General features: G+C 69.4%; 56 protein-coding genes, 2 tRNA genes and 3 pseudogenes (2 of these 61 cut by a window edge). 26 read left to right on the forward strand and 35 right to left on the reverse strand.

The genetic code is table 11. The annotated features are described in order from the left end of the window. The 3 genes from ACZ1HC_RS10280 to ACZ1HC_RS10290 all read right to left on the reverse strand — a co-directional run. Nucleotides 1-770 carry the 5' portion of an efflux RND transporter periplasmic adaptor subunit gene (locus tag ACZ1HC_RS10280; RefSeq protein ID WP_472699892.1) on the reverse strand. It extends 418 nt beyond the left edge of the window, so only the first 770 of its 1,188 coding nucleotides appear in the window; its start codon is at nt 768-770; its stop codon lies beyond the left edge, outside the window. A gap of 164 nt (nt 771-934) precedes the next feature. Beyond that, entirely contained in the window at nt 935-2,386 is a 1,452-nt protein-coding gene (xylB, locus tag ACZ1HC_RS10285; RefSeq protein WP_472699893.1) for a xylulokinase, read from the reverse strand. Between the two features lie 50 nt (nt 2,387-2,436). Continuing rightward, nucleotides 2,437-2,577: a hypothetical protein gene (locus ACZ1HC_RS10290; protein WP_472699894.1), complete on the reverse strand. Its 141-nt coding sequence runs from the start codon at nt 2,575-2,577 to the stop codon at nt 2,437-2,439. Between the two features lie 270 nt (nt 2,578-2,847). On the opposite strand from ACZ1HC_RS10290, the gene ACZ1HC_RS10295 reads away from it, so the two are divergent. Both ACZ1HC_RS10295 and ACZ1HC_RS10300 read left to right on the forward strand, forming a co-directional pair. Beyond that, the gene (locus ACZ1HC_RS10295) at nt 2,848-3,579 is read left to right on the forward strand and encodes a bifunctional sulfate adenylyltransferase/adenylylsulfate kinase (protein ID WP_472700823.1); all 732 of its coding nucleotides are present in this window, start codon (nt 2,848-2,850) and stop codon (nt 3,577-3,579) included. Nucleotides 3,580-3,618: 39 nt separating this feature from the next. After that, on the forward strand, nt 3,619-5,076 hold the full coding sequence (locus ACZ1HC_RS10300) for an MFS transporter (protein ID WP_472699895.1): 1,458 nt from the start codon (nt 3,619-3,621) through the stop codon (nt 5,074-5,076). On the opposite strand, the gene ACZ1HC_RS10305 is transcribed toward ACZ1HC_RS10300, so the two are convergent. The 3 genes from ACZ1HC_RS10305 to ACZ1HC_RS10315 all read right to left on the reverse strand — a co-directional run bounded on the left by ACZ1HC_RS10305 (nt 5,063) and on the right by ACZ1HC_RS10315 (nt 6,382). Next, the gene (locus ACZ1HC_RS10305; protein WP_472699896.1) at nt 5,063-5,290 is read right to left on the reverse strand and encodes a DUF1150 family protein; all 228 of its coding nucleotides are present in this window, start codon (nt 5,288-5,290) and stop codon (nt 5,063-5,065) included. The two genes, ACZ1HC_RS10300 and ACZ1HC_RS10305, sit on opposite strands and share 14 nt — an antisense overlap. A gap of 12 nt (nt 5,291-5,302) precedes the next feature. After that, entirely contained in the window at nt 5,303-5,713 is a 411-nt protein-coding gene (locus ACZ1HC_RS10310) for an Hsp20 family protein (RefSeq protein WP_472699897.1), read from the reverse strand. A gap of 99 nt (nt 5,714-5,812) precedes the next feature. Continuing rightward, entirely contained in the window at nt 5,813-6,382 is a 570-nt protein-coding gene (locus ACZ1HC_RS10315) for a hypothetical protein (protein WP_472699898.1), read from the reverse strand. 149 nt (nt 6,383-6,531) lie between these two features. On the opposite strand from ACZ1HC_RS10315, the gene ACZ1HC_RS10320 reads away from it, so the two are divergent. The 4 genes and pseudogenes from ACZ1HC_RS10320 (at nt 6,532) to ACZ1HC_RS10335 (ending at nt 8,773) form a co-directional block, all read left to right on the forward strand. Further along, nucleotides 6,532-6,750 carry a YdcH family protein gene (locus ACZ1HC_RS10320; RefSeq protein ID WP_472699899.1) on the forward strand — a complete coding sequence of 73 codons (219 nt, stop codon included), beginning with the start codon at nt 6,532-6,534 and terminating at the stop codon, nt 6,748-6,750. Nucleotides 6,751-6,812: 62 nt separating this feature from the next. Then, nucleotides 6,813-7,303 (forward strand): annotated as a pseudogene (gene purE, locus ACZ1HC_RS10325) (5-(carboxyamino)imidazole ribonucleotide mutase). Continuing rightward, nucleotides 7,296-8,330, forward strand: coding sequence for a 5-(carboxyamino)imidazole ribonucleotide synthase (locus tag ACZ1HC_RS10330; protein ID WP_472699900.1), 1,035 nt, complete (start codon nt 7,296-7,298; stop codon nt 8,328-8,330). Before purE ends, ACZ1HC_RS10330 begins: the two are co-directional and overlap by 8 nt. After that, a complete protein-coding gene (locus ACZ1HC_RS10335) occupies nt 8,327-8,773 on the forward strand; it encodes an NUDIX domain-containing protein (protein WP_472699901.1) in 447 nt (148 codons plus the stop codon). Before ACZ1HC_RS10330 ends, ACZ1HC_RS10335 begins: the two co-directional genes overlap by 4 nt. A 74-nt stretch (nt 8,774-8,847) precedes the next feature. On the opposite strand, the gene purF is transcribed toward ACZ1HC_RS10335, so the two are convergent. The 3 genes from purF to radA form a co-directional block, all read right to left on the reverse strand. Next, nucleotides 8,848-10,338 carry an amidophosphoribosyltransferase gene (gene purF, locus ACZ1HC_RS10340; RefSeq protein WP_472699902.1) on the reverse strand — a complete coding sequence of 497 codons (1,491 nt, stop codon included), beginning with the start codon at nt 10,336-10,338 and terminating at the stop codon, nt 8,848-8,850. 134 nt (nt 10,339-10,472) lie between these two features. After that, complete coding sequence (locus ACZ1HC_RS10345) at nt 10,473-11,069, reverse strand: CvpA family protein (RefSeq protein ID WP_472699903.1); 597 nt, start codon at nt 11,067-11,069, stop codon at nt 10,473-10,475. A 41-nt stretch (nt 11,070-11,110) separates the two neighbouring features. Then, a complete protein-coding gene (radA, locus tag ACZ1HC_RS10350; RefSeq protein WP_472699904.1) occupies nt 11,111-12,475 on the reverse strand; it encodes a DNA repair protein RadA in 1,365 nt (454 codons plus the stop codon). Nucleotides 12,476-12,611: 136 nt separating this feature from the next. Here radA and ACZ1HC_RS10355 point away from each other — a divergent pair, with 136 nt between their 5' ends. The 4 genes from ACZ1HC_RS10355 to ACZ1HC_RS10370 are packed head-to-tail and all read left to right on the forward strand — an operon-like array spanning nt 12,612 to nt 15,540. Further along, entirely contained in the window at nt 12,612-13,910 is a 1,299-nt protein-coding gene (locus ACZ1HC_RS10355) for a lipoprotein-releasing ABC transporter permease subunit (protein WP_472699905.1), read from the forward strand. Beyond that, nucleotides 13,903-14,574: an ABC transporter ATP-binding protein gene (locus ACZ1HC_RS10360; protein WP_472699906.1), complete on the forward strand. Its 672-nt coding sequence runs from the start codon at nt 13,903-13,905 to the stop codon at nt 14,572-14,574. Before ACZ1HC_RS10355 ends, ACZ1HC_RS10360 begins: the two co-directional genes overlap by 8 nt. A gap of 49 nt (nt 14,575-14,623) precedes the next feature. Continuing rightward, entirely contained in the window at nt 14,624-15,034 is a 411-nt protein-coding gene (locus tag ACZ1HC_RS10365; protein ID WP_472699907.1) for a c-type cytochrome, read from the forward strand. Continuing rightward, nucleotides 15,034-15,540, forward strand: a complete 507-nt coding sequence (locus ACZ1HC_RS10370) for a phosphatase PAP2 family protein (RefSeq protein WP_472699908.1) — start codon at nt 15,034-15,036, stop codon at nt 15,538-15,540. The genes ACZ1HC_RS10365 and ACZ1HC_RS10370 overlap by 1 nt, the downstream gene beginning before the upstream one ends. Here the strand turns inward: ACZ1HC_RS10370 and ACZ1HC_RS10375 are convergent. From ACZ1HC_RS10375 to fabA, 4 genes are all read right to left on the reverse strand, one after another. Beyond that, complete coding sequence (locus ACZ1HC_RS10375; protein ID WP_472699909.1) at nt 15,537-16,364, reverse strand: alpha/beta fold hydrolase; 828 nt, start codon at nt 16,362-16,364, stop codon at nt 15,537-15,539. The two genes, ACZ1HC_RS10370 and ACZ1HC_RS10375, sit on opposite strands and share 4 nt — an antisense overlap. 62 nt (nt 16,365-16,426) lie before the next feature. Continuing rightward, nucleotides 16,427-17,215: an enoyl-ACP reductase FabI gene (locus ACZ1HC_RS10380; RefSeq protein WP_472699910.1), complete on the reverse strand. Its 789-nt coding sequence runs from the start codon at nt 17,213-17,215 to the stop codon at nt 16,427-16,429. 11 nt (nt 17,216-17,226) lie between these two features. Beyond that, nucleotides 17,227-18,456: a beta-ketoacyl-ACP synthase I gene (fabB, locus tag ACZ1HC_RS10385; protein ID WP_472699911.1), complete on the reverse strand. Its 1,230-nt coding sequence runs from the start codon at nt 18,454-18,456 to the stop codon at nt 17,227-17,229. 37 nt (nt 18,457-18,493) lie between these two features. Then, nucleotides 18,494-19,003 (reverse strand): bifunctional 3-hydroxydecanoyl-ACP dehydratase/trans-2-decenoyl-ACP isomerase, encoded by a 510-nt coding sequence (gene fabA, locus ACZ1HC_RS10390; protein WP_472699912.1) that lies wholly within the window; start codon nt 19,001-19,003, stop codon nt 18,494-18,496. Nucleotides 19,004-19,159: 156 nt separating this feature from the next. Here fabA and gshB point away from each other — a divergent pair, with 156 nt between their 5' ends. Both gshB and ACZ1HC_RS10400 read left to right on the forward strand, forming a co-directional pair. Further along, nucleotides 19,160-20,110 (forward strand): glutathione synthase, encoded by a 951-nt coding sequence (gene gshB, locus ACZ1HC_RS10395; protein WP_472699913.1) that lies wholly within the window; start codon nt 19,160-19,162, stop codon nt 20,108-20,110. A 111-nt stretch (nt 20,111-20,221) separates the two neighbouring features. After that, complete coding sequence (locus ACZ1HC_RS10400) at nt 20,222-20,842, forward strand: hypothetical protein (protein WP_472699914.1); 621 nt, start codon at nt 20,222-20,224, stop codon at nt 20,840-20,842. Nucleotides 20,843-20,870: 28 nt separating this feature from the next. Here the strand turns inward: ACZ1HC_RS10400 and ACZ1HC_RS10405 are convergent, their stop codons facing one another. Further along, on the reverse strand, nt 20,871-21,371 hold the full coding sequence (locus tag ACZ1HC_RS10405) for an Lrp/AsnC family transcriptional regulator (protein WP_472699915.1): 501 nt from the start codon (nt 21,369-21,371) through the stop codon (nt 20,871-20,873). Between the two features lie 144 nt (nt 21,372-21,515). Between ACZ1HC_RS10405 and trxB the strand changes: the two genes are divergently transcribed. The 3 genes and pseudogenes from trxB to ACZ1HC_RS10420 all read left to right on the forward strand — a co-directional run bounded on the left by trxB (nt 21,516) and on the right by ACZ1HC_RS10420 (nt 25,354). Beyond that, complete coding sequence (gene trxB / locus ACZ1HC_RS10410) at nt 21,516-22,511, forward strand: thioredoxin-disulfide reductase (RefSeq protein WP_472699916.1); 996 nt, start codon at nt 21,516-21,518, stop codon at nt 22,509-22,511. 187 nt (nt 22,512-22,698) lie between these two features. Continuing rightward, the gene (locus ACZ1HC_RS10415; protein ID WP_472699917.1) at nt 22,699-24,207 is read left to right on the forward strand and encodes a glycerol-3-phosphate dehydrogenase; all 1,509 of its coding nucleotides are present in this window, start codon (nt 22,699-22,701) and stop codon (nt 24,205-24,207) included. 2 nt (nt 24,208-24,209) lie between these two features. After that, nucleotides 24,210-25,354 (forward strand): annotated as a pseudogene (locus ACZ1HC_RS10420) (iron-containing alcohol dehydrogenase). Between the two features lie 49 nt (nt 25,355-25,403). Here ACZ1HC_RS10420 and tkt read toward each other — a convergent pair. Continuing rightward, nucleotides 25,404-27,434 carry a transketolase gene (gene tkt / locus ACZ1HC_RS10425; RefSeq protein ID WP_472699918.1) on the reverse strand — a complete coding sequence of 677 codons (2,031 nt, stop codon included), beginning with the start codon at nt 27,432-27,434 and terminating at the stop codon, nt 25,404-25,406. Nucleotides 27,435-27,577: 143 nt separating this feature from the next. On the opposite strand from tkt, the gene ACZ1HC_RS10430 reads away from it, so the two are divergent. Further along, a complete protein-coding gene (locus tag ACZ1HC_RS10430; RefSeq protein ID WP_472699919.1) occupies nt 27,578-28,342 on the forward strand; it encodes a DeoR/GlpR family DNA-binding transcription regulator in 765 nt (254 codons plus the stop codon). Between the two features lie 186 nt (nt 28,343-28,528). Further along, nucleotides 28,529-29,563, forward strand: coding sequence for a class II fructose-bisphosphate aldolase (fba, locus tag ACZ1HC_RS10435; protein ID WP_472699920.1), 1,035 nt, complete (start codon nt 28,529-28,531; stop codon nt 29,561-29,563). Nucleotides 29,564-29,618: 55 nt separating this feature from the next. Here fba and ade read toward each other — a convergent pair whose 3' ends face one another. From ade to ACZ1HC_RS10460, 5 genes are all read right to left on the reverse strand, one after another. Further along, nucleotides 29,619-31,313, reverse strand: a complete 1,695-nt coding sequence (ade, locus tag ACZ1HC_RS10440; protein WP_472699921.1) for an adenine deaminase — start codon at nt 31,311-31,313, stop codon at nt 29,619-29,621. A gap of 69 nt (nt 31,314-31,382) precedes the next feature. Next, nucleotides 31,383-31,459: transfer RNA gene (locus ACZ1HC_RS10445), tRNA-Arg, on the reverse strand. Between the two features lie 22 nt (nt 31,460-31,481). After that, nucleotides 31,482-32,540, reverse strand: a complete 1,059-nt coding sequence (locus ACZ1HC_RS10450; RefSeq protein WP_472699922.1) for a hypothetical protein — start codon at nt 32,538-32,540, stop codon at nt 31,482-31,484. Nucleotides 32,541-32,633: 93 nt separating this feature from the next. Next, nucleotides 32,634-33,542: an RNA polymerase sigma factor RpoH gene (gene rpoH / locus ACZ1HC_RS10455; protein ID WP_472699923.1), complete on the reverse strand. Its 909-nt coding sequence runs from the start codon at nt 33,540-33,542 to the stop codon at nt 32,634-32,636. 168 nt (nt 33,543-33,710) lie between these two features. Then, the gene (locus tag ACZ1HC_RS10460; protein ID WP_472699924.1) at nt 33,711-34,733 is read right to left on the reverse strand and encodes an RluA family pseudouridine synthase; all 1,023 of its coding nucleotides are present in this window, start codon (nt 34,731-34,733) and stop codon (nt 33,711-33,713) included. On the opposite strand from ACZ1HC_RS10460, the gene ACZ1HC_RS10465 reads away from it, so the two are divergent. Then, on the forward strand, nt 34,732-35,037 hold the full coding sequence (locus tag ACZ1HC_RS10465; protein WP_472699925.1) for a DUF6476 family protein: 306 nt from the start codon (nt 34,732-34,734) through the stop codon (nt 35,035-35,037). The two genes, ACZ1HC_RS10460 and ACZ1HC_RS10465, sit on opposite strands and share 2 nt — an antisense overlap. Here ACZ1HC_RS10465 and ACZ1HC_RS10470 read toward each other — a convergent pair. Then, the gene (locus tag ACZ1HC_RS10470) at nt 35,028-35,276 is read right to left on the reverse strand and encodes an accessory factor UbiK family protein (protein ID WP_472699926.1); all 249 of its coding nucleotides are present in this window, start codon (nt 35,274-35,276) and stop codon (nt 35,028-35,030) included. The two genes, ACZ1HC_RS10465 and ACZ1HC_RS10470, sit on opposite strands and share 10 nt — an antisense overlap. Before the next feature lie 161 nt (nt 35,277-35,437). Here ACZ1HC_RS10470 and lgt point away from each other — a divergent pair, with 161 nt between their 5' ends. Genes lgt through dacB form a run of 5 tightly spaced genes read left to right on the forward strand, consistent with a single transcriptional unit; the run spans nt 35,438 to nt 40,148 of the window. Next, a complete protein-coding gene (gene lgt / locus ACZ1HC_RS10475) occupies nt 35,438-36,325 on the forward strand; it encodes a prolipoprotein diacylglyceryl transferase (protein WP_472699927.1) in 888 nt (295 codons plus the stop codon). Beyond that, the gene (locus tag ACZ1HC_RS10480) at nt 36,322-37,389 is read left to right on the forward strand and encodes a class I SAM-dependent methyltransferase (RefSeq protein WP_472699928.1); all 1,068 of its coding nucleotides are present in this window, start codon (nt 36,322-36,324) and stop codon (nt 37,387-37,389) included. Before lgt ends, ACZ1HC_RS10480 begins: the two co-directional genes overlap by 4 nt. Beyond that, the gene (gene pgeF, locus ACZ1HC_RS10485; RefSeq protein WP_472699929.1) at nt 37,373-38,137 is read left to right on the forward strand and encodes a peptidoglycan editing factor PgeF; all 765 of its coding nucleotides are present in this window, start codon (nt 37,373-37,375) and stop codon (nt 38,135-38,137) included. Before ACZ1HC_RS10480 ends, pgeF begins: the two co-directional genes overlap by 17 nt. Further along, nucleotides 38,134-38,739, forward strand: a complete 606-nt coding sequence (locus ACZ1HC_RS10490) for a nicotinate-nucleotide adenylyltransferase (protein WP_472699930.1) — start codon at nt 38,134-38,136, stop codon at nt 38,737-38,739. The genes pgeF and ACZ1HC_RS10490 overlap by 4 nt, the downstream gene beginning before the upstream one ends. Next, a complete protein-coding gene (gene dacB / locus ACZ1HC_RS10495) occupies nt 38,736-40,148 on the forward strand; it encodes a D-alanyl-D-alanine carboxypeptidase/D-alanyl-D-alanine endopeptidase (RefSeq protein ID WP_472699931.1) in 1,413 nt (470 codons plus the stop codon). The genes ACZ1HC_RS10490 and dacB overlap by 4 nt, the downstream gene beginning before the upstream one ends. On the opposite strand, the gene ACZ1HC_RS10500 is transcribed toward dacB, so the two are convergent. Beyond that, nucleotides 40,149-40,571, reverse strand: a complete 423-nt coding sequence (locus tag ACZ1HC_RS10500) for a tellurite resistance TerB family protein (protein WP_472699932.1) — start codon at nt 40,569-40,571, stop codon at nt 40,149-40,151. Nucleotides 40,572-40,666: 95 nt separating this feature from the next. Between ACZ1HC_RS10500 and ACZ1HC_RS10505 the strand changes: the two genes are divergently transcribed. Next, complete coding sequence (locus tag ACZ1HC_RS10505; RefSeq protein WP_472699933.1) at nt 40,667-42,250, forward strand: lysine--tRNA ligase; 1,584 nt, start codon at nt 40,667-40,669, stop codon at nt 42,248-42,250. Here the strand turns inward: ACZ1HC_RS10505 and recR are convergent. The 7 genes from recR to ACZ1HC_RS10540 form a co-directional block, all read right to left on the reverse strand. Continuing rightward, nucleotides 42,247-42,846, reverse strand: a complete 600-nt coding sequence (recR, locus tag ACZ1HC_RS10510) for a recombination mediator RecR (protein ID WP_472699934.1) — start codon at nt 42,844-42,846, stop codon at nt 42,247-42,249. The two genes, ACZ1HC_RS10505 and recR, sit on opposite strands and share 4 nt — an antisense overlap. A 2-nt stretch (nt 42,847-42,848) precedes the next feature. Continuing rightward, nucleotides 42,849-43,193 carry a YbaB/EbfC family nucleoid-associated protein gene (locus tag ACZ1HC_RS10515; protein ID WP_472699935.1) on the reverse strand — a complete coding sequence of 115 codons (345 nt, stop codon included), beginning with the start codon at nt 43,191-43,193 and terminating at the stop codon, nt 42,849-42,851. A gap of 3 nt (nt 43,194-43,196) precedes the next feature. After that, nucleotides 43,197-44,972, reverse strand: a complete 1,776-nt coding sequence (locus ACZ1HC_RS10520; RefSeq protein ID WP_472699936.1) for a DNA polymerase III subunit gamma/tau — start codon at nt 44,970-44,972, stop codon at nt 43,197-43,199. Between the two features lie 66 nt (nt 44,973-45,038). After that, entirely contained in the window at nt 45,039-45,770 is a 732-nt protein-coding gene (locus ACZ1HC_RS10525; RefSeq protein ID WP_472699937.1) for a TerB family tellurite resistance protein, read from the reverse strand. 38 nt (nt 45,771-45,808) lie between these two features. Beyond that, nucleotides 45,809-46,327 (reverse strand): GNAT family N-acetyltransferase, encoded by a 519-nt coding sequence (locus ACZ1HC_RS10530; RefSeq protein ID WP_472699938.1) that lies wholly within the window; start codon nt 46,325-46,327, stop codon nt 45,809-45,811. Beyond that, nucleotides 46,327-47,124, reverse strand: coding sequence for a tryptophan synthase subunit alpha (trpA, locus tag ACZ1HC_RS10535; protein WP_472699939.1), 798 nt, complete (start codon nt 47,122-47,124; stop codon nt 46,327-46,329). The genes ACZ1HC_RS10530 and trpA overlap by 1 nt, the downstream gene beginning before the upstream one ends. Before the next feature lie 66 nt (nt 47,125-47,190). After that, entirely contained in the window at nt 47,191-48,057 is an 867-nt protein-coding gene (locus ACZ1HC_RS10540; RefSeq protein ID WP_472699940.1) for a LysR family transcriptional regulator, read from the reverse strand. 137 nt (nt 48,058-48,194) lie between these two features. On the opposite strand from ACZ1HC_RS10540, the gene ACZ1HC_RS10545 reads away from it, so the two are divergent. Then, the gene (locus ACZ1HC_RS10545) at nt 48,195-48,416 is read left to right on the forward strand and encodes a DUF1127 domain-containing protein (protein WP_472699941.1); all 222 of its coding nucleotides are present in this window, start codon (nt 48,195-48,197) and stop codon (nt 48,414-48,416) included. A 58-nt stretch (nt 48,417-48,474) separates the two neighbouring features. Here ACZ1HC_RS10545 and ACZ1HC_RS10550 read toward each other — a convergent pair whose 3' ends face one another. The 6 genes and pseudogenes from ACZ1HC_RS10550 to ACZ1HC_RS10575 form a co-directional block, all read right to left on the reverse strand. Then, nucleotides 48,475-48,963 carry an arsenate-mycothiol transferase ArsC gene (locus ACZ1HC_RS10550; RefSeq protein WP_472699942.1) on the reverse strand — a complete coding sequence of 163 codons (489 nt, stop codon included), beginning with the start codon at nt 48,961-48,963 and terminating at the stop codon, nt 48,475-48,477. Between the two features lie 2 nt (nt 48,964-48,965). Then, nucleotides 48,966-49,445: a UPF0262 family protein gene (locus ACZ1HC_RS10555; RefSeq protein ID WP_472699943.1), complete on the reverse strand. Its 480-nt coding sequence runs from the start codon at nt 49,443-49,445 to the stop codon at nt 48,966-48,968. Next, a complete protein-coding gene (gene hisD / locus ACZ1HC_RS10560) occupies nt 49,442-50,755 on the reverse strand; it encodes a histidinol dehydrogenase (protein ID WP_472699944.1) in 1,314 nt (437 codons plus the stop codon). The genes ACZ1HC_RS10555 and hisD overlap by 4 nt, the downstream gene beginning before the upstream one ends. A gap of 91 nt (nt 50,756-50,846) precedes the next feature. Further along, nucleotides 50,847-51,323 (reverse strand): DUF2948 family protein, encoded by a 477-nt coding sequence (locus ACZ1HC_RS10565; RefSeq protein ID WP_472699945.1) that lies wholly within the window; start codon nt 51,321-51,323, stop codon nt 50,847-50,849. A 3-nt stretch (nt 51,324-51,326) separates the two neighbouring features. Continuing rightward, a pseudogene (gene murA / locus ACZ1HC_RS10570) lies at nt 51,327-52,594 on the reverse strand (UDP-N-acetylglucosamine 1-carboxyvinyltransferase). Continuing rightward, the gene (locus tag ACZ1HC_RS10575; protein WP_472699946.1) at nt 52,595-52,780 is read right to left on the reverse strand and encodes a hypothetical protein; all 186 of its coding nucleotides are present in this window, start codon (nt 52,778-52,780) and stop codon (nt 52,595-52,597) included. Nucleotides 52,781-52,915: 135 nt separating this feature from the next. Here ACZ1HC_RS10575 and ACZ1HC_RS10580 point away from each other — a divergent pair. Next, a tRNA-Thr gene (locus ACZ1HC_RS10580) sits at nt 52,916-52,984 on the forward strand (it continues 6 nt past the right edge of the window).

Genomic DNA, 52,984 nt, shown 5'->3' on the forward strand with positions numbered 1-52,984 from the left:
GGGGCCACCGCCTCCAGCACGGCCTCGTAGCGGCGGTCGGGGGCGCCCAGGGTGGTGAACCAGACCTTCTGGCCGGGCCGGACCTGGCCGATGTCGGCCTCGGAGATCTCGGCATGGACCTCCATCTGCGTCAGGTCGCCCAGCACGACGATGGTGGGGGCGGATTGCGCCGCGTTGACGGTCTGGCCCTGCTGGGCGGTGATCGCCAGGACGGTGCCATCGCCGGGGGCGGTGATGCGGGTATAGGCCAGGTTCGCCTCGGCCGTCTCGATGGCGACCTGGGCCTGGGCGATCTGGGCGTCAAGCGCCTCGATCTGCGCGCGCGCCACCGCCACGTCCGAGGTGGCCGTGTCGAAGTCGTTCTGCAGCGTCAGGTTGGACCGCTGCAGCTTTTCCAGCCGGTCCAGCGTGCGCAGCGCCAGATCCAGCGTCGCCTCGCGTTCGACACGCTGGGCCCGGGCCACGGCCAGATCGGACTGCGCCGACTTCAGCGCGTTCTGCTGGTTGACGGAGTCGATCTCGGCGATCAGGTCGCCCTGCTTCACCGTCTGGCCCAGTTCCACCGCGATGTTGGTGATCCGCCCCGAGGCCTGGGCGCCCACCGCCACCAGGTTGCGCGGCTTGAGCGTCCCCTGGGCCAGCACCGTCACCTCGATGTCGCCGCGCGCGACCGGCGCGGTCAGCACCTGCGCGTCGTCGCCATCCTGGCCCTGGCCCACGCCCAGCGCCGCCCCGGCGGCAAGCGCCGCGCAGACCGCCAAAGCCGCCACGCCGTGACGAAACCCAGAAGCGCATGTCCCTGATCCCCGATCCTGCCCGCGGATGAACCCCCAGCCCTAGATAGCGCGGCCCGCGCCGGATCCAACGCCAAAGCCCGCCCCGCCCCCGCAGATGTGATGCGGGGCAGGGCGACCGGCCGGCGGCGGGCGCGGCCCTACTGCACGCCGCGGATGGCCGGGTAGGCGGCCCGGAACGCGCGGTAGGCGGTCTCGAAGCTGTCGCGCAGGGCGGGATCGGGTGCGATTTCCTCGACCACCTCGGGCGGCGCCATGATGTCGTCCAGCCGGCCCCCGCCCGCCGCGGCCATGCCCAGCCGCGCCGCGCCCAGGGCCGCGCCGAACTCTCCGTCCGCGGGCAGGGTCAGGGTCGCGTCCAGCGTCGTGGCGATCACTCGCAGCCAGTAGCGCGACCGCGCGCCGCCGCCGATCGCCATCAGCCGGTCCAACCGCGCGCCGGTCTCCCTCAGGGCCTGATGGCTGTCTCGCAGCCCGAAGGCCACGCCCTCCAGGACCGCGCGGGTCAGGTCGTCGCGGCTCGTCCCCGATCCCAGGCCGGTGAAGGCCCCCCGGATCGTCGCGTCGTTGTGGGGCGTCCGTTCGCCCGACAGATAGGGCAGGAAACGGACCGGGCCCGGGGCCTGCAGCGCATCGCCCAGGCCCGCCGTCAGGTCCGCCGGCCGCACCCCGGCGATCCGCGACAGCCAGTTGAGGCTGTCCGTCGCCGACAGCATCACCCCCATCTGGTACCAGGTGGCGGGCACCGCATGGCAGAAGGTGTGCAGCGCGGTTTCCGGCGCCGGATGGTATCGGTCGCGCGCCGCCATCAGCACCCCCGAGGTGCCCAGGGACACGAAGCCCTGGCCCTCGCGCAGGGCGCCGATGCCGCAAGCGGCGGCGGCATTGTCGCCCGCGCCCCCGGCCACCACAACCCCCGGCGCCAGCCCCCAGGCCCGCGCAAGATCCGCGCGCAGATGGCCCGCCGGGGCCGAACCCTCGACCAGCCGGGGCATCTGGTCGCGCCGCATGTGGCCGGCCGCCAGCAGCGCGTCCGACCAGTCGCGCGCCCCGGTATCCAGCCACGAGGTTCCCGCCGCGTCCGACATGTCGGTGACATGCTCGCCCGTCAGGTACAGGTTCAGATAGGCCGCCGGCAGCAGGACCCGGGCGATGCGGGCGAAGGCCTCGGGCTCATGCGCGCGGACCCATTCCAGCTTTGGGGCGGTGAAGCCGGGAAAGACGATGTTGCCCGACAGTTCCCGCACGCCGGGGGTCGCGTCCAGGACCGCGGCTTCGGCGTGGCTGCGGGTGTCGTTCCACAGGATGCAGGGGCGGATCACCCGGTCGCCCGCGTCCAGCAGCGTCGCGCCGTGCATGTGGCCCGCGACGCCGATGCCGCGCAGGCCGGCGAAGTCGGGGTGGCGGTCGCGCAGTTCCGCGACGGCGCCCGTCAGCGCGGCGATCCAGTCGGCGGGGTCCTGTTCGGACCAGCCGGACTGCGGATGGCTGACGGGATAATGCCGTTCGGTGGCGCCAAGGGGCCTGCCGCCGTCGTCCACCAGAAGCGCCCGCAGACCGGACGTGCCAAGGTCGATACCCAGAAAGCTCATGTTCCCCCCATGCGGTTGCCCCGCTCTTGTGGCTGACCGGCCGGGCTGCGTCAAATTTCTGCCGGGCGGTCCAGAAGCGCGGCGGTCATGCCGTCCAGGCGGGGCAGCACGGCTGCGGCCCCGGCCTGCGCCAGGCGCCGGGCGTGGTCGTCCCGCATCCCGGCCAGATGGCTTCCGCCGGTGAACCCCACGCCCGCATCCCGGCGGCGCGGGCGCCCGCCATGCCATGCGGCGAATCCTCCATCACCGCGCAGGTTTCGGGCGAAAGCCCAGGTCGGCCAGGATCTGCAGCGACATCGGCGCGCTGTCCACCGGGCAGCCGTCCATGTCGAAGATGACGGCGCGGATCTTGGTCATGGGGCCCCCGGGCGGCGCTGATGGTCTGCTGCCTACACCGATCGCGCCGGGATGACAAACCGCGGCGCTTGCGCTAGGCCGGGCGGCATGACCCGGCTTGCCCCCTGCCAGAGCTTTACCTGTCGCCCGACGCCGCCGCCGCGATGCTGGCCGAGGCCGAAGGGCTGCCCGCCTGGGATCTGGACGCGCGGCAGGCGGTCGAACTGGACCTGCTGCTGGGGGGCGGATTTGCGCCGCTGCGCGGCTACATGACCGAACAGGACCATCGCGCCGCGCGCGAGGGGCAGGACGGGCCCTGGCCGCTGCCTTTCGCCCTGCAGGTCGGGTCCGGCTTCGCCGCCGGGATCGAGCCCGGCCAGGACATCGCCCTGCGGGACGGGTCGGGCGTGGTGGCGGTGCTGTCCGTCACCGACCGCTGGGGCCAGCCGGCGCTGCTGGGGGGCAAGGTCAAGGGGCTGCGCCGCCCCGGAAGCGGACCCACCCCGAACGCCCTGCGCGCCCTGTTCCGGGGCCGGGGCACGGGCGCCGTGCTGGCCGTCCAGCCCCTGGCCCAGCCCGAGGTGGACATGGCCGTGCCGCTGGCCGCGCGGCTGGGGGCCGCGCTGCTGGTCCAGCCGCCCGCCGGCGTGGTCGTCGATGCGCCCCGCGAGGCCGTGCTGGCGCCCTTGCGCCTGCCCTTGCCCCAGGGACCGCGCGCCGCGCTGTGGCAGGCGCTTGTCGCGCGCAATCACGGCGCCACGCATCTGCTGCGGCCCGATCCCGCCGCACAGGAAGTTTACCGGCCCCATCAGGACCGGATCGGGCTGGCGATGGTCCTGCCCGACCGAAGCGGCTAGATCGGCCGCGGCATTCACCCGATTCAGGAAAGGCAGTCCATGTCCCCCTCGCCCGCAAGCGACGCCGGCTTCAACCCGTGGCTTGCGACGGTGCTGCTGCTGCTGGCCAACTACATGAACCTGATCGACGTCAGCATCGTGAACGTGGCGCTGCCGTCGATCCGCGAAAACCTGCAGGCGACGGCGGCCCAGATCGAATGGGTCTCGGCCGCCTATGTGCTGGCCTTCGCGGCCGGCCTTCTGCCTTTCGGCCGCTTTGGCGACAAGTTCGGGCGCAAGCGGCTGTTCCTGCTGGGGATCGGGCTGTTCACGCTGGCCTCGGCGCTGTGCGGCTTTGCGCAGTCGATGCCGATGCTGATCTGGTCGCGCGCGCTGCAGGGCGTGGGCGGGGCGATGATGGTGCCGCAGGTCATGGCGATCATGCACGTGATCTTCCCGCCCGACCAGAAGGCCCGCGCCTTCGCGCTGGCCGGGGTGGTGGCAAGCCTAGGCGGCGTCACCGGGCCGCTGCTGGGGGGCGCGCTGATCACCTGGGACATCGCGGGCCTGGACTGGCGGCCGATCTTCCTGGTGAACCTGCCCATCGGGCTGTTCGTGATCGCGGCGGGGCGCCGCTGGATCCCCGCGCTGTCGTCGAACCGGCGCCTGCGGATCGACTGGATCGGGATGGCGCTGTTCACGCTGGCGGTGGTGCTGGTGGTGCTGCCGGTGATCGAGGGCGCTCTGCTGGGCTGGCCCTGGTGGTGCATCGCCATGATCGTCGCGGCGGTGCCGGCGGGCGGCCTGTTCGTGTGGCGGCAGGTGCTGCTGGCGCGTCAGGGGCGCGAGCAGCTGCTGCCGGTCGCGCTGATGCGCAACGCGGGCTATGTCACCGGCGTGCTGATGGTGATGCTGCATTTCTCGGCCATTCCGGGGATGTTCCTGGTGCTGGCGATCTATCTGCAGACGGGCTTCGGGCTGGACCCGATGCAGTCCGGCCTGGCCACCGCGCCGTTCCCCCTGGGCATCATGCTGGGCAGCTACGTCACCGGCCAGTTCGGCACGAGATGGATGTCCGGCCGGATGGCGGCGGGCATGGTGGCCCTGCTGGGGGGCATGGTGTTCCTGCGCCATCTGACCGGCAACCCGCCGCAGGATCTGTCGGCCGCGACGCTGATCCCGCCGCTGGCCGTCTGCGGCTTCGGGGCGGGGCTGGCGATCTCGCCGCTGTTCCAGTCGGTGCTGCAGGCGGTGCCGGCGCGGGACGCGGGTGCGGGATCGGGGGGGATGCAGGCCTTCCAGCAGGTGGGCGTGGCAATCGGTGTCGCAGCCGTGTCCAGCCTGTTCTTCGTCCGCCTGAACGGGGCGGGGGGCAGGGACTACCCGGCCGCCCTGTCCCATGCGCTGACCTATCAGGTCTGCATCTTCGCCGCGATCCTGGCGGTGCTGGCGCTGCGCACGGGACTTCGCGGCAAGGCGGACGTTCCGCCCCGCCGCGAAGGGGTCAGTGGGCGCTGACAGGCGTCAGTTCGTTCTGGCGGGCCAGCACGAAGGCCAGCTGCCGGTCCCGGACAAGGGCCAGCCGTTCCCCGTCTGCGTCATGCACCGCGTACATGCTGTCGATGCCGCCAAGCTGCTGGCGCAGTTCGTGCGGCAGGGTGCGGGTCTCGACCTGCCGGATATAGACGGTCTTTTCGGCGTCGATGCCGCCGAAGTCGAATTTGGTATCCATGATGATCCCCTTTTACTTGCGGCTGATCGGAATGGTCTGGACGACCTGCTGAGGCTGGACCCGTCTCAGGTCCACGTGAAGCAGGCCGTTCTCCATCTGGGCGCGCTCGACCTCGACCCCGTCGGCCAGCACGAAGCTGCGCTGGAAGGCGCGGGCTGCGATGCCGCGGTGCAGGAACACGCGGTCCGCTTCGGGATCGGCCATCCGGCCGCGGATGACAAGCTGCCGGTCCTCGGTCGTGACCGACAGATCCTGTTCGGCGAAACCGGCGACGGCCAGCGTGATGCGGAACCCGTCGGGGGCGACATGTTCGATGTTGTAGGGCGGATAGCCCTCGGCGCCTTTGGCGGCTCGTTCGGCCAACCGTTCAAGCTGGTCGAAGCCCAGAAGATACGGATGCGCCCCCAGCGAGATCTTGGTCATGTTCAGCCCCGTTTCGATCAAGCGACTGTTCTGCAGACCCCGTGGCGGCGATCCGCTTGCCGTCAATATGTGGGCCGGGCCAGCGGCTTGCAAGGCCGCTCAGGGGCGGATTCCGCAGGCGGCCGCGGTTCGGGCGATGGCGGCGCGCGAACCGGCCAGAGAGAACGTGCCGCTGCGGCCGCCCGAGACGACCTCGACCCCGCTGCCCGTCATCAGCGCCGCGACCAGGGGCGATCCGGCATCGGCGGCGGTGTAAAGGATGCCGTTGCGGGCCACGAAGGGCAGGGCGAAGGCCCGCCCGTCCACGCTGATGCGCGTGCCGTCCGCCGCCCCGCCCAGGCCCGAGACGCCGATCAGCGCCGGCCCGCCCTGCTGGCACATGTAGTTCAGCGACCGCCCGCCCATGTCGATCACCGCCGCATGGGCCCCAGGCACGCTTTCGGTCCGCCAGCGGGACGGGGCGGGTTCTTCGCGCGGCGCAGCCTCGGCGGGATCGCTGCTGCACATCCGTTCGACGCAGGCATGATAGGCGGGGTTCGACGCGGGACCGTTGTGGTAGAGGCACTGGTTGACGCAGATCTGCGGATCATCCACCTGCGCCGGGGCCGGACCGCCCAAGACCATCGCCCATCCCATGACAGCCGCCGCCACATACTGAAAACCCTGCACCACCAGACCCTTTCCTGAACCGGCTTCCAGACCCCGATACGCGGCAAAAATGCCAGCGCGTTCCACGCTCTGCGAAGCATCCTGTTAACATGCGCCGTGCAAGAGATTATAATCCACGCAAAGACACGCGTCGAGCCAAGCGAAGCCAGATGACCATGCACCACGAGATGTCCCACGACGAAATCATCCGCGCCAGGCTGGCGGCGCTGCGGTGCGAACACCGCGACCTGGACGAGGCGATCGCGGCGCTGTCGGCCCAGCAACTGACATCCTCGCTGGCGCTGCAGCGGCTGAAGAAGCAGAAGCTGATGCTCAAGGATCAGATCGCCCGGCTGGAGGACGAGATTACCCCCGACATCATCGCCTGATTGCGGCAGGACGCCCGGCGCGCTATGGCCTGCGCAGGAAACCGCGGCCAGGATCGGCAGGAATGACGCAAAACCCTGTGGGCATCATCATGGGCAGCCAGTCCGACTGGCCGACGATGAAGGAGGCCGCGGCGATCCTGGACGACCTGGGCATCGGCTACGACGCCCGCATCGTCAGCGCCCACCGCACGCCGGACCGCCTGTGGGACTATGGCAGCACGGCCGTGGAACGCGGGCTGAAGGTGATCATCGCGGGCGCCGGGGGGGCGGCGCATCTGCCGGGCATGATGGCCTCGAAGACCCGCCTGCCGGTGATCGGCGTGCCGGTGCAGACCCGGGCGCTGTCCGGGGTCGATCTCGCTCTACTCGATCCTGCAGATGCCCAAGGGCTATCCGGTGGCGACCATGGCCATCGGCGCCGCCGGGGCGGCCAATGCGGGGCTGATGGCGGCGGGGATCCTGGCGCTGTCCGATCCCGCCCTGGCCCGGCGCCTCGACGACTGGCGCCAGGCCCTGTCCGATCTCGATCCCGCAGGCCCCGCGCGATGAGTGAGGTGCGCAGCATCGGCATCCTGGGCGGCGGCCAGCTGGGCCGGATGCTGTCGGTCGCCGCCAGCCGCCTGGGTCTGCGCTGCCACATCTACGAGCCCGGCACCGCGCCGGCGGGCGACGTGGCCTGGCGCGTGACGAACGCCCCCTACGAGGACCAAACCGCCCTGCGCGACTTCGCCGCCAGCGTGGATGTCATCACCTACGAATTCGAGAACGTGCCGACCTCGGCGCTCGACCTGCTCGAGGCGCTGCGCCCGATCCGGCCCGGCCGCCGCGCCCTGGCCGTGTCGCAGGACCGGCTGGCCGAAAAGACCTTCCTGAACGGGCTCGGGCTTGCGACCGCCCCCTTTGCCGATGTCCCGGCCGAAGCCAACCTGCCCGCGGCGATACGCGCCATCGGCCGCCCCTCGATCCTCAAGACCCGCCGCCTGGGCTATGACGGCAAGGGCCAGTTGCGCATCGCCGACGGCCCCGCCGGATGGACCGGCGCGCCCTCGATCCTCGAGGGCTTCGTCGATTTCTCGGCCGAGATCAGCGTCATCATCGCGCGCGGCGCCGACGGCCAGACGGCCGCCTTCGATCCCGGCCTGAACGTCCACGAGGGCGGCATCCTGCGCAGCACCTCGGTGCCCTGCGGTCTGCCTGCCAGGGTGACCACCGATGCCGTGCTGATCGCCGCGCGGATCGTCCATGCGCTTGACTATGTGGGCGTCATGGGGGTGGAGCTGTTCGTGACCCCGCAGGGCCTGGTCGTGAACGAGATCGCCCCCAGGGTCCACAACAGCGGCCACTGGACACAGGCGGGATGTGCGGTGGACCAGTTCGAACAGCATGTCCGCGCCGTGGCCGGGCTGCCCCTGGGCGACGGCAGGCGCTATGCCGATGTCACGATGGAAAACCTGATCGGCGACGACCTGGCCCGCGTTCCTGACCTGCTCGGGGCGCCGATGACCCAGGTCCATCTCTACGGCAAGGGCGCCCCCCGCCCGGGTCGCAAGATGGGCCATGTCAACCGCATCACCCGATGAGCCCGGCGCCGCCCCGCCTGGCGGTGCGTGCCGCGATCCTGCGCGACGACCGGCTGCTGCTGGTCAACGCCTATCCGGGCCGGCAGTCCGACCTGTGGTGCCTGCCCGGCGGCGGGGCCGAGGCCGGCCGCTCCCTGCCCGAGAACCTGATCCGCGAGGTCGCCGAGGAAACCGGCCTTGCCGTCACCATCGGCCCGCCCATCCTGGTCAACGAATTCCACGACCCCGCAACCGGCTTCCACCAGGTCGATATCATCTTCCGGGCGGCCCTGTCGGACGACGGCCCGATCATCCTGAAGGATCCCGAAGGCATCGTGAACCGCTTCCGCTGGGCAAGCCGCATCGACCTGACCGGGCTGCGCCACAAGCCCGACAGGCTGGCCCAGGCCGTATGGGGACAGGATGCCGCCTGCTACGACCCGCTGGAGCGGATCGTCGGCTGAGGCTTCTTCTTTGCCGGAAATACCCCACAGGGGGTCTGGGGGACGTGAAGTCCCCCAGCCGCCGCGGGACGCAGCTACTCGGCCGCCTGGCTCAGCGCCGTCTCGGAGCCGGACTTCATGCGGAAGCCGCGTTCCAGCTGGTCGAACGGCGCAACCGGATAATCGCCCGAAAAACAGGCGTCGCAATACTGCGGCAGCGCGTTGTTGCGGCCCTGCGCCTCGCCCACGGCCCGGTACAGGCCGTCCAGCGACACGAAGGCCAGCGAATCCACGCCGATCCAGTCGCGCATCTCCTCGGGTGTCATGTTCGCGGCCAGCAGCTTGTCGCGGTCGGGCGTGTCCACGCCATAGAAGCACGGCCAGGCGGTCGGGGGCGAGGCGATGCGGAAATGCACCTCGGCCGCGCCCGCATCCAGGATCATGTCCTTGATCTTGCGGCTGGTCGTGCCGCGCACCACCGAATCGTCCACCAGCACCACGCGCTTGCCCGCGATCAGCGACCGGTTCACGTTCAGCTTCAACCGCACGCCCATGTTGCGGATCTGTTCGGTCGGCTCGATGAAGGTGCGGCCCATGTACTGGTTGCGGATGATCCCCATGCCATAGGGGATGCCCGATTCCTGCGCATAGCCGATCGCCGCGGGGGTGCCGCTGTCGGGGACGGGGCAGACCAGATCCGCCTCGATCGGCGCCTCGCGCGCCAGTTCGACGCCGATCTGGCGGCGCGTCTCATAGACGGACCGGCCGCCGATGATCGAATCGGGACGCGAGAAATAGACATGCTCGAAGATGCAGAACCGGCCGCGCGACGGCCCGAATGGGCGCGATGTCTCGACCGCCCCCTTCGAAATCACCACCATCTCGCCCGGCTCGATCTCTCGCAGGAACTCGGCGCCGATGATGTCCAGGGCGCAGGTCTCGGAGGCCAGCACGAAGCCGTCGTCGCCCAGCCTGCCCAGCACCAGCGGGCGCACGCCCAGCGGGTCGCGCACGCCGATCAGCTTGGTGCGGGTCATGGCGATCACCGAAAACGCCCCCTCGACCCGGCGCAGGGCGTCCTTCATCCGTTCGGGGATATTGCGCTGGATGGACCGCGCCATCAGGTGGATGATGCATTCGCTGTCGCTGCTGGACTGGAAGATCGAGCCGCGCTCGATCAGTTCGCGGCGCAGGGCGGCGGCATTGGTGATGTTGCCGTTGTGGGCGATGGCGCAGCCGCCCATGTGGAATTCGCCGAAGAAGGGCTGCACGTCGCGGATCGCGGTGGCGGCCTTGGTGCCGGCGGTGGAATAGCGCACATGGCCGATCGCCAGCGGGCCGGGCAGGGTGGCCATCACCTCGGGCTTGGTGAAGTTGTCGCGCACATAGCCGAAGCGGTGGGCGCTGTTGAAGCCGCTTTCGGGGTCATGGGCGACGATGCCGCCGGCTTCTTGGCCGCGATGCTGCAGGGCGTGCAGCCCCAGGGCCACGAAGTTGGAAGCGTCCGCGACCCCGATGACGCCGAAGATGCCGCATTCTTCGTGCAGGCGGTCCGAATCGAACGGATGGGCCAGGAATGGTTGCATCGCGGCTGTCCTGAATGGCGTCGGGCTGTCCGCTCCATGTAGTGCGGGCAGGCCGCGAAGTCACGCCCCCGCAAGCCCGAGGGGCGGTTTTTCGTCGCCGCGCCGTCACATCGGGCAGTCTTGCCGCCCGCGCCTCAGTCCGCGGCGGGGGGCGTCTGCTGGGCCGAGGGGGTGGCCGCGGCGGTGCAGCCGGCCACCATCTGTTCGTAGCGGCTGACGATCCAGCCCGGCGCGTCGTCGGGGATCTGCTGGTCCATCTGGCTGCGCATCCGTTCGAACACCTGGGCCGATCGGCTGTTTTCCACCACCTCGACCTGCTGGCTGGTCATCACCCGGTCATAGACGATGAAGGCGATGGCGACCAGCAGGATGCCGCGCGCCACCCCGAACAGAAAGCCCATCCCCTGATCGACGCCGCCCAGGGCGGAACGCTGCACCACCGTCGAGAAAAGCGGCGTGATGATCGAGAACACCACGAGCGCCAGGGCGAAGACCACCGCGAAGCCGGCGATGGTGGCCAGTTCGCAGCTGTCGCCCAGGAAGCGGTCCAGGACCGGCAGCTGCGCGATCAGCGGGCGCATCGCGGCTGCGAAGATGAAGGCCAGGACGGCCGCGCCGATCCACCCCAGGATCGCCAGCGATTCGCGCACGAAGCCACGGGACCACGCCAGGATGGCCGATAGGATGATGACCGCAGCCACCACCGCGTCGATTACCGTAAATCCGTCCATGCCCTGTCCCTTGCGCCGGTCATGTTGTCGTTTCAGGGACTTCAGCCGGCGCCGAAGACCTCTCCTGCAAATCCGGTCAGGTCGGCGATGCGCTGCACGCTCATGCCGCCCGCGCCCTCGACCTTCTGGCTGTCGGGCAGGATCGCCTGTGAAAAACCAAGTTTCTGCGCTTCTTTCAACCTGTTTTCCGCCTGCGCGACGGGGCGCAGCGCGCCCGACAGGCTGATTTCGCCGAAAAGCACCGCCTCGGGGGGCAGGGCGCTGTCCTCGCGCGCCGACAGAAGCGCGCCGGCGATGGCCAGGTCGGCCGCGGGTTCGCTGACCCGCATCCCGCCCGCCACGTTCAGGAACACGTCCAGCCCTGCGAAGGGGATGCCGCAGCGGGCCTCCAGCACGGCCAGGATGGTGCTCACGCGCCCGCTGTCCAGGCCCACGACGGTGCGGCGGGGCGAGGCCAGGGTTGATGGCGCCACAAGCGCCTGAACCTCGGTCAGGACGGGGCGGGTGCCCTCGATCCCGGCAAAGACGGCGCTTCCCGGGACCGGCTGGCCCCGTTCGGACAGGAACAGGGCCGAGGGGTTGGCGACCTCGGCCAGCCCGCTGCCGGTCATCTCGAAGACGCCGATCTCGTCGGCGGGGCCGAAGCGGTTCTTGACCGACCGCAGGATGCGGAACTGGTGGCCGCGCTCGCCCTCGAAATAGATCACCGTATCGACCATGTGTTCCACCACGCGGGGACCGGCGATCTGGCCTTCCTTCGTGACATGGCCCACCAGGAAGACCGCCACGCCCTTGCGCTTGGCAAAGGTCACCAGCTCGTGCGCGGCCGCCCGGACCTGCGCCACGCTGCCGGGCGCGGCCTCGACTTGGTCGGACCAGAGGGTCTGCACGGAATCGATGATGGCAAGATCCGGGCGTTCGTTGTCCAGCGTCGTCAGGATGTCGCGCAGGTTGGTCTCTGCCCCCAGGCGCACCGGCGCGTCGGCCAGCCCCAGCCGTTGCGCGCGCATCCTGACCTGGGCGCTGGCTTCCTCGCCGCTGATATAGACGGCGTTCAGGCCCCGGCGGGCGAAGGCCGCGGCGCCCTGCAGCAGCAGGGTGGACTTGCCGATGCCGGGATCGCCGCCGACCAGCACGGCGCTGCCCGGCACCAGCCCGCCGCCCAGGACGCGGTCCAGTTCCTCCATCCCGGCCAGGTGGCGCGGGGGCGGGGCCTCGGTCGTGGCGAGGATGCTGAGGGGGACCGCGCGGCCCTTCGCGGCGCCCAGGCCCCGGCCCGGCCCCTGCGAGAGGGGCGCTTCCTCGACGATGGTGTTCCAGGCGCCGCAGGCGTCGCAGCGCCCGGCCCATTTCTTGTGGGACGCACCGCAGGCGGTGCAGGTGAAAGCAGGGGTGGATTTTGCCATGCCCCTGATGTGGCACCTGGCGGCGGCCGTCGCAAGTTGGGTATTTGAAGCAAAGAAGAAGCCCTCACGCCTTTGTCGGCTTGATCTTTGCAGGCCCTGCCGTCAGGTTCCCCCGCGCAAGATCAAGGCCTCCCGCATGTCCCCCGCGCCGTTTTCCCGATACGAGTTCATGATCGCTTGGCGGTACCTGCGCGCCCGCCGCGCCGAAGGCGGGGTCAGCGTGATGACCTGGATCAGCCTGATCGGCATCGCCCTGGGGGTGATGGCGCTGATCGCCACGCTGGCCGTGCGCGCGGGCTTTCGGGCCGAATTCGTGGATACGATCCTGGGGGCCAATGCCCACACCACCGTCTACATGGCCCCGCAGCGCATCACCAACGAGTTCACCGAGGATGTCTATGTCGTTCCCGGCCGCATCGCCGATTACGACGCGATGGCCGCCAGGCTGGCGCAGGTTCCGGGCGTCACGCGCACCGCGCCGGTCATCCGCGGGCAGGTGATGGCCACGGCCAACGACAGTTCGAACGTGGCCGAGGTTTACGGCGTAAGCCTTGACGACCTGCGCGCGATGCCGCGCATCGTGGACCCCGGGACATCCGTGGGCAGCCTGGACGATTTCGACCGCGGCATCGCCATCGGCGCGGGCATCGCCCGCGAACTGGCGGTGGGCCTGGGCGACAAGGTCCGCCTGATCGCGCCGGAAGGGGCGCGCACCGCCATCGGCACCACCCCGCGCGTCAAGGCCTACGAGGTCACCTACATCTTCAGCGCCGGGCGCTATGACATCGACCGCACGCGCATCTACATGCCGATGGCCGAGGCGCAATCCTATTTCAACCGCGAAGGCGTCGCCGACGAGATCGAGGTCTTCGTCAGCGACCCCGAACGGGTGGACGACTGGACGCTGCCGCTGATGCGGGCCGCGGGCGAGGGGGCGCAGGTCTGGAACTGGCGCGACTCCTCGGGGTCGTTCCTGGCGGCGCTGGACATGGAGGACGACGTGATGTTCGTGATCCTGTCGGTGCTGGTGCTGATCGCCTCGATGAACATCACCTCGGGGCTCATCATGCTGGTCAAGAACAAGGGCCGCGACATCGGCATCCTGCGGACCATGGGCCTGACCGAGGGGGCGGTGCTGCGGGTGTTCTTTCTGTGCGGCGCGTTCACCGGGATCATCGGCACCCTGGCCGGGGTGATCCTGGGCGTGGCCCTGGCGCTGAACGTGGACAGCATCATGGCGGCGCTGAACGCGCTGACCGGCGGCGGCGCCTGGCAGCCCGAGGTGCGCGGCATCTATCGGCTGCCCGCGGAACTGCGCGCCTGGGACATCTTCCGCGCCGTCGCCCTGTCGCTGGCGCTGTCCTTCGTCGTCACCATCTTCCCCGCGCGCCGCGCCGCGCGCCTGAACCCGGTCGAGGCGCTGCGCTATGAATGAGGTGTTGCGCCTGGAGGGGGTGGGCAAGACCTATGGCAAGGACGGGCCGACGCCGGTGCCGGTGCTGCGCGGCCTGGATCTGTCGGTCGCGCGCGGCGAGGTCGTGGCCCTGGTGGCGCCCTCGGGCGCGGGCAAATCGACGCTGCTGCATATCGCCGGGCTGCTGGACACGCCCGACAGGGGCCGGGTGATCCTGCAGGGGCGCGACATGACCGGCCTGCCCGACCGCGCCCGGACCGAGGCGCGTCGGGCAGAGCTGGGCTTCGTCTATCAGTTCCACCATCTTCTGCCCGAGTTCAGCGCGGCCGAGAACATCGTCCTGCCGCAGCTTGCCAACGGCGTGCCCCGCCACGAGGCGGCAGCCCGGGCTGCCGATCTGCTGTCCCGCGTCGGGCTGACCGGCCGCGCGGATCATCGCCCGGCGGCCCTGTCGGGGGGCGAGCAGCAGCGGGTGGCCTTCTGCCGGGCGCTGGCGAACCGGCCCGCGCTGCTGCTGGCGGATGAACCCACCGGGAACCTGGACCCCGAGACATCCGAGCGGGTTTTCGACATGCTGATGGCGCTTGTGCGCGACACCGGCCTGTCGGCGCTGATCGCCACCCACAACCACGACCTGGCCCGGCGCATGGACCGCGTGATCCGGCTGAACCAGACCGTTGCGTGACCCGTCCCGCCGGGGCAAGATCGCGCCAAGCAACCAGAAGGGGACAGCGATGAAGGCAACATGCGGGGCGGCCCTGGCCGGGTTGACCGTGGCGGGTCTGATCGCGGCCTGCGCGCCGCAGATGACCGACCAAAAGCAGGCGCGCAACGACTTCAACGCGCTGTGCGTCGATTGCCACGGTCCGGACGGCCGGGGCGGTGGGCCGGCGGCCCAAGGCATGATCCCGCATCCGGTCGATCTGACCCGGGTGGCTGCGAACAACGGCGGGGTGTTTCCGCGCCTGCAGGTGATGGGCCACATCTATGGCTTCACGCCCGGCCGCAGCGAATCGCCGATGCCGGAATTTGGCGACCTGCTGGACGGGCCGACCATTCCCTATGACGCGGGCGACGGCATTCCGACCCCCACGCCCGCGCGCCTGGTCGCCCTGGTGGACTATGTCGAGGCGATGCAGCGCTGATGCTGCGCCGTCCCCTGCTGGCTGCCGCCACTGCGGCGGCCCTGGCCCAGCCCGCACCGGCAGAGCCCTTCGACGATTTCGGCACGGCCATGAAATACGGCCTGCCGCTGGCGGCCGCGGTCTGCGCCGCGCGCGACGACCGGCTGGAGGATTTCGCGGTCCGGGGCGCGCTGCAGGCGGCGGTCGTTCTGGGCCTGAAGACCTGGCTGGACGGCAGGCCCATCTCGATCCGGCCGTCGGGCGAGGGGAAGGGCTTTCCCTCGGGCCATTCTGCCGCGGCGGCCTTCGGGGCGGCCGATCTGGCGGGCAAGTGCTTTCCCGACGACCGGGCCGCCGGCCTCGGCCTCTACGGGGCCGCGGGACTGGCAGCGGCCAGCCGCGTCCATGCGGGCGAACATACGGTTCAGCAGGCCCTGACCGGGGCGCTGATCGGCTTCAGCTTCGGCGCGGCCGACTTCGGCATCGGCACCGACGGCGCCAGCTTCAGCGTCGGTCTGCGCTTCTAGGCCCCGCAGCGGTCCAGCCAGGCCTTGATCACGGCCAGCGATTCCGGCTCGTCCAGCCAGGGAATATGCGCGCGGTTCGGGACGCTGGCGAAGATCGTGTCGGGGCGGCGGCGGATCATCTCGGCCGCGGCATCGGCCGAAAGCAGATCCGAATTGGCGCCCCGGATCAGCGCCACCGGCAGGCCGGCGGTGGCATCCCACAGCGGCCACAGGTCGGCCGCCTCGCCCTCGAAGGCGGACAGAAAGGCCTCGCGCAGGGCCGGGTCGTAGCGGATGCGCAGGCCCTCCGGCGTCTCGTCGTAATGGCGCCGGGCGTCCGCAAGCCAGCGTCCCTCGGGAACATCGGAAAATCCCGTCATCATGTCCGGCAGGCGCGCGGCAAGCGCCTCATGCGTCGGCGCCACGGGGTTGCGCCCCACATAGTCGAAGATCCGCTCCAGCCCCCGGCGCTCGAGCGCGGGGCCGACGTCGTTCAGGCACAGGCCCAGCATCCGATCATGCGCGACCGCCGCCAGCAGCAGCCCGATCAGGCCGCCCCGCGATGTGCCCAGCACGGCCGCCCTGCCGACCCCCAGATGATCCAGCAGCGCCAGCGCGTCCTTGCCTTCCCGCGGCACGGTGTAGGTGGCGGGGCCCGTCCATTCGGAAAGGCCCCGCCCGCGGTAGTCCATGCGGATCAGCCGCACGCCGGACAGATGCGGGGCAAGATGGTCGAAATCGCCCATGTTACGCGTCAGTCCGGCAAGGCACAGCACCGGCAGGCCTTCGCCTTCATCCGAATAGGCCAGCCGCGCCCCGTCATCCGCCGTGAAGAAATCGATCATGACCTGCCTTGGACCTCAAATATCCCACGGGGGTCCGGGGGTGTGAAACCCCCGGCGCCGCCTCACAAGTTCTCGCTCTGCGGCATCCCCAGGACGTGATAGCCGCCATCGACCAGGACGATTTCGCCCGTGGTGCAGGCGCCCCAGTCCGACAGCATCCAGACGGCGGTGCCGCCGATCGCCTCGAGCGTGGCGTTCCTGCGCAGGGGCGCATTGGCCTCGGTGTGGCGGAAGGTCTTTCGCGCCCCGCCGATGGCCGCGCCGGCCAGCGTCTTCATCGGGCCGGGGCTGATCGCGTTGACGCGGATCCCGTCGGGCCCCAGGTCATTGGCCAGGTAACGCACCGCCGATTCAAGCGCCGCCTTGGCAACCCCCATGACGTTGTAGAAGGGCGTGACCCGGTTCGAACCGCCATAGGTCAGCGTGACGATCGACCCGCCGCCGGTCATCAGCGGGTGGGCGCGGCGCGCTACCTCGATCAACGAATAGCACGAGATTTCGAGGCTGTGCTTGAAGTTCGCGCGGCTGGTGTTCATGAACCGGCCGGTCAGCTCGTTCTTGCTGGAAAAAGCGATCGCGTGGATCAGGAAGTCCAGCCTGCCCCAGCGTTCGGCGATGGCCGCGAAGGCCCCATCCAGCGACGCGTCATCGGTCACGTCCACGTCCAGCAGGAAATCCGACCCGACCGAGGCCGCCAGCGGCTGCACCCGCTTGCCGAAGGCCTCGCCCTGGTAGGAAAAGGCAAGCTCGGCGCCCTGGTCCGCCAATGCCCTGGCGATGCCCCAGGCGATGGAATGGTCATTGGCGACCCCCATCACAAGCCCGCGCTTGCCTTGAAGAAGATCGCCCATGTTGACCCCACCTATTCCAGGTATCTCGACATCAGCAGGGTGGCGTTGGTTCCCCCGAAGCCGAAGCTGTTGGACAGCACGGAATCGAGGCCGGCATTGTCCACCCGGCTCGTCACAATCTCGCTTGGCGAAAGCTCGGGGTCCAGAGTAACGACATTTGCAGATGCTGCAATGAAGTCATTTTGCAACATCAGCAGGCTGTAGATGGCCTCGTGCACGCCGGTGGCGCCCAGCGAATGGCCGGTCAGCGACTTGGTGGAACTGATCGGCGGCGTGTCGCCCTCGCCGAAGATGCGCCGGACCGCCTTGACCTCGCCCACGTCGCCCACCTGGGTCGAGGTGCCGTGCGCGTTGATATAGCTGACCTTGCGGCCTTCGGGCAGGGTCTGCAGGGCGACGCGCATCGCCCGCTCGCCGCCCTCGCCCGAGGGGGCCACCATGTCAAATCCGTCGCTGGTCGCCCCGTAGCCGGTGACCTCGGCATAGATCTTCGCGCCGCGCGCCAGGGCGTGGGACAACTCCTCCAGCACCACGACGCCGCCGCCGCCCGCGATCACGAAGCCGTCGCGGCTCGCGTCATAGGGGCGGGACGCGGTTTCGGGCGTGTCGTTGTATTTCGACGACATGGCGCCCATCGCGTCGAACAGGCAGGACAGGGTCCAGTCCAGCTCCTCGCCGCCGCCGGCGAAGACGATGTCCTGCTTGCCCATCTGGATCTGTTCGACGCCGTTGCCGATGCAATGCGCCGAGGTCGCGCAGGCCGATGTGATCGAATAGTTCACGCCCTTGATCTTGAAGGGGGTGGCCAGCGTGGCGGAATTGGTGGACGACATGCAGCGCGTCACCATGAAGGGGCCCATCCGCTTGGGGCTGCCCTTCTCGATCACCGTCTGGTGGGCCTGGAAGAAGTTGCTGGTGGACGGACCGCCCGACCCCATGATCAGCCCCGTGCGCGGGTTCGAGACGTCGCTTTCCTCAAGCCCCGAATCCCGGATCGCCTGTTCCATGGCCAGGAAGTTGTAGGCGGCCCCCGGTCCCATGAAGCGCAGGTTGCGCTTGTCGATATGGTCCTCCAGCACGATCTGCGGCATCCCGTGGACCTGGCTGCGAAAGCCGTGTTCGGCGTATTCGGGGGCGAAGACGATTCCCGACCGGCCGGCCTTCAGGCTTTCCGTGACCTCCTGGGCGTTGTTGCCGATGGGCGAGACGATGCCAAGCCCGGTGATGACGACGCGCCGCATGGGCCTCCCTCCTTCTCATGTGTCCGATCCGCCGCCGTCAGCTGGACGACAGCGCAACCTTCATGTCCTTGACCTGATAGATGGTCTCGCCATCCGCCTCGACCCGGCCATCGGCCACGCCCATGGTCAGGCGCCGCGTCTGCACGGCCTTGGTGAAGTCGACGGTATAGCGCAGCAGCTTGCGGTCGGGGCGCACCATCCCGGTCAGCTTCACCTCGCCCACGCCCAGGGCATAGCCGCGCCCCTGCCAGCCGCGCCAGCCCAGGTTGAAGCCGGTCAGCTGCCACAGCCCGTCCAGGCCAAGGCAGCCCGGCATGATCGGATTGCCGGGAAAGTGGCAGGCGAAGAACCACAGGTCCGGGGTGATGTCGAATTCCGCAACCACATGCCCCTTGCCGTGTTCGCCGCCATCCTCCGAGATGTCGGTGATGCGGTCCATCATCAGCATCGGCGGTTCGGGCAGCTGCGCATTGCCGGGGCCGAACAGCTCGCCCCGGGCGCAGGCCAGCAGGTCGCCCTTGTCGAAGCGTGTCTTGTCCATCGCCATGCGGTCTTGCCCTTCCGTCAGGCCTTCCGGCCGGCCTTTTCAAGTTGACGCCCCGTCTATCACTTGGGGCCGAGCGCGTGCAAGTCAATGCGCGGCGCCGCTTGCATCCCGCGGGACGGCGGGCGACAAGCACCCCAACCGCCAAGGAGGATCGCCATGAGCCTGTATGTCGCCCTGCAGATGGACCCGATCGAGAACGTCTCAATCACCGCCGACAGCACCTTCCGCATCGGGCTCGAGGCCCAGGCGCGCGGCCACCGGCTGTTCCAGTACACCGTGGACCGGCTGCGCTACGACGAGGGCCGCGTGATCGCCCGCGGACGCCCCGTGACGCTGCGCCGCGAGCCGGGCAACCACGTCACCTTCGGCGACTGGGCCGAGGTCGATCTCTCCGACTTCGACGTGGTCTGGCTGCGCCAAGATCCGCCCTTCGACATGGCCTATGTCACCTCGACGCATCTTTTGGACCGGGTGCATCCGAAGACGCTGGTGGTCAACGACCCGTTCTGGGTCAGGAACTGCCCCGAGAAGCTGATGGTGCTGGACTTCCCCGACCTGACGCCGCCGACCATGATCGCGCGGGACCCCGCCGCGATCCGCCGCTTCCGCGACCGGCACGGCGACATCATCGTGAAGCCGCTCTATGGCAATGGCGGGGCAGGCGTGTTCCACCTGGACCCCGAGGATCGCAACTTGTCCTCGTTGCTGGAACTGTTCGCTGGCATCAACCGCGAGCCGATGATCGCGCAGAAATACATCCACGCCGTCAGCAAGGGCGACAAGCGCATCATCCTGGTCGATGGCGACCCCGTCGGCGCCATCAACCGCGTGCCGCAGACAGGCGAGGCGCGGTCGAACATGCATGTCGGCGGACGGGCCGAAAAGATCGGCCTGACGGACCGCGAATACGAGATCTGCAAGCGCATCGGCCCGGTACTGCGCGAAAAGGGCCTGATCTTCACCGGCATCGACGTGATCGACGGCTGGCTGACCGAAATCAACGTGACCTCGCCCACGGGGATCCAGGAGCTTGAGCGGTTCGACGGGATCAACGCGGCGGAGAAGATCTGGGAGTCGATCGAACGGCGGGTGTCGGGGATGGATTGATCTCCTGTTGCAGAACTTGTCAAAGCGGGGCGTAGCAATCATCTTAGGCGCATAAAAAATATTCGGGAACTACTCCTTCCGCTGACTCGGTTTCTTCAGGTGAGGAAAGCAGTGGCCATAGAATATTGGGACGAAGGCCGACAGCGCTGGATTCTTTACCGCACTGAGGCTGAACACAGTGCCGACTGCAGAGCTTACCCATATGATGCTATGCCCTGTCGAGTTTTCCTCGACACAAATATTGTGAATCTTCTGGTTAATTATTTAGATCAAATATTTGAACCCCAGCCCCTTACTAAATTTGCCGACGCTACCCTGGAAGAGGATGTAGAAGCGTTGATGCACATCTTCTACGTAGGAAGACGCGCAAATTGGGCTATCATGACGTCGCGCAAGAATCTCGATGAAATCGGCAATACGCCTGACAGTACACTTCGAGAACAGTTGCGGGATTTTGCAGTGGAACTGATTGTCTCCGACGATGAGGCAAACGCCTATGCCTCGGTTGTTGGTAGAAGAATGATTGATGCCCCTTTTACTAGGGGCTTGCCTGATGAGGCGGATCGCGAACTGATTGGGAACGCCGTCGGCCTTGAATGTGACGTGTTTTGCACCAGAGACAGACGGACTATCATTAAGAAGCGCAGTTCCTTAAATCAATTACCGATCCGGGTCTTAACCCCTCTGGAGTGGTGGCGTCATGTGAAGCCTTGGGCTGGGCTCTTCTACTAACGCCTGAACCGCCTATGCACGCATTCCCTCACCCCGCCTCGCGCACCCGCTCCTCCACCACCTCGAAGGGCACTCCCGGCTGGTCCTTCGCGGCGCGGATCACTAGGGATGTCTTGACGCTGGCTACGTTCGGCGCCGCCGTCAGCGATTGCGTCAGGAAGCGCTGGAAGGTGGACAGATCCGGCGACACGCATTTCAGGATGAAGTCGATCTCGCCGTTCAGCATGTGGCATTCGCGGACCAGCGGCCAGCCCTGGACCAGCGTCTCGAAGGCCGAGAGATCCCGTTCGGACTGGCTGGCCAGGCGGACCATCGCGAAGACCTGCACCTCGAAGCCCAGTTCGCGCGCGTCGATGTCGGCGTGATAGCCGCGGATGAAGCCGGTTTCCTCAAGCGCCCGGACCCGGCGCAGGCAGGGCGGCGCGGATATGCCGACGCGGCGGGCCAGTTCGACATTGGTCATCCGGCCGTCGGCCTGAAGTTCGGCCAGGATCTTGCGATCGATATCGTCCAGTTTCGCGCCGGCCATGCTGCTCTTTCTTGATCGGTCCTGAAGGTTGGCGGAAACTACAATGGGGGGCCGTCGCGCGCAACATTCTTTCCGGGGACTTGCTTCGTTGCGATTTGCGGCGGGAACGACTAGGTCATGTACAAACACCGGATGGGGCGCAAGATGACCGAAAGCACGCATGTCAAACTTCTGATCGTGGGGTCCGGTCCGGCGGGCTATACCGCCGCCGTCTATGCCGCGCGCGCCATGCTGAAGCCCATGCTGATCCAGGGGATGCAGCCCGGCGGGCAGCTGACCATCACCACCGAGGTCGAGAACTGGCCGGGCGAGACCGAGATCCAGGGCCCCGCACTGATGGTCAAGATGGAGGAACACGCCCGCGCCATGGGCGCCGACATCGTCGTGGACATGGTGACCTCGCTGGACCTGCAGAAACGCCCCTTCACCGCCACCTGCGACAGCGGGCGGGTCGTGACGGCGGATGCGGTGATCCTGGCCACCGGCGCGCAGGCCCGCTGGCTGGGGCTTCCCTCGGAGGAGAGGTTCAAGGGCTTCGGCGTGTCGGCCTGCGCCACCTGCGACGGCTTTTTCTATCGCAACCGCGAGGTCGTGGTGATCGGCGGCGGCAACACCGCGGTCGAGGAGGCGCTGTTTCTGACCAAGTTCGCCAGCAAGGTGACGCTGGTCCACCGCCGCGACAGCCTGCGGGCCGAGAAGATCCTGCAGCAGCGCCTGTTCAGGAACCCCAGGATCGAGGTGATCTGGAACCACGAGCTGACCGAGATCCAGGGCACCGACGCCCCCCTGGGAGTGACCGGCGTGGTGCTGACCTCGACCGCGGACGGCAGCACCCGCACGATCCCCGCGGACGGCGTGTTCGTGGCCATCGGCCATGCGCCCGCCAGCGAGCTGGTCAGGGACCAGCTTGAACTGCACCACGGCGGCTATGTGAAGGTAGAACCGGGCAGCACCCGGACCTCGATCCCCGGGGTCTTCGCGGCCGGCGACCTGACCGACCACGTCTATCGCCAGGCGGTGACAAGCGCCGGAATGGGCTGCATGGCGGCCCTCGATGCCGAGACCTGGCTGGCCGAGCATGACGAGGCCGGCCCCCCCGATCCCGACCACGCCTGGCGGGAAGACGCGATGGCGGGCTGACCGGACAGGGCACCGATTGCCGCGCCTATGCAGGCAGGCTAGCCCGTCCGAAGGCCGACCCGCCGCCCGGGCCGGAACCCGTCCCGGGCCGTGAGGCGTTGTCTGCCACCCCGTGCCGCGTCGGTGCGGGCCCTGCCGCCCGCACCGGACGCGCCAGCCGCAGCCCCAGGCCGAAAGGACACCGACCATGACCCGTGACATCATCGACCTGTTCGTGATCGGCGGCGGCATCAACGGCGCGGGCGTCGCGCGCGATGCCGCAGGCCGGGGTCTCAGCGTCGTGCTGTGCGAAAAGGACGACCTGGGGCAGGGCACTTCCTCGCGGTCGGGCAAGATGGTCCACGGGGGGCTGCGCTATCTGGAATACCGCGAGTTCCGGCTGGTCCGCGAGGCGCTGATCGAGCGCGAGGTGCTACTGGCTGCCGCGCCCCACATCATCTGGCCGATGCGCTTCGTGCTGCCCCATTCCCCGCAGGACCGCCCTGCCTGGCTGGTCCGCCTGGGGCTGTTTCTCTATGACAACCTGGGAGGACGCAGGAGGCTGCCGGGCACGCGCAGCCTTGACCTGCGCCGCGCCCCCGAAGGTGCGCCGCTGCTGGATCAGTATCACAGGGGCTTCGAATACAGCGACTGCTGGGTGGACGACGCCCGGCTTGTGGTGCTGAACGCCCTGGGCGCCGCCGAAAAGGGCGCGACGGTGCTGACGCGCAGCCCCTGCATCTCGGCCCGGCGCGAGGACGGCGCCTGGACCGTCCAGACCCGCAGCGAATCCACCGGCGAGATCCGCACCTTCCGGGCGCGCTGCCTGGTCAACTGCGCGGGGCCCTGGGTGTCCCAGGTCATCGCCGATGTCGCGCAGTCGCGTTCGACCCGCAAGGTCAGGCTGGTGAAGGGCAGCCATGTGATCGTCCCGAAATGGTGGTCGGGAAGCCAGGCCTATCTGATTCAGAACCACGACAGGCGCGTGATCTTCGTCGTTCCCTATGAAGGCGACAAGGCGCTGATCGGCACCACCGACGTGCCTTACGAGGGCCGCCCCGAGGATGTGGCCGTCTCGGAGGACGAGATCGGCTATCTGCCGGCCGCGGTGAACCGCTATTTCAAGGAAAAGCTGCGGCCGTCCGACGTGCTGCACGCCTATTCCGGGGTGCGGCCGCTGTTCGACGACGGCGCGGGAAACCCCTCGGCGGTGACGCGGGACTACGTCTTCGATCTCGATGCCGCGGGCGGCGCGCCGCTGCTCAACGTGTTCGGGGGCAAGATCACCACCTATCGCGAACTGGCCGAACGCGGGATGCACAAGCTGCGGGACGTCTTTCCCGCAATGGGGCCGGACTGGACGGCCGAGGCGCCCCTGCCGGGCGGCGAGATCGCCAATGCCGACATGGAGTCCTTCATCCAGTTGCAGCGCGAACTGCACCCCTGGATGCCCCGGCCGCTGGTCGTCCACTACGCCCGGCTTTACGGCGCGCGGATCCGGCAGGTGGTGGCCGGCGCCATGAACATGGCGGATCTGGGCCGTCACTTCGGCGGCACCCTCTACGAGGCCGAGGTGCGTTATCTGGTGTCGCGCGAATGGGCGCGCACGCCCGAGGACATCCTGACCCGCCGCACCAAGCATCACCTGCATCTGACCCCCGCCCAGCAGGCGGCCTTCGCGGACTGGTTCAGCGGCGCGGGCGTGGCGGGGGCCTGATGATCGCGCCCTTCGCCTTCGCCGCGCCGGCCGGGATCCTGTTCGGCAGGGGGCAGGCCGACCGGGCGGCCCCGCGGGTGGCGGGGCTGGGACAGCGGGTGCTGCTGGTGCATGGCCGCGACGGCGCGCGGGCGGCATGGCTGGCCGATGCGCTGGCGGCGCAGGGCTGCGCTGTCGCGGCTTTCCCCGCCCCGCGAGAGCCTGACATCGGCCTTGTGCAGGATGGCATCGCCGCGGCCCGGGGCGCGCAGGTGGTCGTGGCGCTGGGCGGCGGGTCGGTGATCGACACCGGCAAGGCCATCGCCGCGCTTGTTCCCGCCATGCGCCCGCTGCTGGATCACCTCGAGGCGGTGGGGCGGGGCCTGCCGCTGGACCATCCCCCTTGCCCTTCGTGGCCATCCCCACCACCGCCGGCACCGGGGCCGAGGCCACGCGCAACGCCGTGATCGGCGTGCCCGACCACCGCCGCAAGGTCAGCCTGCGCGACCACCGGATGCTGCCGCGCCTGGCCATCGTCGATCCCCGCCTGTCCGAGGGCTGCCCTCGCGCGGTGACGCTGGCCTCGGGGCTGGACGCGCTGACCCAGGTGATCGAGCCCTTCGTCTGCACCCGGGCCAACCCCTGGACCGACGCGCTGTGCCGCGACGCGATCCCGCGCGGTCTGGCGGCGATCCGGCGGCTGATGGAGGCCGAGGACGGCGGTGCCCGCGACGACATGGCCTGGGTCAGCCACTGCGGCGGGGTGGCGCTGGCCAATGCCGGCCTGGGCGCGGTCCACGGGCTGGCCGGACCGCTGGGCGGGCTGAGCGGTGCCCCGCACGGCGCGATCTGCGGGGCGCTGCTGCCGCACGTGCTGGACGCGAACCGCCGCGCCGCCCGCGACCCCGACATCGTCGAACGGCTGGATCAGGTCGCCCGCTGGATCGGCGCGGCCTTCGGCAGGCCCTTCGCCTCGATGCCCGAGGCGGCGCGGGGGCTGGGCGACTGGTCCCATGCGGCGGGACTTCCCGCCCTGTCGGCCCTGGGCGCCGGTCCCGAGGCTCAGGCCGCCGCAGCCCTGGCCGCGGCGCAATCGCCGTCGATGGCGGCCAATCCGGCGGTTCTGACCGAAAACCAGTTGCGCCGCATCATGGAGGAGGCCGGCTGAAGGGCGCGGGGGCTGCGGGCGGCGCCGTTGCCGGCGCAGCCCGGTCGGGTCACCGGCCGGTCAGGGCCTTTGCCCGCGCGACGATGGCATCCGCGGTGATGCCGAACTCCTGATACAGCCGGTCGATGGGGGCCGAGGCGCCGAAGCCCGTCATGCCGATCACGTCGTCCTCGGACGCGACGTAGCGCGTCCAGCCGAACTTGCCCGCGGCCTCGACCGCGATGCGCGGCGCCTGGCCCAGGGTCGCCTTGCGGTATTCCTCGGGCTGGGCCTCGAACAGTTCCCAGGACGGCATCGACACCACGGCGACCGACAGGCCGTCGGCGTGCAGGGCCTCGGCGGCCTGGACGGCGATGGCGACCTCGGTGCCGGTGGCGATCAGGGTCAGGTCGCGGCCCTGGCCGTACTGGCGGATCACATAGGCGCCCCTGGCGGTCAGGTTCTCGTCCCCCGCATCCAGCCGCAGTTGCGGCACGTCCTGGCGCGACAGGGCCAGCAGCGAGGGCACATGGCGGTTGCGGATCGCGATGTCCCAGGCTTCCAGCGTTTCCACCGTGTCGGCCGGGCGCAGCACCGTCAGGTTGGGGATGGCGCGCAAGGATGCCAGATGCTCGATCGGCTGGTGGGTCGGGCCGTCCTCGCCCAACCCGATGCTGTCATGGGTCATCACGAAGATCGTGCCGACCCCCATCAGCGCCGACAGGCGGATGGCGTTGCGGGCATAGTCGGAAAACACCAGGAACGTCCCGCCATAGGCGATGAAGCCGCCATGCAGGTTGATCCCGTTCATTGCGGCGCACATGCCGAATTCGCGCACGCCATAGCCGATATAGCGGCCCGGCGCCTGCCGCGTGTACTGGCTGTCCACGGCCTTGACGCGGGTCAGGTTGGAACCGGTCAGGTCCGCGGACCCGCCGATCATCTCGGGCAGGGCGGCGGTCAGGGGTTCCAGCGCCATCTGGCTGGCCTTGCGGGTCGCGGCCTTCTTCGGTTCCGCGAACAGGGCGGCGCGGGCGGCCTTCAGCGCGTCCTCGTAGGCCTCGGGCAGGGTCCCGGTCAGGCGGCGCTGGAACTCGGCCCGGACATCGGCGCTGCGGTCCTTCAGCCGCGCCTCCCAGGCCTCGCGGTCGGCGGCCCCGCGCGTGCCGATCCGGCGCCATTCCGACAGCAGCTCCTCGGGGATCACGAAGGGCTCATGCGGCCAGCCGATCGCCTCGCGGGTCAGCGCGGCCTCGTCGCGGCCAAGCGGGGATCCGTGGGCCGAATAGGTGCCCGCCTTGTTGGGCGAGCCGAAGCCGATCACCGTATTCATGGCGATCAGCGAGGGCTTGCCGGTTTCCGCCTTCGCCGCCGCGATCGCCGCATCAAGCGCCCTGGCGTCATGGCCGTCGCATTTCTGGACGTGCCAGCCGCAGGCCTGGAACCGCGCGGCCACGTCCTCGGAAAAGCTGATCGAGGTCGGGCCGTCGATGGTGATGTCGTTGTCGTCGTAAAGCACGATCATCTTGCCCAGGCCCAGATGCCCGGCCAGGCTGATCGCTTCCTGCCCGATGCCTTCCTGCAGGCAGCCGTCGCCGACAAAGACATAGGTGCGGTGATCCACCAGATCGTCGCCGAATTCGGCGGCCAGACGCCGTTCCGCCAAGGCCATGCCGACGGCGGTGGCGATGCCCTGGCCCAGCGGGCCGGTCGTCGTCTCAATCCCCTTGGCGTGTCCATATTCGGGATGGCCCGCAGTGATCGAGCCCCACTGGCGGAAGTTCCTGACCTGATCCAGGGTCATGTCCTCGTAGCCGGTCAGGTGCAGCAGGCTGTAGAGCAGCATCGAGGCATGGCCGTTCGACAGCACGAAGCGGTCCCGGTCCGGCCAGTCGGGGTTCTTCGCGTCGAACTTCAGGTGGTTGCGAAACAGCACGGTGGCCGCGTCCGCCATGCCCATCGGCGCGCCCGGATGCCCGGAATTGGCCGCGTTCACCGCGTCGATGGACAGGGCGCGGATGCAGTTGGCAAGCGCGAAGTTCTGCGGATCCAGATCGGCCTTGGCGGCGATCCGGGGGTCCTTGGGCGAATCTAGGGGCATGTGGTCCTCCGGCGGTTTGCGGGTCAATACCGTGGCCCGGACCCGATCACAACGATCATAACAAACTGGCCGCTCATGGTAACAAGATCGATGTTGATAAACCCGCAGGCGGTGTTACAAGCCCCCGACCGGGGAGGATCAAGGTGAAGCGCGACGAACGCAGGCGGGCGATCGTGGATCTGCTGCCGGGGGCGCGGATCCTGGGACTGGACGATCTGGCCCGCCGCTTTGGCGTGTCGCGCATGACCATCCACCGCGATCTCGACGACCTCGAACAGGCGGGCCTGCTGCGCAAGGTGCGCGGCGGGGCCACCGTCGAGGCGGGTGCCCAAGCGGAAAGCGACTTCCGCATCCGCGCGCTGCAGGACGGCGAGGCGAAGGCCCGCATGGCCCGCGCCGCGCTGGACCTGGTAGAGCCGGGGATGGCGGTGATGGTCAATGACGGGTCGATGGCCGCGCTGCTGGGGGCCGGGCTGGCGGACAAGGCCCCGCTGACGGTCATCACCAACAACGCCGCGGTGATCGACCGGCTGAAGAAGGCGCCGCGCGTCACGCTGATCGCGCTGGGCGGCACCTACAGCGCCAGGTTCAACGGCTTCTTCGGCATCGGGACCGAGGACGCGCTGTCGCGGCTGCGCGCCGATCTGGCCTTCGTCTCAAGCCCCGCCGTCTCGGGCCTGCGGGCCTTCCACGGGGACGAAGCGGTGATGCGCGCCAAGCGGGCGATGATCCGGGCCGCGGACCGCGCGGTGCTGCTGGTCAACCATGCACGCTTCGGGCGGTCTGCCCTGCACGCAGTGGCGGATCTGGAAGTCTTCGACGCCATCATCACCGACGCCCCGCCGCCGCCCGAAGGTCGCGCCGCCATCGACCGGGCCGGGTTGCCGCTGATCATCGCCCGGGACTGACGGGGCAGGCGCCTGACGCCGACCCTGCGCCCGGCCGCCTGCGCCGCGGGCCAGATCGCGCCCAGGCGGTCGGTTATCGCAAACTGTTAGCGGTACATGACATGACGCCCCGGACTTTCGGCGCTAAGCACGGGTTCGAGACGATCCTCGGCTCTCTGGCCGAAGAACCCACGGAAGGATAACGACATGGCTATGATTACCCTGCGCCAGCTTCTCGACCACGCGGCCGAGAACGGCTATGCGGTCCCCGCCTTCAACATCAACAACATGGAGCAGGGTCTGGCGATCATGACCGCAGCGGCCGAGACGCGCTCGCCGGTGATCATGCAGGCCAGCCGGGGCGCGCGGGCCTATGCCAACGACCTGGTGCTGGCCGGGCTGATCCAGGGCTTTGCCCGGGCCTTCCCCGACATCCCGCTGTGCATGCACCTGGACCACGGCAACGGGCTTGCGACCTGCGCCACGGCGATCCAGAACGGCTTTACCAGCGTGATGATGGACGGCTCGCTGAAGGCCGACGGCAAGACCCCCGCCGATTACGCCTACAACCGCGACATCACCGCCAAGGTGGTCGAGATGGCCCATGCCTGCGGCGTCTCGGTCGAGGGGGAACTGGGCGTGCTGGGGTCGCTGGAAACCGGCACCGGCGATCAGGAGGATGGCCACGGTGCCACCGAACAACTGGGCCACGACCAGCTTCTGACCAACCCGGACGAGGCCGTGCGCTTCGTGGGCGACACCCATGTGGACGCGCTGGCCATCGCCATGGGCACCTCGCACGGCGCCTACAAGTTCTCGCGCAAGCCCGACGGCGACATCCTGGCCATGCACGTGATCGAGGAAATCCACACTCGCCTGCCCAACACCCACCTGGTGATGCACGGATCATCCTCGGTCCCCGAGGATCTGCAGCAACTCATCAACAACTACGGCGGCGACATCAAGCCCACCTGGGGCGTCCCGGTCGAGGAGATCCAGCGCGGCATCAAGCACGGCGTGCGCAAGGTCAACATCGACACCGACAACCGCCTGGCCATGACCGCCGCGATCCGCAAGGTCTTCGCCGAAGAGCCGTCCGAGTTCGACCCGCGCAAATACCTCAAGCCCGCGATGCAGATGATGAGCCAGGTCTGCAAGGACCGGTTCGAGGCCTTCGGGACGGCGGGCAATGCCGACAGGATCGTGGCGCTGCCGCTGTCGGCGATGGCCGCGCGATATTGATGCGGCGGGACCAGTGAAGAAAACGGGCCTCGCCGGGCGGCGGCGGGGCCAATCCCTATCCCGGGATGATCTCGAAGCGCGTCACGTCGATCATGCCGCGGTCGGTGATCTTCAGCGCCGGGATCACGGGCAGGGCCAGGAAGGCCATCTGCAGGAACGGCTCGTCCAGCGTCACGCCCAGCGAGGCCGCGGCCCGGCGCAACCCGCCCAGCAGGTCGCGGACGGTCTCGAAGGGCTCCAGGCTCATCAGGCCGGCGACGGGCAGGGCCAGTTCGGCCAGGATGCGGCCCCCGTCCGCCACCACGAAGCCGCCCTCGATCTGGCTCAGGCGGTTCGCGGCCAGGGCCATGTCCTGATAATCCGCGCCCACGGCGATGATGTTGTGGTGGTCGTGGCAGACGGTCGAGGCGATGGCCCCGCGCCGGATGCCGAAGCCCTGCACGAAGCCGGTGGCGATGTTGCCGTTCCGGCCGTGCCGCTCGATCACGGCGACGCGCATCAGGTCGCGGTCGGGGTCGGGGCGCTTGTCGCCGTCCAGCGGGGGGATATCCTCGGACAGGTGGCGGGTGATGATCTTGCCTTCGATGATGCCGATCACCGGGGTTTCGCTGCGGTTTCCCGCGCAGCGGAAATCGGCGGCCGCGACGCGCGGCGCCTTGACCGAGGCGCGGCCCACCGCGGCCAAGGGCCGGCGCGCGGCGAAGGCTGCATCGTCCACCACCCGCCCCCCCGCCAGCACCAGCCGGGCGTGGCACCCTTCCAGGCTGTCGATCGCCACGATGTCGGCCCGCAGGCCCGGCGCGATCAGGCCGCGGTCCTTCAGGCCGAAGGCCTCGGCCGCGGACAGGGAAGCCGCGCGATAGACCGCCAGCGGGGGGCTGCCGCGCCGGATCAGGTCGCGGATCATGAAGTCAAGATGCCCGTGTTCGGCGATGTCCAGCGGATTGCGGTCGTCGGTGCACAGGCACATGTAGGGCGCCGTCACCTCTGTCAGGACCGGTTGCAGCGCGGCCAGATCCTTGCTGACCGAACCCTCGCGGATCAGCACGCGCATCCCCTTGCGCAGCTTTTCCAGGGCCTCCTCGGCCGTCGTGGCCTCGTGTTCGGTGCGGATGCCCGCGGCGACATAGGCCGACAGGTCGCGCCCGGTCAGCTGCGGGCAATGGCCGTCGATGTGGCCGCCCGAAAACAGCCGCAGCTTCGCCATCGCGTCCAGATCGCGGTGGATGACGCCCGGATAGTTCATGAACTCGGCCAGCCCGATGCCCGAGGGATGGCCCATCAGCGGCGCCAGATCCCCCGCCTCGATCCTTGCGCCCGAGGTTTCCATCGCCGTCGAGGGCACGCAGGACGACAGTTGCACCCGAAGGTCCATCAGCAGGCATTCGCTGGCCTTCTGGAACCAGGCGATCCCTTCGGGGCCGACGACATTGGCGATCTCGTGGGGGTCGCAGATGGCGGTGGTGATGCCGCGCGGGGTCACGCAGCGGTCGAACTCGTGCGGGGTGACAAGGCTGCTTTCGACGTGCAGATGCGTGTCGATGAAGCCCGGCACCAGGGTCAGGCCGGCCACGTCGATGACCCGGCGCCCGTCATAGTCGCCCAGCCCGGCGATGCGGTCGCCGCAGATCGCGACATCGCCCGTCATCATCGTGCCGGTGACAAGGTCGAAGACGCGCCCGCCCCGCAGGACCAGATCGGCGGGTTCATCGCCGCGCGCCTGCGCAATGCGCCGTTCAAGATCGTCCATGTGGCCTCCGTCTTTGGCGACAGAAGACCCGACGGGAGGCGCGGCGTCCAGAGATGATGCAGGGCAAGATGGCGCACCCGAAGGGATTCGAACCCCTGGCCTCTGCCTTCGGAGGGCAGCGCTCTATCCAGCTGAGCTACGGGTGCCTGCGGCCGTGAATAGCGGCAGTCAGGCCAGGGCGCAACGGCGAAAACGATCCGGCGGGATCAGCCTGCGCAAATCTGCTGCAGCGCCAGCCACTGTTCGTCGGTCAGAAGCGGGCGTGCGGGGGGCGTTGCGGAACGCGTCGCCCTCGATCAGCGGCAGGACGGTCTGGCCGGTGGGGTCGATGGTGCGCGCATAGGGTTCGGCCGGGATGCCGCGTTCCGCCAGGGCCCCCAGCAGGTCGGCATCCGCGGGCCGGGGCGCGGGGTTCATCAGCATCGCCGCGCCGAAGCCCGCCATCGCGTCCTGGGGCAGGTGGCCCAGCGTCATCAACCGCAACGACGCCAGCAGCCCGGCATGTTCGACCGCAGCCTGACGCAGGGCCGCGTCGGTCGTGGCAAGGCTGGCCGCCACCAGATGGGCCGCCGCGGCCTCGGGGCCGGGGGCGGTCTGCAACAGGTCGCTTCCGATCACGTAGATCTCGCCCGGAAGGCGGCGCGCCCCGCCCAGGGGGCCGGGCACCACGCGGATGTCCGCCTCTGGCCCCAGCAGCCGGGGGGCCAGCCAGTCCAGCACAGCCTGCCCGGATTCGCGGCGGCAGACCGCGCCGGAACCCCGTTCCAGATCGGCCAGGATCGCCTCGCCCAGATCGCGGGCTTGGGCAGGGGGCGCGATGCGCGCGGCGTGGACGATCAGCGCGTCCGGCAGCCACAGGACCAGCCATCCGAGAACCGCCAGGATCGCCAGCACCAGAAGCCCGCTGCGCAGCCTGCCGGTATGGGCGCGGTGGGTGGCGATCGCGCCCTGCACGCGGGCGATCGCCTCGATCATCAGCGGATCGTCCAGCGTCAGGGTCTCGTCCTCGCCGGTGGGGGTCGGGGCATAGAGGGCCGGGGTGGCGCCCGGGTTCAGCCGGACCACGGCGGGCAGCGACCAGTGGGACAGCGGCCGGTCCGTCGCGGGATCGAACAGGACCAGCGTCGCGTCCCCGACCGACACGATCACCTCGCGTTCGGGCACATCGGGCGCCGCGCGCCACGAGCCCTGGGCTTCGAGCCGTTGAAATTTCGTGAGCGCGGTCATGTTGTCTGATCTGCCAGCCTGAACCCGGACCATAGCGTTCAGGCCCGGCAGGTCAATCGCGACCCTCCGGAACGACGGCGGGCGGCGGCGCGGTCACATCGCCGGATCGGGCACCCTCATCCCCTTGTCGCGGGCCAGGACGCGCATCCGGTCCTGAAGCTTCTCGAAGGCGCGCACCTCGATCTGGCGGATGCGTTCGCGCGACACGTCATAGCGTGCCGACAGATCCTCGAGCGTCAGGGGGTCGTCGCGCAGACGGCGTTCGATCAGGATGTCCTTCTCGCGCTCGTTCAGCACGTCCATCGCCTGCATCAGCATCTGGCGGCGGGTGTCCAGTTCCTCGGATTCGGCGAAGGCCTCGGCCTGGTTGGCGTCCTCGTCTTCCAGCCAGTCCTGCCACTGAGAGGCGGAATCCCCCTCTCCGCTGCCGACGGTCGCGTTCAGCGAGGCATCGCCCCCGGACAGGCGGCGGTTCATCTCGATCACCTCCTGCTCGGTCACGTTCAGGTCGTTGGCGATCTGGGCGACGTTTTCGGGACGCAGGTCGCCTTCCTCGAGCGCGCCGATCCGGGACTTGGCCTTGCGCAGGTTGAAGAACAGCTTCTTCTGCGCGCTTGTGGTCCCCATCTTCACCAGCGACCAGGACCGCAGGATGTATTCCTGGATCGAGGCGCGGATCCACCACATCGCATAGGTCGCCAGCCTGAAGCCGCGGTCCGGGTCGAACCGCTTGACGGCCTGCATCAGCCCGACATTCGCCTCCGAGATCACCTCGGCCTGCGGTAGTCCATAGCCGCGATAGCCCATGGCGATCTTGGCGGCCAGCCGCAGGTGCGAGGTGACCAGCTTGTGCGCGGCCTCGCTGTCCTGGTGGTCGGCCCAGGCCTTGGCCAGCATGTATTCCTCTTCGGGCTGCAAAAGCGGAAACTTGCGGATTTCCTGCAGATAGCGGTTGAGTCCCTGTTCCGGGCTCGGGGCGGGAAGATTTCCGTAATTCGCCATGATTTCGGCCTTTCGCAGAGTCCAGATCGCAGAAGACAGGTCGCGGAATGCGGGAACGCCTCGTGCTTGGGCGGGGTTCCGGCCTGGTGGCGGCCCCGGGCGGCGCAATCCGGCGACAGTGTGCAGGACACAACCGGGCCGGCCAGCCACGGTGCCTTCACGTTTGCGTCAGCACGGCCCGCGCAGGACGTCCAGAAGCGCCTGCATGTCCGGGGGCAGGGGGCTGTCGAAGGCCAGCGGCCGGCCGGTCACCGGGTGGTCGAACCCCAGATGGGCCGCGTGCAGCGCCTGGCGCGGAAAGGCCGCCACCGCCGCCGCCGCAGGACCAAGCGCCCGGGCCGATGCCTTGCGCGACCCGCCATAGACCGGGTCGCCGATCAGTCCCAGCCCGGCATGGGCCATGTGGACGCGGATCTGGTGGGTCCGCCCCGTCTCCAGCCGGCATTCGACCAGCATCGCCGACGGCGGCTGGCCGAACCGCTCCAGCATCCTGGCGCGGGTGACCGCGTGGCGACCCTTGTCGAAATGGACCGCCTGCCGCTGCCGATCCGTGGCGTGCCGCCCCAGCCGGGTCGCGATCTTCAACGTGGCCCCCTCCTCGAAGGTGACGCCGGGGACGCCGCGCAGCCGCGCATCGGCCCCGTCGATCACCCCATGCGCCAGGGCCAGATAACGCCGCTGCGCGGTGTGGGCTTCGAACTGGGCCGCCAGCCCGTGATGGGCGCGGTCGGATTTCGCCACCACCAGAAGCCCCGAGGTGTCCTTGTCGATGCGATGCACGATGCCCGGTCGCCGTTCGCCGCCGATGCCCGACAGGCTGTCGCCGCAATGGGCCAGAAGCGCGTTCACCAGCGTGCCGTCGGGCGATCCGGGGGCAGGGTGGACCACCATCCCCGCGGGCTTGTCGATGACGACCAGATCCTCGTCCTCGAAGGCGATGGCCAGCGGGATCGCCTGCGGGCGGGTCTCGACCGGCTCGGGGTCGGGGATGGCGATGCGGTAGTCCTGCCCTTCCGCCACCCGGGCCTTGCCGTCGCGGACCACGCCGCCGGGCCCGCTGACGGCGCCCTCGGCGATCAGGCGCGCCAGGCGGGACCGCGACAGGGCCGCCGCCTCTGGCACCGCCAGGGCAAGCGCCTTATCAAGCCGGTCAGGCGGATTGGCCGGAATGGTGACGACAAGGTTCGACATGGGCGGGGATGATAGCGACTGGAAGACGGCGGCGAAAGCGGTGCCCGAACTGCGGCTGCTGCGGTGGCTGGTGACGGGGCTGGCGCTGGTGATGGCGCTGGGCATGATCGCCATCGTGGCGCTGCTGTGGGTGCGTCTGGGCCAGCCGGCGCTGCCCGACCTGCCGGACGCGGTGTCCCTGCCCGACGGCGCCACGGCCCAGGCCGTGACCTTCGCCCGCGACTGGATCGTTGTCGTCACCGATGCAGGCGAGGTGCTGCTTTACGACCGCGCAGGCGCGCTGCGCGACCGGGTTCAGCCCTGACGGCCGGCCTGCATCGCGTCCAGCCGGGCCTTCAGTTCGGCGTTCTCGGTCCGGGCCTTGATCGCCATGTCGCGCACGGCCTCGAACTCCTCGCGGGTCACGAAGTCGCGATCCGCCAGCCAGCGGTCGATCCAGCCCTTCATCGCCGTCTCGGCCTCGGCCTTGGCGCCGTGGGCCACGCCCATGGCATTGGTCATCAGCTTCGAGATGTCGTCGAAGAACTTGTTTTGCGTGGTCATCTGGTCCTTGTCCCCTCTAGGTGGTTGCCCGCCTATATGGGCCGGGCCGCCGCCGGGTTCAATGCGACCGCCGCCGCCGGGACGCGCGGGGCCGCGCCCGGACTGCGTGTTGACACCGCGCCGCCGGCGGCTAGCGTGCGCCGCACAGGACCCGAGGCCCCATGATCCCCTTTCCCGACATCGCACCCGAGATCTTCACCATCAACCTGGGCGGGCTGTCGCTGTCGCTGCGGTGGTACGCGCTGGCCTATCTGGCGGGGCTGCTGCTGGGCTGGCGGATCATCGTCGCGATGATGCGGCGCCACCGGCTGTGGGGCGACCGCGCGCCGATGGCGCCGGACCGGGTGGACGACCTGCTGACCTGGGTGATCCTGGGGGTGATCCTGGGCGGCCGGCTGGGCTTCGTGCTGTTCTACGAACCGGCCTACTACCTGGCCAACCCGGCCGAGATCATCAAGGTCTGGCAGGGCGGGATGAGCTTCCACGGCGGCTTCGCGGGCGTCATCGTCGCCGCTTGGGCCTTCTGCCGCGCCAACGCCATCCCGCCGCTGCGGCTGGCCGACGCGATGGCGGTGGTGGCCCCCATCGGCATCTTCTTCGGCCGCATCGCGAACTTCATCAACGCCGAATTGTGGGGGCGCCCGACCACGCTGCCCTGGGGGGTGATCTTTCCGGGCCAGGCCGCGCAGACCTGCCCCGGGGTTGCCGGCCCCTGCGCCCGCCATCCCAGCCAGCTTTACGAGGCGGGGCTGGAGGGACTGCTTCTGGGGCTGGTCCTGTTCGCCCTGGTCCGCGCGGGCGGGCTGCGCCGCCCGGGCCTGGCCTTTGGCCTGTTCCTGGCCGGCTACGGGCTGGCGCGGATGTTCGTGGAACTGTTCCGCGTCGCCGATGCCCAGTTCATCACTCCGGACAACCCGCTGGGCCATGTCATCGGCGGGCCGGTGATCGGGCTGACGATGGGCCAGCTTCTGTCGCTGCCGATGGTGCTGCTGGGGCTGTTCCTGATCCTGCGCGCGCGCCGCAGGCCGGCGGTGACTGCCGCCGCATGACGACGCCGCTGACCCGCACCATCGTGCAGCGGATCCGCGCGACCGGCCCGATCACGCTGGCCGATTACATGCAGATCTGCCTGCTGGATCCGCGCCACGGCTACTACGCGACGCGCGATCCCTTCGGCGCGAAGGGCGACTTCACCACCGCCCCCGAGATCCACCAGATGTTCGGAGAGCTTTGCGGCCTGGCCCTGGCCCAGACCTGGATCGACCAGGGCCGCCCCTCGCCCTTCACCCTGGCGGAACTGGGGCCGGGACGGGGCACCCTGATGGCCGACATGCTGCGCGCGATGCGGCAGGCACCCGGCATGACCGACGCGGCGCGGGTGACCCTGATCGAGGCCTCGGCCCATCTGCGGCAGGTGCAGCGGGACCGGCTGGGGGCTGCGGCAAGGCATCTCGACGGGGTCGAGGAATTGCCCGACAAGCCCCTGCTCCTGATCGCGAACGAGTTCTTCGATGCCCTGCCGGTCCGGCAGTATCAGCGCGGCCCGGACGGCTGGTGCGAACGGCTGGTCGGGCTGTCGGACGACGGGTCGCTGCGCCTTGGCCTTGGCCCCGTGGTGGATCTGCCGCGACCCGGACGGCCCGGCGACGTTGTCGAGGAATGTCCCGCCGCGCCCGCCATCGTCGAGGCCCTGGCCCGGCGGATCGCCGCGCGGGGCGGGGCTGCCATCCTGATCGACTATGGCGGCTGGAACGGCTACGGCGATACGGTCCAGGCGCTGCGCAACCACCGGCCCGAGGATCCGCTGGCCCATCCGGGCGAGGCCGACCTGACCGCCCATGTCGATTTCGCGCCGCTGGCCGCGGCCGCGATGCGCGCGGGCGCCGTCGCCTCGCGGCCGATCCGTCAGGGCGACTGGCTGTTGTCGCTGGGCGCGGCGCAGCGCGCGGAACGGCTGGCGGCGGCGGGGGACGCGCAGGCGATGACGGCGCTTCGGCGCTTGACCCACCCCGACGAAATGGGTCACCTGTTCAAGGCCATCGCCATCTGGCCGAAAGGGGCGCCGCCGGTGCCCGGATTTGACGCGCTGAGGCTTCATGCAGACCACGCTTGAGATCCTGACACACCCCCTTCTCCGCGATGTCCGCCACGGGTTCTTCACCCGCAAGGGCGGGGCGTCCTCGGGCCTGTTCTCGGGGCTGAACTGCGGGCGCCGTTCGACCGACCAGAGGGAGATGGTGGCCCTGAACCGGGCCCGCGCCGCCACCGCGATGGGCGTGGATTCGGGGTGCCTTGCGACCGTGAAGCAGGTTCATTCCGCCGACGTCGTCACCCTGACCGACGCTCAGGACATCGCCGCCGTCGCCGGGACTGAGGCCGATGGCATCGTCACCGCCCGCCGCGACGTGGCGCTTGCGGTGCTGACGGCGGATTGCCAGCCGATCCTGCTGGCCGACACGCGTGCTGGCGTGATCGGCGCCTGCCATGCGGGCTGGCGCGGCGCCCTGAGCGGCATCATCGAGGCGACCGTGGAGGCGATGCGCGCGCTGGGCGCGGACCGCATCCGCGCCGTCATCGGCCCCACCATCAGCCAACGCGCCTACGAGGTCGGCCCCGACTTCATGGACAGCTTCCTGGCCGAGGATCCGGGCAACGACCGCTTTTTCAGCGGCGGCCCCAACGGCCGGCCGATGTTCGACCTTCCGTCCTTCGGCCTGATGCGGCTGCGCGATGCCGGCGTCGAGGCCGAGTGGTCCGGCCATTGCACCTATTCGGACCCCGACCGGTTCTTCAGCTACCGCCGCGCCACCCACGAGGGCAAGGCCGATTACGGCCGGCTGATCTCAGCGATCAGGCTTTGACCCGCGCCGGCCTTCCCCTTGCCCTGCCGGGGATGCGGATCGGCCTTCTGGGCGGCTCGTTCGATCCCGCGCATGAAGGCCATGTCGCCATCACCCGCGCGGCGCTGCGCCAGTTCCGGCTGGACCGCGTCTGGTGGCTTGTTTCGCCCGGCAACCCGCTGAAGACCCGGCGCCCGGCGCCCCTGTCCCGGCGGATCGAGGACGCGCGGTGCCTTGTCAGCGACCCGCGCATCCGGATCACCGACATCGAGAGCCGCCTGGGCACCCGGATGACGGCCGACACGGTCGCGGCGCTGCGCCGGGTCTATCCCGGGGTGCGCTTCGTCTGGCTGATGGGCTCGGACAACCTGGCGCAGTTCCACCGCTGGGACCGCTGGCGCCGGATCGCGGCGGCGCTGCCCCTGGGGGTGCTGGCCCGGCCGGGATCGCGGCTGGCGGCGCGGCGGTCGGTGGCCGCGCATGTCCTGGAACCCTGGCGGCTGCCGCTGTCGCAGGCGGGCAGCCTGGCGCTGCGGCGCCCGCCCGCCTGGGTTCAGGTGAACCTGCCGATGTCGCCGCAATCCTCGACCGCGCTGCGCCTGGCAGCGGAGGCGCGGCGATGATGTTGTCCCGCCGCCAACTGCTGGGCGGGCTGGCCGCGGCTCCACTGGCGCCGGCCTTGCCGCTGGCGCAGGGGCTGGAACTGGGGCGAGGGCTGGACAGGCGGCCGCCGGCCCGGCCGGCGCTGTCGGCGGCCCGCGTCATCGCCGCCGCTGGCCTGCCAGGCCGGGTCGCCTGCGCGCTGCTGGACGGTCCCGGGGGGCCGCTGGCGGACGGCGTGCTGGCCGACGCGCCGATGATGCCCGCCAGCACGCTGAAGGCGCTGACCGCGCTTTACGCACTGGCGCGCCTGGGGCCCGGATACCGCTTCCATACCCGCATCGTCCTGGCGGGCGACATGCTGATCCTGGCGGGCGGGGGCGATCCGGTGCTTTCCACCGATGATCTGGCGGCACTGGCCGCCGATCTTGCGGCGACCGGCCGGCCGCCGCCCGGCCGCTTCGCCGTCTGGGGCGGCGCGCTGCCGCAGCGCGAGGAGATCGCGCCGGGACAGGCGGACCACTTGGCCTACAACCCGGCGCTGTCGGGGATGATCCTGAACTTCAACCGCGTCCACCTGGGCTGGCGGCGCGGCAGCGGCGGGGTCGAGTTGTCGCTCGAGGCGCGGGGATCGGTCCAGTCGCCGCGCGCCTATACGATCACCGCGGCGCCGGGCGACCAGTCCGACCTGTTTTCCTACAGTCAGGCGGGAAACCGCGAAAGCTGGACGGTCGCGCGCAGCGCCATGAACCGGCCCGGCAGCCGCTGGCTACCCGTCCGCAAGCCCGAACTTTACGCCGGCGACGTGTTCCAGACCCTGTGCCGCGCCAAGGGGCTGGCGCTGCCTGCGCCCGAGGTGATCCGCACGCTGCCGCAGGGACAGGTGCTGGCCAGCCACGCCAGCCCGCCGCTGGACCGGATCCTGCGCGACATGCTGTCCTTCTCGACCAACCTGACGGCCGAGGTGGTGGGCCTGCAGGCCAGCGGCGCGCGCGATCCGGCGGCCTCGGCCCAGGCGATGCGGGCCTGGCTGGTGGCGCAGGGGCAGGGGCTGGATTTCACGCTGGCCGATCATTCGGGTCTCTCCGCCGCCAGCCGGGTGACGGCGCAGGGCATGGCGCGGCTGCTGGCGGGCCCGGGGCTTGCGGCCGGCCTGCCGGCGCTGCTGAAGCCCGATCCTCTGGGCCAGGATCCGGCCTTGGGCGCGGCGGACGCGGGGCGGATCCGCGCCAAGACCGGGACGCTGAACTTCGTGTCGAACCTGGCGGGCTATGTCGCCAGCGGGGACGGCCGGCAACGGGCCTTCGCGATCCTGTGCGCGGACGCGCCGCGCCAGATGGCGACGGCGGGGCAGGAACTGCCTTCGGGCGTGCGATCCTGGACGCGCGACGCCAGGCAGCTTCAGCGCGACATCCTGAACGCCTGGGCCTGACTACAGCACCCGGTGGCGCACCTGGGCCGACAGTTCGATGGCGGCGGCGTGCAGGCGGGGGATGTCCAGCTGGTGGCGGATCTCGGCCAGCATCGCGATCTCGCCCTCGTAGAGCCGCCCGTCGGCCGCGCCCACGTCGCAGGCCAGGGCATAGGCGGTTTCATACAGCCGTTCCGGCAGCGCGTCGCGGACCAGGCCGAACAGGGCGTCGATGCCGTCCTCGTGTTCGAACAGCGTCATCACGGTCTGGCTCACGGCGCGGATGCGGTCGGCGTCGTAGGCGGCAAAGACCGGGGCGTGATCGACGCTGCGCTGGATCGCCACCAGTTCCGAGGTCCGGTAGGTCTGGTCGGACGCCGACACGGCCACCATCACCGCCACCAGGGCGTCGCAGGGCGAAAACGAGGGCAGGTCGATGGTCATGGCGGGTCCTGTGGCAAGCGGCACAGGGCGCAAATTATTGACGATCGGGGGCCTTTTCAATAAGGCGTCAAGGTCTTGGAACAGGAGAAGACGCGATGACCACCCTGCGCGACGCCGCGATGCAATCGAAGGCCTGGCCGTTCGAGGAGGCGCGCCGGGTGCTGAAACGCTATGAGAAGAAGGATCCCGACAAGGGCTATGTGCTGTTCGAGACGGGCTATGGCCCATCCGGCCTGCCGCATATCGGGACGTTCGGGGAAGTGGCGCGCACCACCATGATCCGCCGCGCCTTCCAGATCATCAGCGACATCCCGACCCGCCTGGTCTGCTTTTCCGACGACATGGACGGGATGCGCAAGATCCCCGAGAACGTCCCCAACCAGGAGATGCTGCGCCAGCACCTGCAGGAACCGCTGACCACGGTGCCCGATCCCTTCGGCGAATACGACAGCTTCGGCGGCCACAACAACGCCATGCTGCGGCGCTTCCTGGACACCTTCGGCTTCGACTACGAATTCATCAGCGCGACCGAGTTCTACAAGTCGGGCCGCTTCGACGACACGCTGCGGCTGGCCGCCGAACGCTATGACGCCATCATGGAGGTGATGCTGGCCAGCCTGCGCGAGGAACGCCAGCAGACCTATTCCTGCTTCCTGCCGATCAGCCCCAGGACCGGCAAGGTCCTGTACGTGCCGATCAAGCATGTGGACGCGAAGAACGCCACCATCACCTTCGACGACGAGGACGGCGTGGAAACCACGCTGCCCGTCACCGGCGGGCAGGTGAAGCTGCAATGGAAGCCCGATTTCGGCGCCCGCTGGGCCGCGCTGGACGTGGACTTCGAGATGTACGGCAAGGACCATTCCACCAACACGCCCATCTATGACGGCATCTGCCGGATCCTGGGGGGACGCCCGCCCGAGCATTTCACCTACGAGCTGTTCCTGGACCAGCACGGCCAGAAGATCAGCAAGTCGAAGGGCAACGGGCTGTCGATCGACGAATGGCTGACCTATGCGGCCACCGAAAGCCTGTCCTATTTCATGTACCAGAAGCCCAAGACGGCCAAGCGGATGTATTTCGACGTCATCCCCAAGGCCGTCGATGAATACCACCAGCAGTTGCGCGCCTATCCCGAACAGACGCTGGACCAGCAACTGGCCAATCCGGTCTGGCACATCCACGGTGGCGAGGTGCCCGCCTCGGACATGGTGGTGCCGTTCCAGATGCTGCTGAACCTGGCATCCGTGGCGGGCGCCAAGGACAAGGAGGGGCTGTGGGGCTTCATTCGCCGCTATGCGCCCGAAGCCTCGCCCGAGACGCATCCCGGGCTGGACCAGGCGGCGGGTTTCGCGGTGCGCTATTTCACCGACTTCGTGGCCCCGACGCGGCAGTTCCGCGCCCCCAGCCAGGTCGAACGCCGCGCGCTGGAGGATCTGGCCGGGCGCCTTGCGGCCTGGGACCAGCCCGCCGACCCCGAGGCGCTGCAGTCGATGGTGTTCGCCATCGGCAAGGACCACGGCTTCGAGCCGCTGCGCGACTGGTTCGCGGCGCTGTATCAGGTGCTGCTGGGCGCCGATCAGGGGCCGCGCTTCGGCGGCTTCATCGCGCTTTACGGCATCGACGAGACCCGCGCCCTGATCGAGAAGGCGCTGGCCGGCGAACTGGCCGAGGCCTAGAGCCGGCGCCGCGCCCGCAGCGCCGCGCTGATCGTGCCGTCGTCGAGATAATCCAGCTCGCCGCCGATCGGCACGCCCTGCGCAAGCCCTGTCACCGTCGCGCCCGAATCCGCCAGGGCGTCGGCGATGTAATGGGCGGTAGTCTGGCCGTCCACGGTGGCGTTCAGCGCCAGGATCACCTCGCGGATTTTCTCGCGTTCCACGCGGTCGATCAGGGCGGGGATGCCCAGGTCGTCGGGGCCGATCTCGTCCAGGGCGGACAGGGTGCCGCCCAGGACGTGATAGCGGCCGCCGAAGGCGCGGCCCCGCTCCAGGGCCCACAGGTCGGCCACGTCCTGGACCACGCAGATCTCTCCGGTCGCGCGGGCAGAGTCGGCGCAGATTGCGCATTCGTCGCGGTCGGTGATGTTGCCGCAGGTGATGCATTCGCGCGAATTGACGGCCACGCGGTCCAACAGGCCGGCAAGCTGCGACATCTGCCCGCTTCGCTTGCGGATCAGATGCAGCACGATGCGGCGGGCCGACCGCGGCCCCAGCCCCGGCAGCCGGGCCATCAGCCCGACAAGCGCCTGGATGTCGTCGCTGCCTTCGGCCATGCCTAGAAGGGCAGCTTCATGTCGGCGGGCAGGCCTAGTTCCTGCGTCACGCGCGCCAGTTCCGACTGCATCCTGTCCTGGGCCTTGCGCTGCACGTCCTTGATCGCCGCGAGGATCAGATCCTCGACCACTTCCTTTTCCGAGGGCACGAAGATCGACGGGTCGATGTCAAGTGCGGTCAGTTCGCCCTTGGCGGTGGCGGTGGCCTTGACCAGGCCGGCGCCGGATTCGCCCGTCACGGTGATCGTGTCCAGGCTGGCCTGCACTTGGGCCATCCGATCCTGCATGTCCTTCGCGGCCTTCATCATCTTAGCCATGTCGCCAAAGCCGCCCAAACCCTTGATCATGTTCTAGTCCTCATCCTCGAAGGGATCCCATTCCTCGACCTCGGCCACGGGACCCTGGGTCAGTTCGTGCGGATTGGCCGCACCCTCGGCCAGATCCTCGGCCTGCGGTTCGGGGGCCGAGCGCGTCACGCGCCGCAGCGTCGCCCCGGGAAAGCTTGCCAGCACCTGCTGCACGATGGGCAGTTGCAGTGCGCGTTCCTCTCGGGCACGGCGTTCCGCGGCCTGCTGTTCGGCGATGGTCGGGGCGCCGCCTTCGCCGGTGACGATGACCGACCAGCGCTGCCCGCCCGTCCAGCCGCGCAGGCGTTCCGCCAGCCTGGGCGCAAGGTCGCGGGTGGCGTTGGCCTTCGGCTCGAACTCGATCCGGCCGGGGCTGTAGCGGACAAGGCCCACATGCCGTTCCACCTGCACCAGCAGAAGCATGTCCCCCATCCGCCGGATCAGCTCCAGGACCGAGGCGAAGTCGGGCCAGGCGGCGAAGGCATCCGGGCTGACCGCCAGCGCGGTCGCCGTGCCCGACCGCTGCGCGATCACCGGCGCCGGACGGGCGGCGGCGCGCGGAGCCTGGGCGGGGGCGGCGGGCGCGGCCTGGCGCGCGAAATCGCCCGCCGCCTGCGCCTGCTGGACCCTGCGGATCAGCGATTCCGGGTCGGGCAGGTCGGCCACATGGGTCAGCCGGATCACCGCCATTTCCGCGGCCATCATCGCGTTCGGGGCGGCGGACACTTCCTCCAGCGCCTTCAGCAGCATCTGCCACAGCCGCGTCAGCACCCGCATCGCCAGCCTGCCGGCCAAGTCCTTGCCGCGCACCCGTTCGTCGGGGGCGACGGTCGGATCCTCGGCCGCGTCCGGGGTGATCTTCACGACCGAGATCCAGTGCGTGATCTCGGCCAGGTCGCGCAGCACGGCGACCGGGTCGGCACCGTCGGCGTATTGGGACTGCAACTCGTTCAGGGCGGCTGCCGCGTCACCGCGCAGGATCATCTCGAACAGGTCGATGACCCGGCCCCGGTCGGCCAGGCCCAGCATGGCGCGGACCTGCTCGGCCGTGGTTTCCCCGGCGCCGTGGCTGATCGCCTGGTCCAGCAGGCTGGTCGCGTCGCGGGCCGATCCTTCCGCCGCGCGGGTGATCAGCGCCAGAGCGTCGTCGGTGATCCGGGCGCCCTCGGCCGCGGCGATGCGGCGCAGCAGGGCGATCATCACCTCGGGCTCGATCCGGCGCAGGTCGAAGCGCTGGCAGCGCGACAGGACGGTGACAGGAACCTTGCGGATCTCGGTGGTGGCGAAGATGAACTTCACATGCGGGGGCGGTTCTTCCAGCGTCTTGAGCAGCGCGTTGAAGGCGCTGGTGGACAGCATGTGCACTTCGTCGATGATATAGATCTTGTAGCGCGCGCTGGCCGCCCGGTAATGGACCGAATCGATGATCTCGCGGATGTCGTTCACGCCTGTGCGCGAGGCCGCGTCCATTTCCAGCACATCGACGTGGCGGCCCTCGGTGATCGCCACGCAATGGTCGCAGACGCCGCAGGGCTGGGTGGTCGGGCCGCCCTGGCCGTCGGGGCCGACGCAGTTCATGCCCTTGGCGATGATCCGCGCCGTGGTGGTCTTTCCGGTGCCGCGGATGCCGGTCATGATGAAGGCTTGCGCGATCCGGTCGGCGGCAAAGGCGTTCTTCAGCGTGCGCACCATCGCGTCCTGACCGACCAGGTCGGCAAAGGTCTCGGGCCGGTACTTGCGGGCCAGGACCTGATAGGCAGGTGCTGCGTCTTGGGGCATCGTGGGGTCCGTCACAGGGTCATGGCGAACCTAGTGGCTGGCCCATCCCGCGGCAAGGGCCGGGGCCTATTCGGCCGGTTCCGGCACCCTGCCGCGGCGCATCTTGCGGAACGCGTCCCAGGCCTCGTTCAGGCGTCGAGTGCGGGCTTCGGCCAGGCGGACGGCCTCGGGCGGCAGGCCGCGGGCGATGGCGCGGTCGGGATGGGCTTCCAGGATCAGCGCGCGGAACCGCTTGCGCGCCTCGGGCATGGGCGTGTCCAGCGGGATGCCCAGCACGTCGCAGGGCGGGCAGTCGGACTGCCGGTCGTGGCGCAGGCGGATCGCCGCCACGCGTTCGGCGGGCAGGCCGAAGATGCGGCCGACCTCGTCGATGAACAGGATTTCGTTCTCGTGCATCCCGCCATCGGCCACGGCGATGATGCACAGACCCTCGATCACGTCGGCCAGGACCGGATCTCCGGCGGGGAACATGGCGGCGATGCGGCGCGCCCAGGCGTCGAAGCCCGCCACGTCCTGCCGGGCCAGGTCGAAGACGCGGGCCGCGTTCTTTTCCTCGGCGCGCGGGATGATGAAGACGCGCCGGAAGGCCGCCACCTCGGATCGGGCCACGGCGCCGTCGGACTTGGCCAGCTTCGCGCCCAGCGCGATCACGGCAATGGTGAAGGCGACCGAGCGTTCGGGCGGGGTCGCCGGCCTGGCGCTGCCCAGGAAGGCCGCCAGGCGGTCGCCGATGCGCTGCCAGAAGCTGCGGGGCTTGGGCAGGCTGGGGCAGGGGGTGTCGGTCGCGCGCATGTCCATGCCCCCAGGTTATCCGCTAAGCGCGCGCATGGGTAGTGTCAGGGTGTCGCGGATCCTTCGGCCCCGCCCAGATCCTTGCCCATTAGGACAAGATCGTGGAAGGCGCCGAATTTCCACCCCGCACGCGGGATGCGGCCCCATTCGGCAAATCCCGCCCGGGCATGGAAGCGCAGCGACCCGTGGTTCGAGGCGGTGATGCCGCCGATCAAAAGCCGGTGTCCGCAGGCGCGGGCGTGGTCTTCCAGGGCGTCCAGCAGCAGCCTGCCCGTTCCGGCATTGCGCGCCTGGGGCGCAAGATGGATCGTGTGTTCCATGCTGCGGGCATAGCCGCCGCCGTTGCGGAACTGGCTGTAGGTGGCAAAGCCCAGGGTCGCGCCTCCGGCCTCGGCCACCAGGAAGGGACGGCCGTCGGACTGGCGGTCGCGGATCAGGGCGGCGATCTCGGGGGCGGTGCGTTCGGTCGGCCAGAAGGTTATCACCGTGTCGCGGATGATCGGGTTCCAGATCGCCGCGATGGCGGATGCGTCCCGAGGGCGCGCGTCGCGCAGCAGGACCATCAGCCGCGATGCGCCCCGGCCGCCAGGTCGCGCACGAAGTCCAGCACCTCGGGAACGGGGCGGCCCTCGCCGATCTTCCTGACGATGGCGCTGCCCACCACGCAGCCGTCGGCGACGCCGGCGATCTTCTCGGCAGCCTCGGGGGTCGAGATGCCGAAGCCCACCACCACCGGCAGGTTGGCGGCCTTGCGGATGCGCGCGACTTCGGGGGCGACCTCGGCGGCGTCGGCGGCAGGGCCACCGGTGATGCCGGTGACGCTGACGTAATAGACGAAGCCCGAGGTGTTCCTGACCACGGCCGGCAGGCGTCGGTCATCGGTGGTGGGCGTGGCAAGGCGGATGAAGTTCAGGCCCGCCCGCTGGGCCGGGATGCACAACTCGTCGTCCTCCTCGGGGGGCAGGTCCACGACGATCAGCCCGTCCACGCCGGCCTCGCGGGCGTCGGCCAGGAACCGCTGAACCCCGCCCGGCCGGGCATAGATCGGGTTATAGTATCCCATCAGCACGACGGGGGTGGTGTCGTCGGCCTTGCGGAAGTCGCGCAGGATCTCCAGCGTGCGGCTGACGCTGCCCCCGGCGGCAAGCGCCCGCTGCCCGGCCGACTGGATGGTGGGGCCGTCCGCCATCGGATCGGTGAAGGGCATCCCCAGTTCGATGATGTCCACCCCCGCGCCGGGCAGGCCGCGCATGATCTCCAGCGTGGTCGCGTCGTCGGGGTCCGATGCCATGATGTAGGTCACGAAGGCCTTGCGCCCCTGGGCCTGAAGGCGCTGAAAGGTATCGTCGATCCGGGTCATCGTCCACTCCGCTTTGCCGCTGCCTAAGTGCAGCGCCGGGGGCGGGCTGTCAATCAGCGGCGCGGATCAGGCGGCCATGGCGGCCACCTCGCAGACGGCGCGTCGAAGATAGCCCGCGAATTCCGCCGCGTCCCGCCGCGCCGGGCCGTCGGCCACATAGACGTTCAGCCAGGTGGGCGGCAGGGGCGGCAGGGCGCCGCCGTGGTCCACCGGCTCCAGCCCCGCCTGGGCGATGCCGCGCGGCAGGATGGTGATGCCCAGATCGGCCGCCGCGCTGACCCGCCAGGTATCGCTGCCGCCATCGGCCACCGCCTGCACCCATTCGATGCCCGCCCGGTCAAGCGCCGTCAGGCCGACCGGATAATAGGCGCAGTGGGGAGAGTTCGCCAGCGGCACCGGGCGTTGCGCCCAGGCCGTCCCGCCGATCGCGCCGAACCAGGCCAGATCCACCTTGGCCAGATGGATCGCGCCCGGCGGGGCCTCGAACTCGGTGGTCAGGATCACGTCGTGCTCGCCCCGCTTCATCTGCGCGCGCAGATCCTTGCTGCGGCCGTCGTTGATGATCAGCTCGACGCGCGGGTTGTCCTGCCGGAAGGCGCGCACGGCCTGGGCGACCTTGGTAAACAGCCAGTCGCTGGTCAGGCCCACGCGCAGCCGCGCCTCGGGGCGCTGGCCGGTGAAGCGCGACAGGATCGCATCGTTCAGGGCCACCAGCTTGCGCGCCTCGATCAGCAGTTCGGTGGCGAAGTCGGTCAGCACCACGCCGCGCCCCTGCTTTTGCAGCATCGCCTCGCCGAACACCTCGTCCAGGCGCCTGATCTGCATGGACAGGGCGCTTTGCGTCATGTTCAGCGCCTCGGCCGCGCGGGTGACGGCGCCATATTCGGCCACGGCCTGAAGCGACCTCAGCGTGGCGATGTCCAGGTTCCGCATCCTTCGGCCTCCGTGATGGAAAAGATCAAAAACATTCGCTTAAAGGATACATCCACCCGCGCTATTCATCAATCACAGAAATCTTAATCCGACTATGCATCGCAATAATTGATGCATTCCATCACTGGAGACGAACCGTGTCCGTCAAGCTTGCCTCGCTGCCCAGATCCGCCCGGCGCGCGCTGCCGCGTCCCGCACTGGGCAGGCGCATCCTGACCCTGCTGAGCCTGCGCCGGTCCCGGCTGGATCTGGCCGCGCTGACCGACAACCAGTTGCGCGACATCGGCCTGAGCCGCGATCAGGTGGCCGCGGAAATCGCCCGACCCATCTGGGACGTGCCTGCCAACTGGCGTCGCTGATCCTTACCCCGTCGCGACTGCCACACTTCCGCGCCGCCTTCGGGTCGGCGCGGTTTTTTCACGGCGCGTCGTCCGGGGCGGCATCGGCGGGCTGGCTGGGCGGGCCGAAGCGCTCGATCATGCGCGCCCGGATCTGGTCGCGGGTCTGGCGATAGGCGGCCAGCTTGGCCTCGCGCCCCTCGGCAAGGCCGGTGGGGTCCATGATCGGCCAGTATTCGACCTCCAGATGAAACACCCGCGTCAGTTCCAGGGCCTGCCGCTGGCTGGCGGGCGACAGCGCCACGATCAGGTCGAAGCCGCCCAGATCGTCGCCCCAGTCCCGCATCTCCTCGAAGCTGCGGACGCGGTGGTTGTTGATCTTGATGCCGATCTCGTCGCAGACGGCGATGGCGAAGCCGTCCACCTCCATGTCGCTCTTGACGCCCGCCGACTGCACATAGGCGGCCCTGCCGTAGAACTTCTTCATCATGCCTTCGGCAATGGGCGAGCGGATGGAGTTGTGATCGCAGCAGAACAGGACCGAGGCGGGGATCGCGTTCTGCGCCATGATCAGCCCTGCGGCACCAGGGCGCAGATCAGGGTGAACAGGCGGCGCGCGGTGTCGATGTCCAGTTCCGCCTTGCCCTCAAGCCGTTCCTGCAGGGTCCGCGCGCCTTCGTTGTGGATGCCGCGGCGGGCCATGTCGATGGCCTCGATCTGCGCGGGCGGCAGGCGCTTCACGGCGTCGAAATAGCTTTGGCAGATCTGGAAGTAGTCCTTGGTCACCTGCCGGAACGGCCCCAGCGACAGGTGGAACTCGGCCACCTTGTCGCCCGCTTCGGCGGTCACGTCGAAGACCAGGCGGCGTTCGCGGATGCACAGGTCCAGCCGGAACGGCCCCTCGGGGGCAGGCTGGCCGTCGCGGCCGGGAACGGCAAAGCTGTTGTCCTCGATCAGGTCGAAGATCGCCACCCGGCGTTCCTGTTCCATTTCGGCGGTGGCGGGCGGGGCGGCCGAATCGTCGATCTGGATGTGGATGATGCGGCTCATTCGGCGGGCCTTTCGTTCAGGACGCGGATCCGCGCCTCGACCGAGGCGCCATGCGCCTGCAGCCCCTCGGACGCCGCCAGCCGCATGGCCGCGGGCCCGATCGCCGCCAGGGCGCCGGGCGACAGGCGGGCCAAGGTGGTGCGCTTGAGGAAGTCCAGCACGGACAGCCCCGACGAGAAGCGGGCCGATCGTGCGGTCGGCAGGACATGGTTCGGGCCGCTGACGTAATCGCCCACGGCCTCGGGCGTGTGCGCGCCCAGGAAGATCGCCCCGGCATGGACGCAGCGCGCGGCCAGGGCCTCGGGGTCGTCCACGCACAGTTCCAGATGCTCTGGCGCGATGCGGTTGGACAGGCTCGCCGCCTCGTCCAGGTCGCGCACGACGATGATGGTGCCATAGTCGCGCCAGCTTGCCCCGGCGATGGCGGCGCGGGGCAGGGTGGGCAGGATGCGGTCCACCGCCCCGGCGACGGCATGGCCAAGCGCCGGACTGGTGGTGATGAGGATGGACTGCGCGTCCGCGTCGTGTTCCGCCTGCGCCAGAAGGTCAAGCGCCAGCCAGTCGGGGTTCTGCCCTACCTCGGCGATCACCAGCACCTCGGAGGGGCCGGCGATCATGTCGATCCCGACGCGACCGAAGACCTGCCGCTTGGCTGCCGCGACATAGGCGTTGCCCGGGCCGGTGATCTTGTCCACCGGGGCGATGGTGGCGGTGCCATAGGCCAAGGCCGCGATCGCCTGCGCCCCGCCGATGCGATAGATTTCGTCCACCCCGGCCAGTTGCGCGGCCAGCAGCACCAGGGGATTGACCGCGCCCCCCGGCGTGGGCACGCAGATCACCAGCCGCTCGACACCCGCGACGCGCGCCGGAAGGGCGTTCATCAGCACCGACGAGGGATAGGCCGCCTGTCCCCCCGGCACGTAAAGGCCCGCCGCCGAAACCGGCGTCCATCGCCAGCCCAGCGTCGCCCCCTGCGCGTCGGTCCAGCTTGCATCCGTGGGCATCTGGCGTTCGTGATAGGCGCGGATGCGATCGGCGGCCAGGCTCAGCGCCGCGCGATCCTCGGGTCCGACCCTGGCGATGTGCGCCGCGATCTCCTCGGGCGGGAATCGCAGCCGGTCCGGCGTCAGGTCCAGCCGGTCGAAGCGGCTGGTCAGGGCGCAGAGCGCCGCGTCGCCGCCCTGTCGGATGTCGCGGATGATGCCGGCCACCACGTCGTTCACATCGGCCGAATCCTCGCGCTTGGCCGACAGCATCCGGGTGAAGCGGGCCTCGAAGTCGGCGTCCGACGTGTTCAGCGTGACGGGCATGGTCTGTCCTCTGGTGTCACGCCTTGTTAGCCGCAACCCCGGTCCGCCTCAAGCGCCGCAGGGGCGGCTTCTTCTTTGCCCAAATACCCCCTTATTCGGGATGAACGGGCGCCTTGCCGGACACGGCGCGATAGGGCCGCGTCACGTCGCGCAGGTCCAGGTTGATGCATTCGACCTCGGCCACCAGGGTGCCGTCGCCCGCGAATTCCAGCAGCAGCCGTCCGGTGCCGTCGGGCCCGGGCTGCCAGACCATCGCCAGCAGTTCCAGGATCGTGTCGGCGTCGCGGCTGATGCCGTCGGACATCACCCGCAGCACGTCGCGGATCAGCAGGACCGACCGGACGCGTTCGTACTCGCGCCCCTCGGCCGCGGCGCGTTCGGCGTCCTCCCAGCGGAAGCGGTTCAGCAGCAGCGCCAGGGACCGCCCGCGCGGATCGTAGGACATCTCGGACGCCGGCAGGATCGCGTCCTGCAGCAGCGCCGACAGGATGCGCAGATCCTGTTCGTCCTCGGCCATCAGCGCCAGGGGGGCGGGATCGGCATCGGCGAAGCGGGCGTCCTGTGGCATGGCTTATTCCTCTTTCACGCGTTCGATATGGGCGCCCACGCCGCGCAGCTTGCGCACGACGTGTTCATAGCCCCGGTCCAGATGATAGACCCGGCTGACGGTGGTCTGGCCTTCCGCCGCAAGCCCCGCAAGGATCAGGCTGACCGAGGCGCGCAGGTCCGTGGCCATCACCGGCGCACCCCGCAACCCGTCAACCCCGGTCACGGTTGCATGGCCGCCGTGAACTTCGATCCGGGCGCCCATGCGGGTCAGTTCCGGGGCGTGCATGAAGCGGTTCTCGAAGATCGTCTCCTCCAGCACGCTGGTGCCCTCGGCCAGGCACATCAGCGCCATGAACTGCGCCTGCAGATCCGTCGGAAAGCCGGGGAAGGGCCTGGTGGTGACGTCGACGGCGCGGATGCCGTTCCGGCGGCTGACGCGGATGCCCCGCTGGGTCTCGGTCACGGTGATGCCGGCTTCGTCCAGCTTCTCGCAGAAGGCCGACAGCAGATCGATCCGGCCGCCCAGGCATTCGACCTCGCCGCCGCAGATCGCGGGGGCCAGCATGTAGGTGCCCAGTTCGATCCGGTCGGTGACGACGGGATGGGTGGCGCCGTGCAGCGCATCGACGCCCTGGATGGTGATGGTGGACGTCCCCTCGCCGTCGATCTGCGCCCCCATGGCGCGCAGGCAGCGGGCCAGATCCACGATCTCGGGTTCGCGCGCCGCGTTCTTCAGGACGGTGGTGCCCCGGGCCAGCGTCGCCGCCATCAGCGCGTTTTCGGTGGCCCCGACCGAGACCAGCGGGAAATCCACCACGGCGCCGCGCAGCCCCCGGCGGGCGCCTTGGCATGAACATAGCCCTCGCGCAGATCCAGTTCCGCGCCCATCTCCTCGAAGGCCTTCAGATGCAGATCCACCGGCCGCGCGCCGATCGCGCAGCCGCCGGGCAGCGACACCTCGGCCCGGCCGTCGCGGGCCAGCAGCGGCCCCAGCACCAGGATCGAGGCGCGCATCTTGCGCACGATGTCGTAATCCGCGCGGTGGCCGGTCAGCGCATGGCTGGACATGGCCAGCACCTGCCCGTCCTGCAGGCTTGCGGCCTCGGCCCCCAGGCTTTGCAGCAGCGCGGTCATGGTGCGGATGTCGGACAGGCGCGGCGCGTTGGTCAGCGTCAGCGGCTGATCGGTCAGCAGCGTCGCGGGCATCAGGGTCAGGCAGGCGTTCTTGGCGCCGGCGATCGGGATGTCGCCCTGAAGCGGGCCGTTGCCGCGAACGATGATCTGGTCCATTTAAGCGTCGTCCTTGCCTGTATCGCTGTCCTGCTGCCCCGTCCGGCCGTCGGCCCTGTCGGCCGTGCCGTCAGCCGCGCGGGCGCGCGCCTGCGCCTTGCGGCGTTGCAGATTGGCCCGCAGCGCGGCCCGCAGCCGATCCTCGCGCGTGGTCTGCCTGTTCTTGTCAGCCGGGCGGTCGTTCATCCGCAACGTGTTAGCCGCGCCCGAGGCAACAGTCCAGCAAAGCCCGCGTCCCGGCAGGGAACCCGGCGCAGAGCGGAATTTTTGCGCCTGGCCCCTTGCGCGGACCTGGCGCTTTGTCTAAACGCCCTTCACGGCGCTGCGGTAGCTCAGTGGTAGAGCACACCCTTGGTAAGGGTGAGGTCGAGAGTTCAATCCTCTCTCGCA

The sequence above is a fragment of the Paracoccus sp. BR5-17 genome, from assembly GCF_055693925.1.

Bases quoted from the DNA above. Each gene is read 5' to 3' on its own strand.
- xylB (WP_472699893.1), bottom strand. From the start codon at position 2,386: ATGAGCTTTCTGGGTATCGACCTTGGCACGTCCGGTCTGCGGGCGCTT.
- ACZ1HC_RS10300 (WP_472699895.1), top strand. From the start codon at position 3,619: ATGTCCCCCTCGCCCGCAAGCGACGCCGGCTTCAACCCGTGGCTTGCG.
- ACZ1HC_RS10305 (WP_472699896.1), bottom strand. From the start codon at position 5,290: ATGGATACCAAATTCGACTTCGGCGGCATCGACGCCGAAAAGACCGTC.
- ACZ1HC_RS10310 (WP_472699897.1), bottom strand. From the start codon at position 5,713: ATGACCAAGATCTCGCTGGGGGCGCATCCGTATCTTCTGGGCTTCGAC.
- ACZ1HC_RS10320 (WP_472699899.1), top strand. From the start codon at position 6,532: ATGACCATGCACCACGAGATGTCCCACGACGAAATCATCCGCGCCAGG.
- ACZ1HC_RS10330 (WP_472699900.1), top strand. From the start codon at position 7,296: ATGAGTGAGGTGCGCAGCATCGGCATCCTGGGCGGCGGCCAGCTGGGC.
- ACZ1HC_RS10335 (WP_472699901.1), top strand. From the start codon at position 8,327: ATGAGCCCGGCGCCGCCCCGCCTGGCGGTGCGTGCCGCGATCCTGCGC.
- purF (WP_472699902.1), bottom strand. From the start codon at position 10,338: ATGCAACCATTCCTGGCCCATCCGTTCGATTCGGACCGCCTGCACGAA.
- ACZ1HC_RS10345 (WP_472699903.1), bottom strand. From the start codon at position 11,069: ATGGACGGATTTACGGTAATCGACGCGGTGGTGGCTGCGGTCATCATC.
- radA (WP_472699904.1), bottom strand. From the start codon at position 12,475: ATGGCAAAATCCACCCCTGCTTTCACCTGCACCGCCTGCGGTGCGTCC.
- ACZ1HC_RS10355 (WP_472699905.1), top strand. From the start codon at position 12,612: ATGTCCCCCGCGCCGTTTTCCCGATACGAGTTCATGATCGCTTGGCGG.
- ACZ1HC_RS10360 (WP_472699906.1), top strand. From the start codon at position 13,903: ATGAATGAGGTGTTGCGCCTGGAGGGGGTGGGCAAGACCTATGGCAAG.
- ACZ1HC_RS10365 (WP_472699907.1), top strand. From the start codon at position 14,624: ATGAAGGCAACATGCGGGGCGGCCCTGGCCGGGTTGACCGTGGCGGGT.
- ACZ1HC_RS10370 (WP_472699908.1), top strand. From the start codon at position 15,034: ATGCTGCGCCGTCCCCTGCTGGCTGCCGCCACTGCGGCGGCCCTGGCC.
- ACZ1HC_RS10375 (WP_472699909.1), bottom strand. From the start codon at position 16,364: ATGATCGATTTCTTCACGGCGGATGACGGGGCGCGGCTGGCCTATTCG.
- ACZ1HC_RS10380 (WP_472699910.1), bottom strand. From the start codon at position 17,215: ATGGGCGATCTTCTTCAAGGCAAGCGCGGGCTTGTGATGGGGGTCGCC.
- fabB (WP_472699911.1), bottom strand. From the start codon at position 18,456: ATGCGGCGCGTCGTCATCACCGGGCTTGGCATCGTCTCGCCCATCGGC.
- fabA (WP_472699912.1), bottom strand. From the start codon at position 19,003: ATGGCGATGGACAAGACACGCTTCGACAAGGGCGACCTGCTGGCCTGC.
- gshB (WP_472699913.1), top strand. From the start codon at position 19,160: ATGAGCCTGTATGTCGCCCTGCAGATGGACCCGATCGAGAACGTCTCA.
- ACZ1HC_RS10405 (WP_472699915.1), bottom strand. From the start codon at position 21,371: ATGGCCGGCGCGAAACTGGACGATATCGATCGCAAGATCCTGGCCGAA.
- trxB (WP_472699916.1), top strand. From the start codon at position 21,516: ATGACCGAAAGCACGCATGTCAAACTTCTGATCGTGGGGTCCGGTCCG.
- ACZ1HC_RS10415 (WP_472699917.1), top strand. From the start codon at position 22,699: ATGACCCGTGACATCATCGACCTGTTCGTGATCGGCGGCGGCATCAAC.
- tkt (WP_472699918.1), bottom strand. From the start codon at position 27,434: ATGCCCCTAGATTCGCCCAAGGACCCCCGGATCGCCGCCAAGGCCGAT.
- fba (WP_472699920.1), top strand. From the start codon at position 28,529: ATGGCTATGATTACCCTGCGCCAGCTTCTCGACCACGCGGCCGAGAAC.
- ade (WP_472699921.1), bottom strand. From the start codon at position 31,313: ATGGACGATCTTGAACGGCGCATTGCGCAGGCGCGCGGCGATGAACCC.
- ACZ1HC_RS10450 (WP_472699922.1), bottom strand. From the start codon at position 32,540: ATGACCGCGCTCACGAAATTTCAACGGCTCGAAGCCCAGGGCTCGTGG.
- rpoH (WP_472699923.1), bottom strand. From the start codon at position 33,542: ATGGCGAATTACGGAAATCTTCCCGCCCCGAGCCCGGAACAGGGACTC.
- ACZ1HC_RS10465 (WP_472699925.1), top strand. From the start codon at position 34,732: ATGGGCGGGGATGATAGCGACTGGAAGACGGCGGCGAAAGCGGTGCCC.
- ACZ1HC_RS10460 (WP_472699924.1), bottom strand. From the start codon at position 34,733: ATGTCGAACCTTGTCGTCACCATTCCGGCCAATCCGCCTGACCGGCTT.
- ACZ1HC_RS10470 (WP_472699926.1), bottom strand. From the start codon at position 35,276: ATGACCACGCAAAACAAGTTCTTCGACGACATCTCGAAGCTGATGACC.
- lgt (WP_472699927.1), top strand. From the start codon at position 35,438: ATGATCCCCTTTCCCGACATCGCACCCGAGATCTTCACCATCAACCTG.
- ACZ1HC_RS10480 (WP_472699928.1), top strand. From the start codon at position 36,322: ATGACGACGCCGCTGACCCGCACCATCGTGCAGCGGATCCGCGCGACC.
- pgeF (WP_472699929.1), top strand. From the start codon at position 37,373: ATGCAGACCACGCTTGAGATCCTGACACACCCCCTTCTCCGCGATGTC.
- dacB (WP_472699931.1), top strand. From the start codon at position 38,736: ATGATGTTGTCCCGCCGCCAACTGCTGGGCGGGCTGGCCGCGGCTCCA.
- ACZ1HC_RS10500 (WP_472699932.1), bottom strand. From the start codon at position 40,571: ATGACCATCGACCTGCCCTCGTTTTCGCCCTGCGACGCCCTGGTGGCG.
- ACZ1HC_RS10505 (WP_472699933.1), top strand. From the start codon at position 40,667: ATGACCACCCTGCGCGACGCCGCGATGCAATCGAAGGCCTGGCCGTTC.
- recR (WP_472699934.1), bottom strand. From the start codon at position 42,846: ATGGCCGAAGGCAGCGACGACATCCAGGCGCTTGTCGGGCTGATGGCC.
- ACZ1HC_RS10515 (WP_472699935.1), bottom strand. From the start codon at position 43,193: ATGATCAAGGGTTTGGGCGGCTTTGGCGACATGGCTAAGATGATGAAG.
- ACZ1HC_RS10520 (WP_472699936.1), bottom strand. From the start codon at position 44,972: ATGCCCCAAGACGCAGCACCTGCCTATCAGGTCCTGGCCCGCAAGTAC.
- ACZ1HC_RS10525 (WP_472699937.1), bottom strand. From the start codon at position 45,770: ATGGACATGCGCGCGACCGACACCCCCTGCCCCAGCCTGCCCAAGCCC.
- ACZ1HC_RS10530 (WP_472699938.1), bottom strand. From the start codon at position 46,327: ATGGTCCTGCTGCGCGACGCGCGCCCTCGGGACGCATCCGCCATCGCG.
- trpA (WP_472699939.1), bottom strand. From the start codon at position 47,124: ATGACCCGGATCGACGATACCTTTCAGCGCCTTCAGGCCCAGGGGCGC.
- ACZ1HC_RS10540 (WP_472699940.1), bottom strand. From the start codon at position 48,057: ATGCGGAACCTGGACATCGCCACGCTGAGGTCGCTTCAGGCCGTGGCC.
- ACZ1HC_RS10550 (WP_472699942.1), bottom strand. From the start codon at position 48,963: ATGGCGCAGAACGCGATCCCCGCCTCGGTCCTGTTCTGCTGCGATCAC.
- ACZ1HC_RS10555 (WP_472699943.1), bottom strand. From the start codon at position 49,445: ATGAGCCGCATCATCCACATCCAGATCGACGATTCGGCCGCCCCGCCC.
- hisD (WP_472699944.1), bottom strand. From the start codon at position 50,755: ATGCCCGTCACGCTGAACACGTCGGACGCCGACTTCGAGGCCCGCTTC.
- ACZ1HC_RS10565 (WP_472699945.1), bottom strand. From the start codon at position 51,323: ATGCCACAGGACGCCCGCTTCGCCGATGCCGATCCCGCCCCCCTGGCG.
- ACZ1HC_RS10575 (WP_472699946.1), bottom strand. From the start codon at position 52,780: ATGAACGACCGCCCGGCTGACAAGAACAGGCAGACCACGCGCGAGGAT.